The organism is Oceanobacter antarcticus (assembly GCF_044962685.1).
GTDB lineage: Bacteria > Pseudomonadota > Gammaproteobacteria > Pseudomonadales > Oceanobacteraceae > Oceanobacter > Oceanobacter antarcticus.
This window is the reverse complement of sequence record NZ_JBBKTX010000011.1, coordinates 57672-115342: the sequence shown is the minus strand read 5'-3', so window position 1 is coordinate 115342 and position 57671 is coordinate 57672. Positions and strand designations below refer to the sequence as shown.

Here is a 57671-nt window from a genome sequence, read left to right as displayed (position 1 = left end):
GGTAATGGGAATCCATCGTCAGATACACCACCGGATTGCGACATTCGCGGTAAAAATCCACCGGATTATGGTGCTTGTGATACGCCAGAATAATCAGATTATCGAACGGCATCAGCTGCCGGACGCAATGGCTGAACGCTTCGGCAAATTCTGGCTGCCCCACCGCCCGGATAGCGTGCGCCAAGGCTCGGTCTACATTGCTCTGCTTGTCCATAGGCTACTCGTGTTGCTGTCACTCACGGAAGTTTTCACAGATCTTGCCACGGATGCAGCCGATCAGGTTATTTCAAAAAACACATACCACACCAGGGTTATATACCCCTCCAATCAAGCCAAATAGACTCTAATCCATATTACGAGGGGTATCAATCAACGTATTTATGCGCTGTCCTCTACCCGCCGTTCAGCCAACGTTCTAACCACTGGAGATCTGGCGGTGCCAAACGCAGCGATTTCAATCCAACAGGTTGCCAAGCATTTTGGTGACTTCCAGGCACTCAAAACTGTGTCACTTGAGATTCAGGAAGGTGAGTTTTTCACGCTGCTGGGGCCATCCGGCTGTGGCAAAACCACGCTGCTGAAATTGCTGGGTGGCTTTGAACAAACCAGCGCCGGGCGGATTTTTCTGTTTGATCAGGAAATCGAGCAACTGCCTGCCAATCAGCGCCCGATCAACACCGTATTTCAGCAATATGCCCTGTTTCCTCACATGAGCATTCACGAGAACGTGCAGTTCGGCATGAAAATGCAGGGCATCAAGAAAAAGATCCGCGAACAGCGCGCCACCGAGATGCTGGAACTGGTGCAACTGGGCCGTTTTGCCCAGCGCAAGCCCACGGAGTTGTCCGGTGGCCAGCAGCAACGCGTCGCTCTGGCGCGGGCACTGGCTCCAAAACCAAAAGTACTGTTACTGGATGAGCCGTTGTCGGCTCTGGATCTCAAGTTGCGCCAGTCCATGCGCATCGAACTGAAGCGGATTCAGCAAGAAACCGGCATCACCTTCGTCTTTGTTACCCACGATCAGGAAGAGGCACTGACCATGTCTGACCGCATTGCGGTGATGTCAGCCGGAGAATTACAGCAAGTCGGCAGCCCGCGCACCATTTACGAAGAACCAGCCAATCGTTTTGTCGCCAATTTTATCGGTGAAACCAATCTGCTGCAGGTACAAACAGACGCTGTGGATACACAACGCCAGGTCGCCCGTGTGCATTTATTAGCGGCCAACAAGGCGACAGCCTGCGCCCCTGCCAGCCCTTTTTACATCGACTGCCCCACCATTGATGCCCTCTCGCCTGGTCAGCCTGCCTGGCTCTCCATCCGCCCGGAACGGCTGTCGCTAATGGCGGAGTCTCCGCACAGCGACGGACTGGCAGGCACCATCAGCCAGGTGATCTACATGGGCACCGATACCCAATATGTCGTCCAGCTGGACATTGGCCATGAGCTGTCGGCCCGGATCCAGAATATGGCGTCACAGACTCAGCCGCTGCAGTCAGGACAACGGGTACAGGTCTCGCTGGATGAACAGGCCGTGCGCCTGTTGGTGGCCTGATCCATGCGCTTTTTTCCTTCACCACTGCTGCAACATACCGGCTTCCGCCGCAGCCTGCTGCTTTCCCCGGCCATGCTGATGATCGGTTTTTTTCTGATCCTGCCACTGCTGATGATACTGGTCTTTTCGTTTTTACAGCCCGGCACCTATGGCGGTGTGATCTGGCAGTTTTCTCTTGATGCCTACCAACAGTTCCTGTTTGAAGAAGATTTTCTCAGTGGTGAACTGGTGTTTACCAGTGCCTATCTGGAGATTTTTTCCACCTCGCTGCTACAAGCCTGTATTGCCACCCTGAGCTGCCTGTTGGTCGGTTTGCCAACCGCCTATTTTATCGCCACCCGACCGCCATCCAGCCGTGGACTCTGGCTGTTTGCTATCACGATCCCCTACTGGGTCAACCTGTTGATTCGCACGGTATCGATGCTGTTTATCATCCGTGATCAGGGGCCATTAAATGAATTATTACTGGCACTGGGCTGGATTAGCGAACCTCTGCAGCTGGCCTACACCCCGTTTGCCGTGGCGCTCGGGCTGTTCTACTCCTATTTGCCCTTTATGGTGCTGCCGGTTTACGCCGCCATCGAGCGTTTCGATTTCTCACTGCTGAACGCCGCCCATGATCTGTATGCCAGCCGTTGGGCAGCGCTGCGCCATGTCCTGATTCCCGGTGTTCGGGGCGGCATCATCGCTGGCTGTTTACTGGTGTTTATACCCTCACTCGGGGCCTTTATTGCACCGGACGTTCTCGGGGGCGGCAAGCAACTGATGATCGGCAACCTCATTGCCTTGCAGTTTCAGGGTTCCCGCAACTGGCCGTTCGGGGCTGCCGCAGCGGTGATTTTGCTCACCATCGTCCTGACCCTGTTACTGATATTTGCCCAGCGCAACCGTCGCTCCTGAACCGTCGTTTCTGAAGGTGCCACCATGACTGTAAAGATGAACATGAATATCCAACATTATCCGGGCGCCCGAGCCATCACCCTGGGCTGTCTGTTTGTGCTGTACGCCCCATTGGTGGTGATCAGTATCTATTCCTTTAACTCGTTACGCTCCATCACCACCTGGGGTGGTTTTACATTCGACTGGTACATCAAGGCATTCAACAACCCCAGCATCCAGAGCGCGACTGTCAATTCCCTCAGCATTGCCCTGACGGCGTCCTGTATTGCCACGGCCATTGCAACCTGTGCCGCCATGGCCTTGTTACGGGGCGGCCCCTTTCGCGGGCAGACGGCACTGTTTGGCGTGCTGAATCTGCCGCTGATGATTCCCGAAATAGTCACCGCCGTGGCCAGCCTGGTGTTTTTTATTGCCATAGATATGACCCTCGGCCTGGGTTCCATCCTGATCGCCCACACCGTGTTCTGTATTCCCTTTGCCTACCTGCCCATTTCTGCGCGCCTGAACAGCATCAGCCAGCAATACGATGACGCTGCCCGCGATCTGTACGCCAGCCGCTGGGCCAGCTTCCGCTATGTCACCCTGCCCATGCTGATGCCCGGCGTGATCTCGGGCCTGATGCTGGCATTTATTGTCTCGATGGACGATTTCATCGTTGCCAACATGGTTGCCGGCCCCGGTGCCACCACCCTGCCAATGACCATTTACAGCCTGGTGCGCATTGGCTTTACCCCGGAAATCAATGCCGTATCCACCCTGCTACTGCTGTTGTCGATGCTCTGCGTCGGCAGCTCCTGGTTACTGAACCGGGCAGACCACAACACCAAGTCCTGATTGCCAAACCCTAACGCCCGATAGCCTAAATGCCTACTTCCGAAAGCGGAGATCGCCATGCAAACCCCAAAACGCACGTCCCTGTTCCACACCCTGAAGCACCAGCTACTGGTACTGACGGCCGGCCTGGCACTTTCCGGCAGCGTCCATGCTGCCGGAGAACTGCACCTCTACAACTGGTCCGACTACATGCCGCAAGCCATGCTGGACAAGTTTGCCGCCCGTTACGACGTCAAAGTGACTCAGGATACCTATGACAGTAACGAAACCCTGCTGGCCAAACTCAAGTCAGGTGTGGCTGGATATGACCTTGCAGTACCGGGTGACTACATGGTCGCCATTATGATCAAGGAAGGATTGCTGGAAAACATACACGCCAACCAGCTGGAGAATTTCCATTACATCAAACCGGATCTGATCGATGTCTATTTCGATCCAGGTCGCGACTACTCCATTCCCTACCAGTTTGGCACCACCGCCTTTATGGTCGATACCGCCGTATACGATGGCGACATCAACACACTCGACATCCTGTTTAATCCGCCAGCGGCGCTCAAAGGCAAAATCAACATGTTCCGCGACGTCAACGACGTCATCAATGCCGCGCTGCGCTACAAGGGCTACGCGACCTGCAACAGCAACCGCCAACAACTGAACGACGTTAACGACCTGTTATTGGCCTCGCGCCAGAACTGGCTCAGCATCATGTCCGATGGCGCTCGCGAAATGCTGGTCTCCGGCGACGCCGCAGTCTCCATGATCTGGAATGGCATGGGTCTGCGCGCCCGGATGGAAAAACCGACCCTGCAATACGCCTACCCGAAACAAGGCCTGACCGCCTGGGCCGATAACCTGGTCGTACTCAAGGGTGCCCCCAACCTGGACAATGCCAAGCTGTTCATGAACTTCCTGCTGCAGCCGGAAAATGCCGCCGCGCTGACCAACTTTGCAGGCTATACCGCCGGTGTGACCGGCACCGAACCCTATCTCGACAGCCAGCTGAAAGGGGCCTTGGAACTCAACCCACCCGCCGGTGCAGCCCCAGCGACCTTTGTTCCCCCATGCAGCCCGGACGTTGTACGCCTGTACGACCGAATCTGGACCAACCTGCTGAAATAATCTCGATACGGCAACGGACTTTGGTGCGTTGCCTCACTAAGGACACCGTCTTGAACATCCTCATCTATCAGGGAAGCGCCGTCGCAGCCAACAAGGCAGCCAACCTGGCGCAAGTGCAACGAATCAGCCACAGCGCCAGCCTGCTGGGTGCCGATGCCGTGGTATTTCCAGAACTGTTTACCACCGGCTACAACCTCGGGGCACAACTCCACGACCTGGCGGAGCCGCTGCAAGGCGACAGCTTTCACCAACTGGCCGACATGGCCCGCCGCTATCAGCTGTCGATCATTATTGGTTTACCCGAAACCGACGCAGGCAAACTCTACAACAGCGCCATCGTCATCGATAAGCAAGGCCAACTGGCCGGGCATCACCGCAAAGTATTCCTGTTTGGCAACCAGGAAAAACAACTGTTTACCGCAGGCACCCGCTTCCAGACCTTTGAACTCTGCGGACACACCTGTGGCCTGTCGATTTGTTACGACATCGAATTTCCGGAAAGCACCCGCACCCTTGCCCAACAAGGTGCCAAACTGCTGTTCAACCCCACCGCCAACATGACGCCCTACTACCAGGTACCCAACACCCTGGCACGAGCCAGAGCACTGGAAAACGGCCTGACCGTGGTATACGCCAACCTCTGCGGCCAGGAAGGAGACCTGCACTACACCGGACAAAGTGCCCTTATCGCCCCCGATGGCACCGACATCGCCCGTGCCGGAAACGACCCCTGCCTGCTGATGGCAGACGTATCCGCGTACCTGCAACAAGACAGCGGCCGCCGTTGGTCAACCCAACTGCAAGACCTGAAGGAATGGCAACAACACGGATAACTTACAACACTGCGCCTGGGGGGCCGCTGTGCCCGCCAATGGCATTGATAACAACGCTATATTTCCTCCTGGGAGGGCCGGGCCGCTGTGCCCGCCAAGTGGCGCTGATAACAACGCCAATCTATTGGCGAGCGTGGCAGCTCGCGCTCCCGGAATCGAAGTCCGCCAACGGCATTGAGTTAATTTGCATTGGGAGGGCCGGGCCGCTGTGCCCGCCAATGGCATTGATAACAACGCCAGGTTGCTGGCGAGCATGGCAGCTCGCGCTCCCGGAGTCGAAGTCCGCCAACGGCATTGAGTTAATTTGCATTGGGAGGGCCGGGCCGCTGTGCCCGCCAACGGCATTGATAACAACGCCAGGCTGTTGGCGAGCGTGGCAGCTCGCGCTCCCGGAATCGAAGTCCGCCAACGGCATTGAGTTAATTTGCATTGGGAGGGCCGGGCCGCTGTGCCCGCCAACGGCATTGATAACAACGCCAGGCTGTTGGCGAGTGGCAGCAAGGTGTTCGTAAACCATGCGGACAGCGAGTTGACGGACTTCAGAGGAGTACTTGTTGGATGTTCCATAAATCCATTATCCCAACGTTGGAACCTCCTCAAAACCCGGAGTGATTTATTCAATCCATCCCTTACCCTTGAACCAACCCACGCCTCCGAATAAAGTGACCACCCGGTCAGTTTTTGATATTAATCACAGGTGCTCGCTCATGTCCGATCAAACCTATTCCATGGATTACCCTGTCAGCTGGGAAGAGCTGCATCGTAATGCCCGCACGTTATCGTTACGTTTGCTGGATAAAGGCCCCTGGAAAGGGCTGATTGTAATTACCCGTGGTGGGTTGGTGCCTGCGGCGATTCTGGCGCGGGAGATGGATATTCGTTTGATCGATACGGTGTGTGTCACCAGCTACAAGAGTGCTGATGATTCGGCGACTCAATCGCTGCAAGGCGAGTTGCAAATTCTGAAGCGTGTCGAGGGTGACGGCGAAGGAATGCTGTTGATCGATGATCTGGTGGATACCGGCAAAACCGCCCGCTGTGTCCGTGAGATGTTGCCGAAGGCGCATTTCGCGACCATTTATGCCAAGCCTGCGGGCGTGCCTTTGGTGGATACTTTTATTACTGAAGTCAGCCAGGACACCTGGATTCGTTTTCCTTGGGATATGGAGTACACCTTTTCGACGCCGCTGGCGGAACGTCAATAAAACGAACGGCAACGGCTAATCTCCCAGCTGCTGCACTGCCCATCTGGCGTGGACTGTAATGCGAAGCGCCCTCTAACCTTCCCCAACACCCGTAGCGACCCAGATTGCAACATTTAGGTGCTTGTCTATTTGCCCTGCGCACTATCGGCAGGCATTTCATTGTGTGCGCCGTTGCAGGTAGCACAGCGTTGTCGCCCCGATAGCCTGCAAACATGGACTTTATAATAAAAATTAAATTTTCTGCCCAGTTGGTCAGGATTTTGCTTTTTCAGGAATTACTGTCCAAACGGTCAACTTATAAGGCCGGTGACAACATGCTGCAACAGAAGGCCCAACAAGCCCTGAAGTCAGCCAGACGATTCCTGAACTATTAATCTGAAAGAGAGAGTGTGATGAAAAAACAACTTCTAGCCTTGGCCGTTGTCGCCGCTACAACCATTCCTGCAGCACACGCCGAGCGTTACTTCGCTGACAACAGCATTTCGGTATTGATGGGGGGAGACTTCAAGATCGATTCTGCCGACTGGCCACAAACCGACAAGGACTACGGCCTGACGACTTACACCGTCGAGCACGTATCTGGCTACAGCTGGGGTGGCCTGTTCTTCTTTATGGATCGAGATCAGGGCGACGACCAATTCCGCGCCAGCTACAGCGAATTTTCACCCAAGTTTTTTCTGACCACCTTTGACGATAGCATCGTTAAAAATATCAATCTGGCCTTCACCCTTGAATCCGGTTCCACCTCATCAGGATTCAGCCAGGATAACTATCTGTACGGTATTGGTGCCGACCTGGCGATTCCAGGTATGAACTTCGCCAGCGCGACCTACTATTACTGCAAAAATGACAATGACACCGAAAGTGATCATCAGATCACTCTGACTTATGGCGCGTCCTGGGGGCAGGTTGATCTGGGCGGTTATATCGACTATTCCACTGGTGCGGAAGACCATAAAGCCAGCTTCAACTTCAATCCTCAGCTGACGTACAACGTTGGCCCGATGCTGGGTTACGACAACAAGATCAAGTTGGGTATCGAATACAGCGCGTGGCACAACAAGTACGGCACCGAGTTTGACGAGAACACTGTCAGCGCCTTGATCAAAGTACATATGTAACAGCAGCAAAACCGGGCGGTGCTGGCGAGCATGGAGGCTCGCCGCCTCTTCGTGAGCCTCAGCCGCCCCGGCTGGCGCCGGTTATTCCGCAAATCGATCCGTCGCCCGAATCAATTGATCCAGAATGCCCGGTTCGGTCATGGCGTGTCCGGCAGCTTCAACAATGTGTAATTCCGCATCCGGCCAGGCGTTAGCCAGCTGCCAGGCATATTTTAGCGGACATGGCATATCGAAGCGGCCATGGACGATAACAGCAGGTATACCGTGCAGCCTGCTGACGTCGCGCAGCAGTTGACCTTCGTCCATCCAGCCTTTGTTGATAAAAAAGTGGTTTTCAATGCGAGCGAAAGCCAGCGCGAATTGGTCACCGCCAAAGTCATCAACCAGGGACGGGTCTGGCAGCAGGGTAACGGTGCCGCCTTCCCATTGGCTCCAGGCTTTGGCGCAGGCAATTTTTTCAGCCTCGTTGTTACCTGTCAGGCGCTGGTGATAGGCCAGCATCATGTTGTTGCGTTCATCTGCAGGGATCGGAGCAACAAAGCGTTCAAATTTTTCCGGATGCATTTCCGACACGCCGTACTGGTAATACCAGTCGAGTTCCGCCTGGGTGAGGGTGTAGATGCCGCGTAATACCAGCTCGCTGACGTGCTGCGGGTGGGTTTCGGCATACGCCAGTGCCAGTGTCGAACCCCAGCTGCCGCCAAACACCAGCCATTTATCCACACCACACAATGCTCGCAGCCGTTCGATGTCGGCAACCAGATGCCAGGTAGTGTTGGCATCCAGACAGGCGTGAGGAGTGGAGCGTCCGCAGCCGCGCTGGTCGAACAGCAGTACATCGTATTTGCCTGGATCAAACACCTGACGATGGTTGTGACTACAGCCCCCACCCGGCCCGCCGTGCAAAAATACCGCTGGCTTCGCGCCGGGTGTGCCAACCCGTTCCCAGTAAATCTGATGGCCATCGCCGACATCGAGCATGCCGGAGTCGTAAGGTTCGATCGCAGGGTAGTCGCTGCGGAGCTCGGTGGTGTTGGCCATAATCTGATCCTGAACAGGCAATAATCGTGTTTGTTAGAGTACCACTGCCGCACAGCTTATGAGCAAGCCCACCAAATACCAATTTGCAGGCAATGTCTTTGGCTCGGCCCCAAGCCCACTTTCTGTGCGCTTTAGCGCTACGTGTCTCCTCTCAGGGCATGAGCGGTCACCTCTTGTGGCTTGCAGACCAGCGGGAGGCCAGCGTTTTGTTCATAACGGGTTGTTTTTACGGCAATAAATGCTTTTCCCAAAGTTTTCTGACCGGTTGGCCAGTTTTTTGCTTTTACTCAGCAACTTGACCATACGGTCAGAAAAGAACATCAACAACTACGGCAATGGCGACCCGCCATACCCGCAAGCCTTGCACGCAGCCCTGTTCCTTCCAGTGACTGCCTGACTGACGACTACCATCCTCAGGGAGATAACCATGTCCGACCATCAACCTAATGACCTGCTGTATTCGCTGGATGCCAGACCCGGCGTGCTGGAGTCCAGCTTCGCTGCCATCCAGCACGTGTTGGCCAGTTTTGTCGGTATTATCACGCCCACGTTGATTGTCGGCGGCGTGCTGGGACTGGGTGAACATATTCCTTACCTGATCAGCATGTCGCTGATGGTGTCCGGGGTGGCAACCATTATTCAGGCGCGCCGCCCGTTCGGCATCGGTGCTGGCATGATCTGCGTGCAAGGCACCAGTTTTGCCTTTCTGAGTTCCGTGCTGGCAGCGGGTTTTATTGCCAAAGGGAAAGGTGGAGGCCCGGAAGAGATACTGGCGCTGATTTTTGGTGTCTGTTTTCTCGGAGCTTTTGTCGAAATTTTCCTCAGCCAGTTTTTGCACAAGCTGAAGTCCGTGATTACACCACTGGTCACCGGCATTGTAATTACCATCATTGGTATCAGCCTGATCAAGGTCGGTATGACCGATCTGGCGGGCGGCTTTAAAGCACCCGACTTTGGCAGTCCGGCCAACCTGGCGCTCGGTGGTCTGGTGCTGGTCAGTATTATTGCCCTGAACCGTTCTTCCAACAGCTGGATTCGTCTGTCTTCCATTGTGCTGGGGTTAGCCATTGGTTTTGTGGTCGCCGCCTTTATGGGCAAGATCAGTTTCACCAACCTGGCAAGCCTGCCTGCCTTCAGTATTCCAGTGCCTTTTAAATACGGCTTCTCGTTCGACTGGACGGCATTTGCACCGATCGCCCTGATTTACCTGATCACGGCCATTGAATCCACCGGCGACATTACTGCCAACTGCATTGTGTCGCGCCAGCCCATCAAGGGCGATAGCTACATCAGCCGGGTGAAAGGTGGCGTATTGGCCGACGGTCTCAACTCCATGCTGGCCGCCCTGTTCAACAGCATGCCCAATACCACCTTCAGCCAGAACAACGGCGTGATTCAACTGACCGGCGTGGCCAGCCGTTATATCGGTTTCTACATTGGCGCTATGCTGTTTTTGCTGGGGCTGTTCCCGGTGATTGGCGGCATTCTGCAAAACATTCCCAAGCCGGTACTCGGCGGTGCAACGCTGGTGATGTTTGGTACGGTGGCAGCAGCCGGGGTAAAAATTCTCGCCACCGAAGCACTGGATCGTCGCAAAATGCTGATTATGGCGGTGTCGTTTGGTATGGGTCTGGGCGTGATCATGGTGCCGAACCTGCTGGCCGAAATGCCCAAGCTGGTGCAGAGCATCTTTGGTTCCGCCATCACCACTGGCGGCCTGGCGGCCATTATTCTGAGCCTGGTGCTGCCCGAAGGAAAAGTCGCCGAAGAAGGAGAGCCGGAAGAAAATCTGAACATGACAACCGACAGCGCCACCTCCTGATTCGCCAATACGAGTGTTAATAACCATCATTATTCAGGCCGCCTTCGGGCGGCTTTTTCAGCTCTGCCGCATTTCAGGCTACATTTCAGGCTACAATGCCGACACTTTCGACATAACCAGATGATCTCATGCCTTTAAACATCACCTCTCACAGCCATGAAAAACCCGCTGGCGATATCCGTCAACGTAACGAGAAAGTGATCCTGGCTGCCGCAGAGCAAGAATTTGCCGCCTTCGGCTTCAAGGGTGCCAGCATGCGCGAAATTGCCAAACGTGCAGATCTGCCCAAAGCCAATATTCACTATTATTTCAAAAACAAATTGGGCCTGTACCTGGCAGTATTAAGCGACATTATCGACCTCTGGGACGGCACTTTCAGCAAGATGACCGCAGACGACAACCCCGCTGAATCCCTGCTTCACTACATTCGCAAGAAAATCGAGTTTTCCTGCCAGCACCCATTGGCATCCAGAATTTTCGCCACCGAAATCATCAGTGGCGGCCCCAATCTCGACGGCTACTTCAGCGACGGCTATGTGGAGTGGTTTGAATCACGGGTGGAAGTGTTTCGGGAGTGGCAGCGACGCGGCAAGATGGACGCCACGATCAACCCGGCGCATCTGATTTTCCTGCTGTGGTCGAGCACCCAGCACTACGCCGACTTTAACTTCCAGATTACTTCGGCGTTGAACAAACCCGAATTGGCACAGACGGATTTTGATGCCGCAGCAGAAACGCTGACGCATATTATTCTGAAAGGATGCGGGGTGGTGTGAACGGGCGGCGAGCGTCACTATTGAATGTTTTCGGGTGACATGTTTTCTGGCCCCCGCGCTCCTGAGGCTGTGCAAGTATTCGGGGGATTATGGCTGCCACGCTCCTGCGTGGTAGCCGGCGGCGTTATTGTCGATGACCGGCTAAATACATACCGGTCGTTACCACGCGGAGCATGGCAACGCGATAGGCCGAAGCACTAGCTATGAACCAGCACCTGTTTTACTCCAATACCCACGCCACACGGATGTCTTCACACGTGACCGCCATCCACCAGCTTCAACCCCACCACTCCGACCATAATCAGGCCGATGCAGGCCAGTCGCATCAGGCCACCCGGTTCTTGCATAAACAGGATGCCGACCAGCGCAATGGAGGCGGTGCCGATACCGGCCCAAACGGCATAGGCGGTACCCATCGGGATGGTGCGCATGGCCAGTGATAACATCGAAAGGCTGGCGATAATCAGCAGAACGGTGATCACCGATGGCCATAATTTCGAAAATCCATCGCTTTGTTTCAGTCCGATGGCCCACAAGCATTCAAGACCGCCCGCTATCAGTAAATAGATCCAACCCAAGGGGTCACTCCTGCTTTGTTAATCTTGATTATTGATTGTGGCCGCTGACCGCCTGAGTATCAGGGCGTCATCTAACATCTAACTAACGGCCTCTCGGGAACCGTTAATTTCCCCTAATACATCCTTTACCCTAATACATCCAGGCCCACGGCTCCGCCACCAAATTCCTGCACCGCGTCCATCAGAGCAGTCCAGAGGTAGTCGCTGGAGGCGACGTCACACAGAATCGATATTGCCGGTAAACCCTGGTAGCTCTGGCGCACCATAATGGCATTGATACGGGCGATCGAGGTCTGGGCAATAGTGCCTTCCGGAAAGACGGCTTCACGCATATCGACACCACAGAGCTTGGCCATCACGGCAGCCATGTGTTCACCGGTCAGCATCAGCCAGGCATGGGAGTCCATGCAAAACAGCGGGTAGCAGCGATCCGGTGTGTCCGACTGCTGGGTCGGCAATGCCATGATGGCAGCACCGAGATCGGTCGGGCTGCCCAGCAGCCAGTATTCTTTCTGGCTCAGGCGCAGTATGCAGTCACCGTTGGCACTGCTGGCTGCGGTGTTGGGACGCGCGGGAATCGGCATGCTGTTTTGGGCCAGCAAGTCGGTTGTGCTCACGCCGCGATAGCCGGTACGTGGCAGCATCGACAATTCCAGCAGACCGGCTTTGCGGGCGATATCAGCATCGTTCCTGGCGATCCGGGAGACCACGCAGGCAGCGGCAGCGGTCTTGACGCTGCTGGTGTCGGCGGTTGCAATAGCCGCCAGACGACGATAGTTACCGCTGCGGGCAATGTCAGCATCGGCCCAGTCAACGTGAGCGGGCGATGCGGTGTTGTACAGTTCAGACATTGTGTTGTCTCCTGCTGGGCGCAAACGCCCATGTTATTAATCTGTTTGAATCAAACCCTGTCGCATATGTCGCTGGCGTTTTCGGGGCAAGCCCTCTCCTGCCCATTTGGCCTCGTACAAAACCTGGCTTCCTGCAAAACCTGTCTTCGCGGGAAGTGGCTTGCCGCCGACAGGGGATTAGGGAGTGCCAGATTTACATAGCTTGACGGGCTTGCTCGGTATCGTAAAACGGCAGGGCCACCACTTCGGCCATGATCATTTCGCCATCTACACGAATCGGCAACTGGGTGCCGGGTTCACTCTGGTTCACGGCAGCGAAGGCCATGCCAATAATGGCACCCACCGTGGGTGAATATTCACAGGAGGTGACGTTGCCGGTGATATCGGCCATGCGCTCTGTCGTTGCCAGTACCAGGTGCCCTTCTTCTGGTTTTTTACCGCTTGCCATCAGGCTGGCTGGCAATTTGAAGCCCACCAGCTTGCGGGTTTGCAGCCGTTTCATCACGATATCGACCGCCCGGCAGCCATTGAAGTATGGCTTGTTTTTACTGACCGCCCATTCCAGCCCCAGCTCACCAGGATGGCTCATGCCGTCGGTGTCCTGGCTAATAATAATGTGGCCTTTTTCCAGTCGTAACAGACGCTGGGTTTCAACCCCAAAGGGTTTAATGTCGAAGGCGGCACCTGCGGCCATCAGGATGTCCCACAGGGCCTCGCCATAACGTGCCGGTACGTGAATCTCGTAACCCAACTCGCCGACAAAGCCAACTCGCAGCAAGCGCGCTGGTATGGTCTGTTGTTGGCCATCTGCTGACACTGCGCCAGGCACGTTGATGCTGCCTTCGCGGCAGGCCAGGTACGGGAAGCCTTCCTTGCTCAGATCCAGGTCGGTCAGCTGTTGCAGTACCTTGCGGCTGTCTGGCCCGGCCAGGTTAACGGCGGCAAAGGCCGAGGTGACGTTGGTGATATCCACATCCAGACGCCACTGCGTATTCCAGAAGGTCATCAAACGGTAGACCGCATCGACTCCGGTGGTGGTCGCGGTAACGTAGAAGCAGTCATCGGCAAAGCGACAGGCGACGCCATCGTCCACCACCACTCCCTGATCACTGGTAAGTACCGCATAGCGGGTTTTGCCCACCGGTTGCTTGAGAAAACCAAAGGTGTAAATACGGTTCATCAGCTCGGCGGCATCCGGCCCACGCAGTTCAATGCCACCGAGGGTGGAAACGTCGATCAGGCCGACGCGACTGCGTACATGCAGGGCTTCGGCTTCAATCGTGGCATTACGAAGCGCGCGGCTGCCGGGAATCAGCGGGCTGGCGTCACTGCCGCTTAACAAACTGCCTTGTGGTGGATAAAACGCTGGCCGCGCCCAGATACCCGCCGGGATCATTTTGGCACCCAGCGCCAGGTGACGATGGTGCATCGCGGTATGCCGATACGGGTCGAAACCACGTCCGGCCAGGAAGGCCAGTTTTTCTGGTGTCAGCGGCGGACGGGCAGTAGTGACACCGGTTTCGGTCACTGTCCGGCCGGTCGACTGAGCCACCAGTCGTGCCGTTGGCAGTGCCGAGTGGCGGCCCTGGGATGGCCCCATGCCCACGGTGGAAAAGCGTTTGACCAACTGTATGTCGCGGTAACCGAGACGAGTGGCGTTAACGATGTCCTTGCTTTGCAGGTCTTCGTCGTAATCCACAAAGTCTTTACCTTTGGGGTGCGGGAAAATCGGCCAGTCGTAGTTGACCTTGCGTGAGCACTCGACCACCTCGGGCTGGCTGGCGGGCGGATGGCCCAGCAGGGTTAACGCCGCTGCCGCAGCGTATTCGGCATCCTTGATCACGGCATTGATGCTGTGTTTGCCATTCACCGAACCGGCAATATGCAGGTGTTGTGGCAGCTGTCGAAGTGAAAATTCGGCTCGCGCTTCATCGTAACTGAGCTGGCCACCAGCCTGGCATAACAGCTGGTAGGCTGGCATATAGCCAGACGACATACAGACCAGATCACAGCGCAACAAGTCGCCTTCTGGCGCGACTCGTCCACGACCACGAATCACCCGGATTTCTACCGCTTCAACGTGATCTTTACCAAAGGCTTCATACAGGGTCTGGCCAAAACGCAACGCGATACCGGCCTGCTGGGCGCGGAAAATCAGGTTTTTGGTTTCGACCGAATCCGTGCCGGTCGGGTCATCGACGCCACCACGCATATCCACCAGCGCTTTTACCTCCACCCCTTGTGCGGCCAGCGCCAGGGCGGTCAGGTAACCATCGTCGTTGCCGGTGACTACCACGGCACTCTGGCCAGGTTTGATGGCGTAGAGTTTCATCATGCGCATGGCGGCGCTGCACATCACCACACCGGGCAGGTCGTTACCACGGAACACCACGTGTTGCTCGTAACTGCCGGTGGCCATGATGCATTCTTGTGCCCGAATCTTGAACAGCCGCTTGCCATGCAGAACCGGTAACCAGTTATCGACAAACCAGGCGTTGCAGATCGAGTCAGTCATCACGGTGATATTGGGGTGCTGTTCTACCTGGTGAACCAGCTGCTGACGCAGGGCTTCGGGATCGTCCAGATCACTGAAGTCGGCATAACTCAACGAACCGCCCAGCAGCGGTTGTTCTTCCAGTAGCAACACGTCCACCCCGGCGGCAGCAGCAGTCAGTGCCGCTGTCAGGCCAGCCGGGCCGGAACCTACCACCACCAGATCATGGAAGCGATAGGCCTTGTCGTAGTATTCCGGTTTGAAATCCAGATCGGCGATGCCCAGACCGGCTTTTTCACGAATCTGTTTTTCCCACCAGTCCCAGATGCCTTTCGGCTTGTAGAACGCCCGATAGTAAAAGCCCACCGGCATAAAGCGGCCAAAATGCCCAAGAATAGCGTCCTTGTCTTTCGCCAGCGTGCCGTTGACGTTCTGGCCAGTTACCTCCAGACCATCGATGGCGACCATTTTGTCTGCCAGCACATTGGGTTCACCCTGGATCTGCACCAGGCTGTTGGCATCGTGCGCCGACATCGTCAGCGGGCCTCGGGCACGGTGGTATTTGAACGACCGCGACCACAACCAATAGTTATTAGCCAGCAAGGCACTGCCAATGGTATCGCCCTTGTAGCCGGTCACACTCTGGCCTTCAAAACGGAACTGCACAGTCTGGCTGCGATCCAGCAGCAGGCCCATCGGCGCTGCCAGCCGCTGTGAGAGGGTAGTCGATGGTGTAGATGCAACGGAATTCATCAGCAAGTCTCCCCGTCAGGCGTTGACTCATCCGATGGCAATTCGGATGGATCGTAAGTACGTAAAATGTCATCGCTCACACGATGGCGCTCGGCGACAAACCAGTAACCCGATGGTGTGTGATACCACCATTCGCGGGCCACACCCGTGCCGTTGTAGGCGTAAAAGGTGTGTTCTGCCCAGGCTTTGTCGGGGGCAGATTCAACGCTTGGCAGTGGAGAAACGTCACCGCCATATACAAATTCGCTGATATTGCGTGGCCCGTTTAACGGGCAGGGCATGATTTTCATATCTCACCTATGTTGGCGAACGGTTGCCGAACGTCTGAGATCAGACGTCTGACGCCGATTAATACTGTGTTGTGGCCGACGTTGCCCATCAATGGGATGCCGCAGTGGCACCCATTTCATTCACCTGACGGAATTCGCTGAATCGCTCCACGCCGAAAGGTTTGATCAGCTCTGGCACCTTGCCGCCGCTGGCAACCAGTTCGGCCATGGCCTGACCGCAAATCGGGGTAGACTTAAAGCCCCAGGTTCCCCAACCGGCATCGAGGTAATAGTTCTTTACCGGACTCAATCCCATAATCGGGCTGTAGTCGGAGGTCATGTCGGTGAGACCGGTCCACTGGCGCATCAATTTGAGGTTGGCCATAAAGGGGAACAGCTCGACTGCGTGTGCCAGCAATTGTTCTTTTAACTCCAGGCTGGAACGGGTGTTATAGAGCGGGTACGGGTCGGAGCCGCCACCAAACACCAGTTCGCCACGGCCAGTTTGTTGTACGTAACAGTGGAACGCAGGGGAACTCACCAGAGGGTCAAGGAACGGCTTCACTGGTTGAGTCACCATCGCTTGCAGCGGATAAGACACAATCGGCAGCTTGAAACCGGCTTTTTCCGCCAGCAGCGAGCTGTGGCCAGACACCGCCTGTACCGCACAGCCGCATTCAATGGTGTGTTCTGCGCTGCCTTGTTTGGCTTTGACAGCGGTCACTTTGCCGTCTTCCACCACCACGCCGGTCACTTCAGTCAGCTGATGTAATTCCACACCACGCTGGGTCGCGCCTTTGGCATATCCCCAGGCCACGGCATCGTGACGCGCCGTCGCGCCATCCATATGCCACAAACCCGCCAGTACCGGCTGGTGACCCGGATTCATGTTCAAGGTCGGCACCAGCTCACGGATTTGCTGCGGGTCGATCAATTCGGTTTTGCCACCGAAGTGCTTGTTTACTTCGGTGCGCTGACGAAAGCCACGAATGGCGGCATCCGTATGGGCCAGGGTTAGCTGACCACGTTTGGAATACATGATGTTGAAGTCGAATTCGTTCGACAGTCGCTGAAATAACTTCACCGACTCGCTGTAGAACTTCACCCCTTCCGAGGTGAGGTAGTTGGAGCGAATCACGGCGGTGTTACGAGCGGTATTACCGCCGCCAAGGTAGCCTTTTTCCAGTACCGCGACATTGGTGATGCCGTGGTACTTGGCCAGGTAGTACGCAGTGGCCACACCATGCCCGCCAGCACCGATAATCACCACGTCGTAGCGACGTTTGAGAGCGGTCGGTGCTGGCAGATCGGCGTCTTGTTCAAACGGATAATCGTTTTTCAGCCCGTATTTCAGAAGTGCAAAAGGCATGGCCTTGCTCCTTGTTGATCGTCAGACGCCGGACATCTGCTGCAAGCGTCTTGCAGCAACCAGTGTGTTTTTCATCAGACAGGCAATGGTCATCGGGCCAACACCACCAGGAACCGGCGTAATGGCGTAGGCCACTGGCTCCACGGCTGCGTAATCAACATCCCCGACCAGCTTGCGCTGCGTACCACCAGAGGGGCCAACGCGTTCAATGACGTTGATACCGACATCGATCACCGTCGCGCCGGGCTTGATCCAGTCCGCGCCGATCATTTCCGGGCGGCCAACGGCGGCGACCAGAATATCGCCCTGCTGTGCCAGTGCCTGCGGATTCGGGGTACGGGAATGAACGATCGTCACGCTGCAGTTAGCCTGCAACAACAGCGCAGCCATGGGCTTGCCGACAATATTGGAACGCCCCACCACCACGGCGTGTTTACCGGATAAATCACCTAACACCTGTTCCAGCATGATCATGCACCCTTGCGGGGTGCAGGGAACCAACGATTCCTTGCCGACGCTGAGCGCGCCGACATTGACCGGATGAAAACCGTCAACGTCCTTTTCCGGGCTGATCGCTGCAATAATCTGCTCTTCGTCCAGATGTGCTGGCAATGGTAATTGCACCAGAATGCCGTGCACCGCTGGGTCGGCATTGAGGTCGGCCACCAGCTGGTTGAGGGTATCCTGGGTCGTATCCATCGGCAGACGATGCTCAATGGAGTTGAGGCCGGACTCCGTAGCGCGGGCAATCTTGTTGCGCACGTACACCTGGCTGGCCGGGTCTTCACCCACCAGCACCACTGCCAATCCGGGCTTGATACCATAGCTATCAAGAAAGGCGGCCGCATCGCTAGCGACCCCGTCCAGTACTTGGGCTGAGATAACTTTTCCGTCGATTCGAATAGCCATGGTGTGCACCTATTTGAAAACGACGGTTTTGTTGCCATCAACAAACACACGATGTTCGGTGTGCAGTTTGACAGCCCGCGCCAGTGCCACGGTTTCGGTATCGCGACCGGCAGCGGTGAGTTTTTCTGGCCCCATGGTGTGATCCACTGGCTGCACCGATTGCTCGATGATCGGGCCTTCGTCCAGATCCGAGGTCACATAGTGGGCGGTGGCACCAATCAGCTTCACGCCACGGTCATAGGCCTGGTAATACGGCCGGGCACCTTTGAAACCTGGCAGGAACGAGTGGTGAATATTGATCGCCTTGCCCGCCAGCTCGGCACACAGGGTGTTCGACAAAATCTGCATATAACGGGCAAGTACCACCAGCTCGGTGCCGGTTTCCTTGACGATGTCGATCAGCGCTTGCTCTTGCTGGGGCTTGTTCTCTTTATTGACCGGCAGGTGGATAAAGCGGATGCCTTCGCGTTCGGCCATGGGCCGCAGATCCTGATGGTTGGAGACCACGGCAGTGATTTCCATGTTCAGTTCACCCTTGTTCTTGCGATACAGCAGGTCACTGAGGCAGTGATCCGCCTTTGATACCATGATCAGGGTCTTGATCGGCGCGCAGGCGTTGTTGAGGCTCCAGCTCATACCGAAACGTTCGGCCACGTCGGTGAAACCTGTGGTGACTGCCGCGTACTGGTCTCCGGCTTCAAAATGAAAGCGGGTACGCATAAAGAAGTTGCCGCTGTCCTGGTCATCAAACTGGGACTGCTCGCTGATGTAGCAGCCTTTCTCCGACAAGAAGCTGGCGACCGCCGCCACAATGCCACTGCCCGCCGGGCAGGTGGTTTTTAATACGTATTCAATTTTTTCGTTGTCATGAGGCATGGTTCTGTTCCCCTGTTGGCTTGTATCAGTTGGCTTATATGGAGTTTCAAGCCGCACAAAGCCTGCGAAGTCAGTCGCTTCGCTGATCAATTCAGTTGTTGTGTTCACACTCACCCGCTGGCATGCAGGGTTCGGCGGTGTCTCGGCACGGCAAGCTCGCTCGTGTGGTTAACCCGGCTGGCTAGCCGCAAGCTTCACCTCGTTCCCCTGTTCCTGGAAGACAAAGGGCACCCGGCTACCACGCAAGAGCGTGGGAGCCAGTCTGGTCGTCGCGCCCGACGTCAGATTTCCGCCGCCAGACACGGCCGTCAATAGCCACCCTGACCCGGAATCCAGCTGGTACCTGCCAGCGGCACTCGGGCCATGGCGGCAGATTCCACCGTCAGGGCGACCAGATCTTCCGGTTCCAGGTTACGCAGATCACTCTTGCCACAGGCGCGTGCCAGCGTCTGGGCTTCCATGGTCAGTACCCGCAGGTAGTTGGCCAGGCGGTGACCAGCGCTAACGGGGTCGAGGCGTTTGCTCAGTTCTGGGTCTTGAGTCGAGATACCCGCCGGATCCTTGCCTTCGTGGTAATCGTCGTAATATCCGGCAGCGGAACCGATTTTCTTGAACTCGGCATCCCACTTTGGATGGTTACAACCCAGCGCAATCAGAGCAGCAGTACCAATCGCTACCGCGTCGGCACCCAGTGCCATGCACTTGGCGACGTCGGCACCGTTGCGGATACCACCCGAGACGATCAGCTGTACCTTGCGGTGCATGCCCATTTCCTGCAACGCCTGTACGGCTTGTGGAATCGCGGCCATGGTTGGTATACCCACGTGTTCGATAAACACTTCCTGAGTCGCAGCGGTACCGCCTTGCATACCGTCGACGACGATCACATCGGCACCGGCTTTAACCGCCAGTTTGACGTCATAGTAGGTACGGGTCGCACCCACTTTAATGTAGATCGGCACCTGCCAGTCAGTAATCTCTCGCAGTTCCAGAATCTTGATGGCGAGATCGTCCGGGCCAGTCCAGTCCGGGTGACGACAGGCAGAACGTTGATCGACGCCCATCGGCAAGGTGCGCATTTTCGCCACCCGATCAGTAATCTTCTGACCCAGCAACATGCCGCCGCCGCCCGGCTTGGCACCCTGACCCAGTACCACTTCGATGGCATCGGCCTTGCGCAGGTCGTCCGGGTTCATGCCGTAACGGGAAGGCAGGTACTGATACACCAGTTTGGTGGATTGGCCTCGCTCTTCCGGTGTCATACCGCCGTCACCGGTTGTCGTCGTGGTGCCGACTTCAGAGGCACCCCGTCCCAGCGCTTCTTTGGCATTGGCAGACAAAGCACCAAAGCTCATACCGGCAATCGTGACCGGCGTCTCGATGACGATCGGTTTTTTGGCGTAACGGGTGCCCAGCGTGACCTGGGTGTTGCACTTCTCGCGGTAACCTTCCAGCGGGTAGCGGGACATACTGGCCCCAAGGAACAGCAGGTCGTCGAAGTGCGGCAATTTACGCTTGGCACCAAAACCACGGATATCGTAGATACCGGTTTCGGCGGCGCGGCGGATTTCCTGCATAGTCAACGCGTCAAAGGTCGCGGACTCACGCAGGCCAGGGTTCACATTCAGATCTTTTTCGCTCATATCACTATCTCCTGGCTGCGGGCCTAGTAGGCTGAAATGTTGTCTACTTTGAAGTTATACAGCTGACGGGCAGAGCCGTAGCGCTTGAAGCTGGCCGGGTCTTCATCAACCCCGGCGCGGTTCAGCAGCTCGGTCAGGTAGTCGAGATGTTCCTGACGCATTTCTTTTTCGATGCAGTCAGCACCCAGCGAGGCAACCGTACCCTTGACAAAAATCCGGGTTTCGTAGAGCGAATCACCCAGCGCTTCACCGGCATCACCACACACCACCAAAGCACCCGCCTGACCCATAAAACAGCTCATATGGCCAACATTGCCCTTGACCACAATTTCCACCCCTTTCATGGAAATACCACAACGGGCACCGGCGTTACCTTCGATCACCAGCAGGCCGCCGTGCGCGGTGGCTCCGGCCGATTGTGAGGCTTCGCCCTTGACGCGGACGGAGCCGGACATCATGTTTTCAGCCACGCCCTGCCCGACATTACCGTGTACCACGACGTGGGCTTTCTTGTTCATACCGGCACAGTAGTAACCGGCATGACCTTCAATATCGACACTCAGCGCCTGGTCGAGACCACACACCAGGTTGTGGTCGCCCTTGGCGCCAGTTATTTTCCATTCGCGTTCGGTGCATTCCGCCGCCTGATCGTGCAGCATCTGATTAATATCGCGCAGCGAGGTGGTGGCCAGATCAAATGTTTTCATGTGATGTTCCTCGTATTAGCCCTTGGCAGCTCGCGTGCTCAGGCACGTTCCCAGACATAGATTTTGGCCGCTTCCGGCTCCCACACGTTGGCATTCTCGATACCGGGCAAGGTGGTCAGCGCCTGATATTCGGAAGCCATGGCGACGTAGTCGTCGGTCTCAGCCAGTACCGCCGGCTTGCAGGCGATGGGGTCGCGTACCACGGCAAAACCGTTCCGGGTGCCAATGGTGAAGGTAAAAAAACCGTCGAGGTCCTTCATCGCATTTTCCAGCGCCTGATTGAGGGTATCGCCCAGCTGCAGACGACGAGCCAGGTAACCGGCCGCCACTTCCGAATCGTTTTCGGTCTCGAAGCGGATGCCCTGGCGTTTCAGTTCCAGCCGCAAACGGTTGTGATTCGACAGCGAGCCGTTGTGCACCAGACACAAATCTTCGCCAGTCGAGAACGGGTGCGAACCGGCCATGGTCACGGCAGACTCGGTGGCCATACGGGTGTGGCCAATGATGTGTGTGCCCTTCATACCCTTGAGATTGAAGTTTTCGGAAATCACTTCCGGCAGACCCACTTCTTTCAGAATCTCGATCGAGTGACCGGCGCTGAGAATCAGCACTTCAGGTGCTTTTTCCTGGACATACGCCGTGGCGGTGGCGGCATCGGTGTGCATTTTAAACACGGCAACGGTGGCATTCTGAAACCAGCTGACCTCGGCATTCAACTCGGCACGAGCCGCTTCTGCCAGCGCTTCCCAGTCGTAATTCAGATGCTCGTGACGCAGGGTCAGCTTGGTGCCATCGGCAACTTCATCACCGTAAATGGCAAACCCGGCGCTGTCCGGGCCGCGATCGGTCATCGCGATCAGCATGGGTTCAAACAGGGCACCGAGCTGGCTCTCCAGCGCCGGATTTTTCAGGTACAGACCTACGATTCCACACATCGCGTTATCCTCGTTTTTTCACAGTCGTATATTCATTACACACTTCGCTATGCCTGCTTCAGACCGAGCGAAACCGTTCCGCTTTTGCCGGGGCAAAAGCAGTGAATTCAGTATTTAAATGTTTGTTTCTCATTCCCATGCTCGCGCCTGGGAATGCAAACCGCAGGGCGACCACGCCGGAGCGTGGCAGCCAGTTACAGGTTACTTGGCACTGCTCAGAAAAATTCGCCGTAGCGTTTCACTTCCCAATCACTCACATGACGGCAGTAATCAATCCACTCGTCTTTTTTGAGCTTGATAAATTCACCCATCACTTCCTTGCCAATGGCGTCGGTCAGCACGGTGTCTTTTTCCAGCTCAGCAATGGCTTCACCCAGGGTTTGCGGCAGAATTTCAATGCCTTGCTCTTCGCGTTCTTGCTGGCTCAGTGCGTACAGATTGATATTCATCGGATCACCAGCTTCCAGCTCACGCTCAATGCCATCCATACCAGCAGCAATCAGTGCCGCGTGCACCAGATAAGGGTTACAACCTGAGTCTGGCAGGCGGAATTCCAGTCGTCCGTAAGGTACGCGCACCATGGCAGAACGGTTGTTGTCGCCGTAGCAGATATAGGCCGGTGCCCAGGTCGCGCCAGAGGCTGATCCACCCACCACCAGTCGCTTGTAGGAGTTCACCGTTGGCGCGGCGATGGCACACAACGCCTTGGCATGCAACAGCAGACCGGCGGTGAAGTGGTAAGCCATTTTCGACAACCCCATACCCTGCTTGTCACTGTCATCGCCAAACAGGTTCTTGCCACTCTCATCGCAAATCGACAGATGGAAGTGCATACCGTTACCGGTACGATCCGACGCGGGCTTGGGCATAAAGGAGCACACCATGCCAAGGTCGTTGGCAATTTCACCTGCGGCCATACGCACCAGGGTGAAACGGTCGGCAGAGGTCAGGGCATCGCTGTAGGTGTAGTTGATTTCGAACTGGCCGTTGGCGTCTTCATGGTCGATCTGATACACGTCCATGCCGACTTGTTGCAGGCTTTCCACCAGTGTTTCGAGAAACTCACGCGAGCGCGACAGCCCCTTGTAGTCGTAGCAAGGCTTGTCCAGGTTGTCGGTATCATCAACCGGCCCCAATGTGCCATCGGCGTTACGCTTGAACAGCGAGAACTCAGGTTCAAGACCGGTGTTTAATGTCCAACCCTTGTCGTCCAAGCGCTTGAGCTGGTTTTTTAACACCACGCGACTGTCGTAAGGATGTGGCTGATTATTGACGTAACCGTCACAGGCAATGCGGGCATAACCTGGCTGCCAAGGCACCGTCGTCAGACTGGCCAGATCACCACGGGCGAGGAAATCCGGGCCGTGTGGCTCCATCCCCATACCCCAGACCGCAAACCCGGCAAACCCGGCACCCTTTTCAACAACATCCATAAGACAATTGGCTGGCACTGACTTGGTCTTGGCCACACCGTGAATATCAACAAACTGCGCCAGCACATACCGAATATCATTTTCCGACATAAAAGCTTCGATTTCGGCGGCGGATGGGGTCGTGGACGACATACACTTGCTCCTGATTCCTGGGTCAGCTTTTCGCCGAACCTTTATTTCTCTTTAGGAAAATTAATTTCTTTAAGTGAATGCAACCCCTGTGCCATCACTTTCCTTGAGGGAATATTTTTTTCATATTGAACCGAAAGCCCCGATTTACCTATAGTGAGTCAATAAATTTTCCCGCAAAGAAACCCTCTTGCACCTGCTGTAATGGTTGAATGGCTGTTTTTTAGCACCATTAAAATGCAACCAATCACAAAATCGCACTACAGAAGGGCAAACCAGGTATTAATGGAGCTTTCAGATATGGAAGGAAACGACACCCGTTTTAATCTGGATCAGTACATTGCCATGAAGGTCAAAAAGGCCAGATTGGAAGAAGGATTAAAAATCACCGATGTGGCGCGAATTTCCGGCATCAGCCAGGGCATGGTCAGCAAAATAGAGAACGCCCAGGTCTCCACCAGTCTCGAAACCCTCAGTCGCCTTTGTACCGCCATTGGCCTGCCTATTTCGAAACTGTTCAGCGACTACGACCGCCCGGATGGCGGAGCCCACTTCACCCCGTCGGGAGCAGGACTGGAAGTCGTCCGCAGAGGCACCGACAAGGGCCATACCTACCAACTACTGACTTACCAACGCGGCGGCAAACGCAATTTTGAACCCTTCCTGATCACCATGGACGATCTGTCGGAAGTTTTTCCGACCTTTTCGCACCCCGGCGAAGAATTTATCTACATGCTGAAAGGCAGCCTGATTTACCGCCACGGCAACCACCTGTATGAAATGGGCCCGGGCGACAGCCTGACCTTTGATGCCGAAACGCCACACGGCCCGGAGAAACTGGTCGAAGTGCCGTTGCAATTGTTGTCGATTATTAACTACGTGGAAGAATAACGGTCGGCGGACTGGCTTTTCGACAGCCACGGAGGGCGTCCGTACAAACCGGCTCCGTCCGTGTCCGCAAAGTGTCCACTAAAATATAAGTGGACACTATCCTGAGGGCGCTTGTGGATTACCGCACACCATGGTGGGTAATCCTTGGGCGTTACCTGCTGAGTCAGCTTGCCTTAACGAGACACCAAGGCCAATTCGGCATCGCTATTCAGTACAGTCCACCAACTGTTGCCATCGGCGTCATAACCGACCAGCGGTTCGCCGGAGCAGGCAGCATCACGAGACGGTGCTGTTACGGTGTAGCTTTCCAGCCACAGGCCCTGGTAAATGCAGTCTGCGGATGTCAGTGCTTCCCAGCCAGCGTCAGTTTTACGGGCCAGCAAGACAGCGTCTCCAGACAATGTATCAACGGCGGTCAGGGCGACGCCATAACTGTCGGCAACGGCAACGCTCATATCCCAGCTTTTGCTGGCAGTGGCTGGCAACGTGACGGCACTTTTGGCGCTGCCAGAAGGAGACGACAGGTCGAGTCCGGTATCTACTTCAATGTCTTGCGCGGCACCGTACGCGCTCTGGTACAGGCCGTTCTGGTTTTGTGTTCCACTGATAATCAGGATATCGGAACGGGTATCCGCTGTTGCATCGCTCCAGCTTAGGATCACGTGTTCTTTCAGATCGATGGTAGTTTCAGGAATCAGCAGGACGTCTTCGTCTGCGTCTGGAATCGCTCGGGCCGCACTGTTCAGGTTGGGCGTCCAGCTTTCGTGGTACACGTACATCCACTGATAGGCCAGACGGGCCAGATCGGTCAGGGTTTCGGCGCGGCTGAAGCCCGGGGTGTATTCCATATCGCGGGTGCGGGTGTCGGTGCGGTTAAAGGTGGCGTTGGAACCACCCACCAGTTGCGCCAGAGTGCCGTCGCCCGCAATACAGAGGTCGGTCAGATATTCGGTCTGGAACACCAATACCGCGCGCGTGTCTTCTGGTACGGAGGTCGGGTACACCACGGTTTCGCAGCGGTTGCTGGTGCGGGTGAAGGTATCCAGCATTTTCCAGTCGGCGCTGAAGGCCTGGTCGTCGTCGTTGCTGGAGGCGGTATGTTCTGCAAAGTAGGTGGTGTAATCCACGCGGTCATTATCAAACGCCAACCAGCCGGAGTTGACGTTGTACGCCGTTGAGCCACTGCTCAGGGTGTCGTTTTTCTGCGCCACCACCATCTGGATCAGTTCACGCTCGCCGTAGCGGTACTCGTAGCCCTTGTAAGACGCGTTGCCCGCCATGATTTGGGTGTAAGCACCCATGCGGTAGTTGCCGCCTTCCGGGGTTGAGCCTGACGGCGTAGTCGTCAAGGCGGTTTTAGAGGTAATCAGTGAACGTTGATACTGATGCTCATGGCCTTGCACGTAGATAACATCGTGTTCCGAGAAGTATTCACGAATGTCTTCCTGCACACTGTAGACCCAGTCGTCATCCTTGGTGCCTTCAACAATTTGTTCACGGGTCTGGCCATATTTTGCGCCTACCAATCCATCGTGGCTCGCCACAACAATGTGGTCGACGTTATCTTGGTTGGCTTCGACCACTTCCTGGATCCATGAGAACGCGGTCGGCAAGTTATAGTAGGCTAGGCCAATAATCAGTACGTTTTCACGGATCACATAGTAGTTGATCCATTCGGCACCCGGCATATGCACGGCGTCTTCCGGGATGTAATCCCGCATGGTTTTGATCCATTCGACAGTGTAGGCATAGCTGGTTTCGTGGTTGCCCATGACCGGCAGGAATTCAATGCCTTGGTCTTTATAAGATTCGGCCACGGATGTCCATTCGTTCCATTCAACGGTGGTGCCACCGTCAGTCAAATCGCCCAGCGCAATGACCATGTCCACACCGGCTTCGGCCTGGTGGGACAACACTGCGCGCATGGGGTGCAAGGCAACGTGAGACTGGCCTTCGCTGTCGGTGCCACCCTGGGTATCGGGTAACAGGCCGATTTTATAGGGTTGGTAACTTGATTCAGCCGAGGATGAATCATCATTATTGGAGTCACAAGCAACAAGCCCGCTGGCTGTTATGGTGGCAATGGCCACCGACAGAATCGAACGGGTCATGCCCTGAAAACGCGTCATACTACCTCTCTGATATATCTAATAATAATTCTAGAAGCGGCAGTATCGGCACTGGACATGAAGGTTTATTGACGGTTTGAGTGGTTAATAATGACAGCCGTTTACATTTTTTGAGTGTAACCCGGTGCCGGGTTTTCAAAAGCCAGACTTTCCAAAGGCTACACTATCGGTCGTTAGTCCCTCACTGCCCTAGCAACTCGCCCAGTACATCCACCAGTGCCTGGGCGGCCACCGACAATGACAACGTCAAGCTCCATCACTTCACGCATCGGTATTTCCCACTCCTCTACGCTTTCTCAAAGCTTGCGTGCCAATTCAGGTAATGCATCAAACAAGTCCATTACCAAGCCATAATCCGCGACCTGAAAGATCGGTGCATCTGGATCTTTATTGATGGCGACAATCACTTTGGAGTCCTTCATACCTGCCAAGTGCTGAATCGCACCGGAAATCCCCACCGCAACATACAGATCAGGGGCCACAATTTTCCCAGTTTGGCCAACCTGCAAATCATTACTGACAAAACCGGCATCAACTGCTGCACGCGATGCGCCAATCGCTCCATTAAGACGATCTGCCACGGCTTCCAGTAATTCGAAATTACGACCATTCCCCATACCCCTGCCACCCGAGACGATCACGCTGGCAGCCGCCAGCTCTGGGCGTTCAGATTGAACCAGAACCTCATCAATGAAGACGCTAGTCTGGTCATCACAGTGTGTGTCGATACTCTCAATGACGGCACAACCACCTGTTGATGCTGCCTTATCAAAAGCAGAAGTACGCACCGTGATCACTTTAATCGGATCAAGAGACTGCACCATCGCAATGGCATTACCCGCATAAATCGGGCGCTGAAAAGTATCCTCGGCATCCACCGCAATAATTTCAGATATTTGGCCAACATCGAGCAAGGCTGCCACTCGAGGCATTACGTCTTTACCCATGCTGCTGGCGGCCGCCAGAATGTGTTCATGCCCTTCTGCCAATTCGATAATCAAGGCCGATAGTTTTTCCGGTAATAATTTGTCATAAGCGGCGTCGTTGACCAGTAAAACCCGATCAATACATGGAATACTGGCAGCCTGCTCCGCCACCGCTGCACAATCATTACCTGCTATCAGCAGGGTGATACCATTACCGATACGACGTGCTGCGGTGACGACATTCAGAGTACTTGTATTAAGGGTTTTGTTATCGTGTTCTGCGATTAAAAGAATTGTCATTACCGTACCCTCAAATCACCTTGGCTTCATTTTTCAGTTTATCCACGAGTTCATCCACACTGGCCACCTTGATACCCGCCTGACGCGCTTCGGGTGAATCCACGCTCAAGACCCGTGCATGCTGCTTCAGCTCAACGCCTAACTCTTCCGGAGTCACCACCGCCATCGATTTTTTCTTAGCCCTCATAACATCAGGCAATTTTGCATAACGCGGTTCATTCAGGCGTAAATCGGTAGTTACAACGGCGGGCAATGCCAACTCAACTGTGCGCAGGCCACCATCGATTTCCCGAGTTACCTGAACTTTGCTGCCATTTACCTTAACAACGGACGCAAAAGTTCCCTGAGGACGTCCAGTCAAAGCCGCCAACATCTGACCTGTCTGATTGTTATCTGCATCAATCGACTGCTTACCCAGAATGACCAGCCCCGGCTCTTCGCTCTTCATCAGAGCGGCCAACAGCTTGGCAATATTAAGAGGCTCGGCAACGGCATCAGTGTTCACCTGAATGCCACGATCAGCGCCCAGCGCCAGCGCCAGGCGCAACTGTTCTTGCACCACATCAGGCCCAACAGAGACAACCACAACTTCAGAGGCGATACCTGCTTCTTTCAAGCGGACAGCCTCTTCGACGGCAATTTCACAAAAGGGATTAATGGCCATTTTGACATTGGTCAAATCCACGCCACTACTATCAGCCTTGACCCGAACTTTAACGTTGTGATCCACAACCCGCTTTATGCATACCAGAATTTTCATTCACTCTCCCTCTGATCAATACACACATCGGTCACTTCGACCCAGGGCTGAATAGTCGTAAAGTTGGGAATATCGGCCATCAATACACCCGCCGCCGCAAAACTGCTTTCGTAGTCTGCTAGACGCTCAAACAGAATTCCGGTCATCACTTCAAATCGTGCCGGACGACCCGGCTCCCCCCCACAAAGACCACTTTCTACATGAATCCCCTTACAGGCAGATCCCAGCAGTCCGGCCACCATGGGAATATGTTTGTTGCAATAATAATCCAGGTCGAATCCGGCACCTTCAGTGACCGGGTACATAACATTTATTTTTATCATCTTGTTTATCCCATCTTTAAAAAAACAGCTTTAGGGTACATCTATAAATTATTGCGCTCGAAATGAAGGCGTTTAAAATCGACTAGAAATGCTCATTTATTACTCATAAACTGCGCTTTTCGTCGATTTTTTTCCTTGTTCTTTCATCGCTTGCTATATTTTTAGATGCACCCTTTAGAAAGCATTACGTTAGAAGGCATTACGTTTATTCTCCGTTTGATCTCAACGGCATAACCAGCACCGGCACCGATGCGGAATCGAGCACCTTTTGTGTTTGTGAGCCAACCAATAATCGCTCCAATCCATGATGGCCATGAGAAGCCATCACCACCAGGTCACAAGCGCTGCTGTGGACTTCGTTAATAATTTCCTCAAACGGCGCATCACCTATACGCAGCTGGGTAACCGCTCTGACACCATGCAAGGCAGCGAGATCCAATGCCGCCTGGAGAGTCTGTTTGGCTTCATGGAGTGCTATGTCTATAAAACGATCAGGAGACAGAGTTCTTTGCAGAGCCCCTTCAGCAGTGCCTTCAAAGTCCTGACAGACCGTAATAAATGTCATCGTCGCTCCGATCTCACTGGCAAATTTGATCGAATATTCCGCCAATCTCATAGCCAGGGGCGACTGATCCAAAGGTACTAGCAGGTGCTGGTACATGTATTTTTACTCCGTATATTCATATTATTTTCATCAGCTATCTCTTTATATTCAGAGCGCAACAGGAAATGACCGAGAGATGGAATAAGAATCAGAGCACCAATCATATTCCAGACAAACATGAAGGCCAGCAGGATACCCATATCAGCTTGAAATTTTATAGGTGAAAGAACCCAAGTACAAACGGCAATCCCCAATGTAATTCCGGTTAATACAACCACTTTCCCAGTAAATAGTAACGAACGATAATACGCTTCGGACAGAGTCATACCCGCCCGCAAATTAGCCAGCGTAACCGAAAGGATATACAAGGCATAATCCACACCAATACCAACCCCCAAGGCAATAACAGGTAAGGTTGCCACTTTGACGCCAATACCCAGAAAAACCATCAATGCTTCGCATAACACAGACGTCAATGCCAGCGGTATAATTGCACATATAACCGCCCGCCAGGATCTAAAGGTGATGTAAGCCAGCAGGGTGACCGCTGCATATACCAGCAGCAGCATTTCAGAATTTGCCTTACGCACCACAATATTGGTTGCCGCTTCAATCCCGGCACTGCCAGCGGCCTGCATAAAGGTTACATCAGCGGTGTTGTTGGCTGCGGCAAAGGCTTCTACCACCTGTACCACCTCTTCCAGAGTATCGGCGCGATGGTCTTTCAGATATGCGTAGATCGTCAGCAGGTCACAGTTCTGGTTAAACAGTTCTCGAGAAGCACGGGTAACAATCGAGTTGATTAGCGACTGAGAACGTGGAATTTCATACCACAGCAGACTCCCTTCGTTCATCCCTACCGCAGCGGCCTTGGCTTGGCTGGCCAGAGACCGGGTCGACTCCACACCCGTCAGTTGCTGCAGCTGCCATTCCAGCGCATCTACTTTGATCAGAGTGCCATAATTGGCGCACTCGTATTGGGGAGTACGCACCATCACAACGAAGATATCACTGCTGGTTGAGTAGTTGGCCGCCAAGAAGGCGTTATCCAGGTTGTAGCGTGAATCCGGGCGTAACTCTGGCGCACCAGCATCCAGATCCCCAATTTTCAACTGCTGGCTGACCACCAGCCCAAAGCACCCCAGCCCGATACTTACCAACAAGGCAATAGACGCGTATTTACGGCGGGTAAAGAGATCCAGAAAATCCCAGAAGCGGTGTTTTTTATGCATAGCATCCTGCAAATCAGACTGCTCAGAACGCAAGCTACGCTGGGCCGCTTTCGGATCAACCCCCGAATATGACAGTAAAATGGGGAGTAATACCAAGTTAGTGAGAATCAGGGTTGCCACACCAATACTGGCGGTGATGGCCAAATCCTGAATAATCTGGATATCAATCACCATCATTACGGCAAACCCCACCGCATCGGCCCCGAGAGCGGTCAACCCCGCCAGGAACAGACGCCGAAAGGTATATCGAGCCGCAACCAGTCGATGAGTACCACGACCAATATCTTGCATGATCCCATTCATTTTCTGGGCGCCGTGGCTCATGCCGATAGCAAAAACCATAAACGGTACCAGAATGGAATAAGGATCGAGTTCATAGCCGAGTACTGGCAACAGGCCCAATAGCCATACGACAGCAATCAGAGAACAAAGCACCACTAGCAGAGTACTGCGGACGCAACGTGTGTACCAAAACAGCACACCAATACAAATGGTGATCGCCAGTGCAAAAAATCCGAGTACCTGCACAAGACCGTCAATCAAATCGCCAACAACTTTGGCGAAACCGGTGATATGAATACGGATTTTTTCCGACTCATACTTGCTACGAAGCTCTTCTAGATGGGTTGCCAACGTATGATAATCCAGTCTATTGCCAAGATCATCACGCTCCAGCAGCGGCACAAAAACAATACTTGATCTCAGATTGGTAGCCACCAGCTGGCCGATTTCCCCGGAACGCTCAATGTTGATACGCACCTGCTCCAGCGAATTTTGGGAACCATCATAATCGTCAGGAATAACAGGCCCTCCATCCAGACCATACTCGGTCACCGCAACCCAGCGAGTAGATGGAGTCCAAAGGGACTTCATATAAGGGCGTTCGACACCTTCGGTCAGGAATACCTCATCATTTATTTTACGTAACACATCCAGATATTCACGATCATAGATCGAGCCGCCGGTATTTTCGACAGATATTCTGACAGCATTACCAAGGCCAGATAGCTCGGATCGATTTGCAAAATAATTGACAATATATGGATGACTAGCCGGAATCATTTTTTCAAACGAAGCAGCCAATCGCAGGTTGGTTGCCTGCGCAGCCAGTAATAATGTCAAGATCAAACATATTCCGATAACAATACGTCGATGATTAAACAGCAGACGTTCAACCCGAGATCCCGAATTATGATTAAATTCGACCAGATCCTGAATAACCGGGTGCTCAGATTGGGCATGATGCACGACGATACTCCATTTTTATTTCAGTGACCGGCGCGAAAGATTGTTCGCACCAGAAAAGATTAGCTGTTTGTCTGCCGATTCAATAAATGCCGAAATCGGTCCATTGGCAGACAAGCCCACAGAATTGAAGAATGTTGCATCCTTGCTCAAATGCAGCTGACCGGTTTCGTCTGCCAGCACAATCGCTCCATCTGACAAAATATGACCAGCGACTATAGAGGTTTCTGGCAGATTGAGTGCTTTCCAGGATTCTCCTTGATCCGTGCTCGCGAATGTTTTACCACGCAAGCCATAGGCAATCAGGCTCTTGTTACCTAGCGGCAGAATTCCGAACAGAGATCCATCCCAGCCCACATTCAGTGAAGAGAATGACTGGCTGTTATCATCGGAACGAAACAGGGCTCCCTGCTCACCGGCGAGGTATATGAAATTTTCCTGTTGGACAACAGCATACAAATGGCGACCTGCGGGGTCTGCGATACGTCCAATCAAACTTTCCCAATGCTTGCCACCATCACGGGTTGCAAACGCGATACCATAGGCACCAACGATGATGCCGTGCAACGCATCGGTAAAATGTATTCCAAGAAATGGCTTGTCGGCACCATCCTGCACCAGATAGCGGGCTGCCTGCATGCGACTGTCATTAGCACTATCCTTTTCAGCTGCCTTAAGTTCAATCTGCGCAGCCTGAAAACCGTCTAGCTGCTTTTTCCAGTGCTTACCACCATCCACAGTCTTCAACACCACACCGCTATGACCGATCGCCCAACCGGTGTCAGCATCAACAAAATACAGTTTGGTGAGCGTGACACTCACAGGGACAAAGTCGGCCTGATGCCAGCTTTGGCCTGAATCATCAGAAAGCATAACGACACCACGCTCGCCGCACGCCACCAAGCGATCGGCTGCCCGCACCACACTGGTGATTAATACATGATGGGCACGTGATGATTTCGTGCTCTCCATATTCAGAGGATCCAAACGAACCATATCTTCTGAAAAAACATTCACTGAGATAAAAGCCAAACCAAGAATCAGTGAGATATTCCGTAGATATTTGGTCATAAAATTACCTGATTTCCGAAACGTGAATGAGTCAACCCGGCCTTCCGAACGAAAACCGGGACTGACCTTTAAGAAGTTTTAACGAAGACCACTGGCCCCCATTGAAGCCCCGGTAAAGAAGCTATTTGGCTTATCATCCACAACTCGAAAATATTCTTCGTTAAAGCACTGCACACAACTGAAGGTTTTAGCCTGCAGATCATATACAAATGTTGTGTCCGCAATGACGATCGGGTAATCCGGTTCAACTGTTGGCATAACATAAGAGGAACGCCACAATTTACCTTCGGCGTCATATCCATCAATCATAGATACCGCCCAGGTATCTTCGTCAAAATAGAAGGTGCGTTTCGGCAGAACGTGACGCTTGCCAGCTGCAACCGTTGCTTCTACAACCCAAACCCGGTGCAGCTCCCAGCGCACCTTGTCTGGATTAAAGTGAAAAGGCACCAGCGCATCATCCATCGGCGTCGCCTGGAAACCGTTAGTGTTGTAAGGGATATACATTTCCTTCTTGCCAAGCAGCTTCCAACTGTAGCGATCTGGTGATCCATAGAAGCCAATCACTTCGTCGAAGTAATTCGCGCCAGATGCCACGAAGTCAGGTGTATCATATGCCACCGTTGGGGCACGTCGAACCCGACGTTGACCCACCAGGTACTGCCACGCCTGTCGGCTGTTAACCAAACTCACGTTATCCCGAATCACCAGCGCTTCACCAGCCTTGAACGGTGGATCAGTGTTTACGAACCGCGCTAGCAGATAATCACCACTCCATTTTTCGGCATTGCCGCTACGGGCATAGTACGGCGACTGGTTGTTGTTTTCTGCACGGGTAGCGATAGTCCAGCGGCCATTGGACGATCCAACGACGTTCTTCAAACCGAACTCTGAAGAGCTGATTCGAGGATGCAAAATGTGGTTCCAGATGACTTCTTCACCAGACTTGGGAATCGGGAACGGCACGCCACCAAAGGCGTTCTTCACTTCACCGTCTTCACCTAAAGAGGCCCTGGTCGCATTAGTGTAAGTGTTTTCGTACACATAGCGTGGTGCTGCAGCGGTACGATGCGTTGGATAAACATCAACCCGGAAGCTTGGGTATTTCTTCATCAACTCGATCGTGCCCTGGCTGAGTTTGTCGACGTATTGGCCAGAATTGTTCGCGTCAATAAAAAACAACGGCTTTTCGGCGGCATACGGATCAGCAGAGTGGCCGGTATTCAGTTTGGCAACCTGAGGAGCACTTTTGCCATCCCAGGCAGGGATGCTACCATCAGCGTTGCCCGCCTTTTCCGCACCCAGCGGGGTCAAAGTGGTCTTGAGTTTGGCGGCTTCTTCAGCAGACACACCGGCCTGAGATATTGCCGGGATATAACATATCGATGCTACCGCGAATGCCAGCGCAGCCTTATTAAAAAATTTCATTTCCAGATCCTTATATTTCGTTAGAACGAACGCTGAACAGTCAATGCAACAAAATCGCGATCGCCGTAGTACTGGTCATAACTGGCATAGCTGGATGCTGCCGCATCTTCCGATGCCAATACCGGAGCCGGGCCGTCATCGCCGAAGAAATGTTTGTAGTTGAAGCTGAGTTTCCAAATCCTCTGAATATCGGCGTTAATACCAACGGAAATATCTCCACCATGCTCAGGAACCATCTGAAATATTGCTGAACGACCACTAATCCCATAACCCACACCAATTGGAACCTGCATATCAATCCCAGGAAGAACTTGAAAATATTCGGGTTGAAATACAAATCGAACGGCAGAATGGCCACGTGTACTAGTAGTGTTTTTAGCCGCCAGCCCCGTCGCACTAACCGGGTCATGGGTAACACTCATCAACCGATTATAGGCGATTTCACCAACAAAGCTGGCACCATCCCAAAGAGACGACGCTGTAAACACTGAAATGGCAGACCAATTCATATGAAAAGTGTTACCGCGTGCATAAGGCGTATTATCTTTATTATCGGCATCGGCCATGGTGCTAATTATCAGATCTCCCAAGGGGGCCAGTGGTGTATTGTGTCGTATGGATATTTCACCAGCAACATTGCTTTCACCAAACACGGTAGAAATACTGGCACCAAAAGTGTCAATGTCTCGCGCATACATCAAGCGATAAGTTTCAGTAGCCACATCGACTACTGGAATAGGGGCTTTTTCGCTATAACGAGCGGCATATACACCATAATCGGTATCACTGATGCGGATTTTAATACGGGCACCGAAGTTGCCGCTGTCGTCACCCTCAAGATCGGATACACGAGGTGCTACACCAGATCCAAAAGGAATCAGTAACAGATCACTGCCATCACCGACGAAGTCAGCGGCACCAAAATAGCTTCCCGCTGCCGGCAATCGTATCGGCTTCCATTCGTACTGATAGTAGGCACCAACAGATACATCAGGGGAAAGCTGGAAGTCGGTAGACACCTGCCCTACGGGCATGGCAATTTCTTTGAATTGGGCATTTGGCAAAGAATATGCTTTGATCAGATCGACCGGCCCCTGTGCCGCAGCAATACCGTTGGCACCCAGGAACAGGGTTTCACCGTAGAGCTGGGTATGCTTACCCACACGCACAGTAATACCGGATTCTTCACCCGTCATAAAACGGCCGTACAAGAAGGCATCCAGAATTTCGACCCGGCGCCCCATGACGTCCTGAACATCAGACGAATTACGATTGTTTTTTTCACCCGCCAGTGTTGCCTGGGTATTTGGAGGATTACCATCCGGATAGTCATTATATTCATTCATATAATGATCATCGTACCAAGCAGCACCCGATATACGGAATCCGTAGTTTTTATAAAGGAGGTCAAACTCAGAAAGTAGATCAAGGCGATTATTGATCAGACCTCGGTCATGCGCAAGATCTCCATAATCCGTATTCGGCTGCTCACCGGACTCACCAGAGGCTACATAATTATCAGGCTTATTAACACGCCATGCTGCCGTGTATTTAAATGTATTATCCCAACGGACTTTCAAGTCGGGATTGCCCGTATTGATCGATTGAGAAAGTGCTTCTGGAACACCACCTCCTAGCATAGCCACAATGGCAAGTGAGAGAACACACTTTCGCTGTGGAGTACCTTGTACACCATGTGGATCTGGAACAGATTTAGTCATATTAAACCCTTCAACTCGGATGGCAATCCCTAGAAGCGCCATCTCATTTCTATTTATTATTAGGGAAATTTTATTCTCAGCCAGACACTCCACGTCCACAATCACGGAAACCCGTGACCTATAACTTAATCCGGATTATTTTTCTTTATGCAGGGGCGGATTTACCCGCGTTTGAAGCGACAATCTATGATCATTTATCGGACACAAGCCTTCTCTTACATGCAAATCGTCGTCTGCCGATTAATTTAATGGCTTTGGTAAATGGGTTATTGAAAGAAAAAAACGGCCCCTAAAGGAGCCGTAAAAAGGTGCCTGCTAGCACCGACTGAGACAGATAAAAAGGCGGTGACAATGAAAGACTAAGAGGAAAACATCATCCCCTCTGCTAACTTTGTTAATGTAAGTTAAAAACCATCAATGACCAATACCGGATACCCGTTATAAACAACAAAAACTCCTGACATAAAACCAAAGCCATCCCCAAATAACCATCTATTTAATCCTGCACAGCGCTCGACTCTGGCAGCAACCCGCGCCCTTCGGGGGCTGCCGGATTAAATTGAGGAATTCAAAAGCATTAATCTATCAAATTTTATTGATACAACTACGCTTGAGTAAATCCGCCATCGACATATAAGGTATGCCCGGTGACATTGTCGGCTCCAGCAATATAGGCTACAGCCTCCCCCAGGTCCTTTGGCTGCTGTGGACGAGCCAGCGGTATATTAGCCCGTGACAAGGCATCCAGAACAGCTGCCGATTCAACACCCGATACAGCAGCATACGCCGGGCCCAAATGTTCAGACCACATCGGTGAATCCACAAACCCGGGACAAACCGTATTTACCGTAATATCGTAGGCAGCCAATTCTTGGCACCAAACCCGGGTCAACCCCAATACGCCACTTTTTGTAGCAGCATAAGCAGACTGAAAGGGTGCAGGCCGAGCAGCGGCGACGGAAGCCACATTGATAATTCGTCCACGCTTTTGTTTAATCATTGTGGTTACGACGGCTTGGGCACATAGAAAACTGCCCTTCAAATTAACATCAATCACTCGATCCCAAACGGCTTCCTCCAATTCCTGCAGAGGTGCCAGACCGATAATGCCGGCATTATTGACAAGAACATCAATGGTGCCAAGCCGCTCCAGTACCGTAGCCGCCATTTTTACGGTCGCCTTACGGCTAGTCACATCCACCGCCACTGCGATGGCTTTGTACCCCCGCCCTACCAATTCATCTACAAATCGATCGCAGACCTGTTGATCAAGGTCAGCGACCACTACCTGCATACCGCAAGCAGCGAGTAGCAGACACACACCCCGACCTATGCTGCCAGTAGCGCCAGTGACAATGACAACCCTGTTGCGAATATCCATCGATACACTCCTTGGTTGGTAACTTACCGACCGGTGGTAAAACCACCATCAACTGTATTGGCTGAACCGGTGACTATGGCCGCTTCGGCACTGCCCAAGAAGGCCACCATGGCGGCGACTTCTTCAGGGGTGGCACAACGCCCCATCGGATGCATATCATCCAGCGCTTGCCATTGCTCTTCATCCGTTAATTCAGCCATAGTCAGTGCAGTTCGCACAAATGTTGGGCAAACCGCATTGACTCGCACGCCATACTTTCCATACTCGATAGCGGCGGAACGGGTGAGACCAAGCACACCATGTTTGGCTGCCACGTACGGGCTGACACCGGCAATACCCATCAGCGCAGTAACCGATGCAATATTAATAATTGCACCTCCACGCTCCTGCATATGCGGCAGTTCGGCTTTCATGCTATTGAAGACGCCAGTCAGGTTGACATCAATCACTCGTGCCCAAGTCTCATCCTCCTGATCTGCCAGAGGGGCAAACGGAATGCCTATTCCGGCGTTATTCACCGCCATATCCAACTGGCCAAACTCTTCAAGCAAGGTGGCAATCGCCTGCTTCAGCTGTTCAGGTCTGGTCACGTCTGCGCACAGAGCCAGTGCTTTGGCACCTTGCTCCCGCAGTTTGCTAGCAACTCGTTGCGCCGCTTCAATGGAATAATCCAGCACGGCGACAGCAGCACCTTCGGCAGCGAGACGCTCACAAATGGCTTCACCCAAACCGGCACCACCACCGGTCACCAGGACGGTCAGCCCCTCGTACCTTGAGTTACTGAGATTTTTCATACTGTCTCCTGAATTTGTTCTGAAGGGGCGATCCGGCCCGATAGCCACGCCCCGCCGAATTGCATGGATCAGCGAATAATGTCGACCATATCGCCAGCAACCTTTTGACTCACAAGCTCGGCATGAAGCTCACGTACACCCACCACGTAAGCGGCAGGCACCATCCCTACCGCGCGCTGCTGTCCCCGCAGCAGGGTGTCAATCACCTGAGCTCCCATAGAGGCAGTACCCACATATCCGAATGCAACTCCCGGTAGAGACACCGAACGCATGGTGGTACGGCCACGACCATGACAGGTAATCAAACCCCGATGAATATCAAAATCCTCCCGTGGAGGCTCACCTTGCGGCGCTATTTCCATCGCCCAGCGATTGGTAGCTTCTTCCTGCTCTTGCGCTGAGCGGTGCTGATAGTCACTGGTAAACTCTTTCATGCGCGAGATAACCAGATTCATCAGAGCCTGATTGCGGAAGGTCACCAGAGTTGAGCAGTTGATGACACGTTTGTCGTCCTCAAGCCAGACAGACTCACCACCACCGCTCCATGGCAAGGCCATCAGCACTTCATGAATTCCCGGCACCACCATATTGACACCTTCGATCGGCCAGGCTTCTCGCTGGTTGTTCTGCAGCCGATATTGCGGCTGACAGCACATCCGCATGAATGACAGGGTTGAGGACACAGAAGGCACACCAGAGAGTGTGTAGGTAATATCCAGAGAATCGATGCCATCAGTTTCCAGTACCTTTTCGGCCACCATCAGTCCCAGGTTCCACATCGCAGAGGTAGCAGGCAATAACGCCAGCCCTTTATCCGCAAAGCGCTGAGAATATTCAGCCTTCAGCAAGAACATCCAGTCTTGCTCACCGGTACAGTCCAGATAGTGGCAACCGGCTTCCAGTGCCGCTTCCACAACCGGCTTGCCCAACTGCATATAAGGGCCAACGAGGTTATGAACGACGTTTTTCCCGGTAAAGAGTTTGGTCAGTGCTTCTTTGGTGTGTTCAACCGCGACCACCTCATATTCAGCACCTTGCAGTTCTTCCATAGCACCGAGTTGCTTTTCCAATCGCTCTTTATTGCGTCCGGCAGCAATAAACGGGATTTTGCGCTCGGCCAGTTTCCAGGCAAGATGCTTGCCGGTGTATCCACTGGCACCATAAACAACGACTTTCGGAGAGTTCATAGTTTTTCCTTTTTTATTTTTTGAGGGATTTAACGCACAAGGCACTCAACAGGATCAGCCAATACGGTCCCGATAGATCGGGTCCAGACCTGCCTTGAATTTCTCGACCAGAAACCGTGGCTGCACTTTTTCTGTGGCAGTTTTCGGGAGTTCTTCCATTACATGAATAAATTCGGGGATCATGTTGTTTTCGAGGCGGCCCCGACACCAGGCGAATACCGACTGCGGGTCAAAACCATCCGCTTTTCCCGGAACCACAGCGATGACGATATCGCTTTCACCCGGCGCGCCTGATGCAGCTGGAATACCGTAAGCCGCCACATCACTGACATCAGGATGCTCAGCCACCACCTTTTCCACAAAACCGGGGTTGATAAAGTCTCCGTTATGACGAATACCACCACCCTTGCGATGCTGGTAGAACACCCAGCCATCAGCATCCATCGTCACCACGTCGCCGGTGCGCAACCAGCCGCCTTCGACTTTGGCAGCCGACGCTTGCGCATTATTGAAGTAATCCACGACAGCAGGCGAACCATCGGCAGGCCGGAACCAGATTTCACCGGGTACTCCAGGAGGTACTTCATTGCCCTGTTCATCCACCACAATCGCTTTCAGCACCGACGGTGCGCGTCCACAACTGCCAATCGGGCCGACACCTGGCGGATTAATGGTCATGCCACCTTCCATAGCGCCATAGAATTCAAAAATATCAACACCAAAGCGCCGGGCAAAATCGCTCCACAGAACAGCAGGCATACCAGCACTGATAACCAGACGTACCGGGTTATCAGCATCGTTAGCTCGCTGCGGTTCGCTGTAGATGGCAGTCACCATGCCACCAAGCAGTGAAAACGTGGTGCATCCATAGTGCCGGACAATGTCCCACAGGCGGGACTTGGTGAAACGACGGCTGATCACCGCTCGCAATCCCATTTTCAATGACGGAGCAAGGGTCAGAAACTGGGCATTGCCATGCGTCAGGGACAAACCGGTATAAGGGCGATCCTGTTGGGTATACCCAAAAACCGCTTGACCCTGATTTGCCACAAAGCCAAAACGGCCGTGCCGAACAATCACACCTTTAGGGTCTCCCGTCGTTCCAGAGGTGTACATGATCTGCATCGGCGCAGCGTCATCCTTGGCCATCACCTCAAGCTCTATTTCAGGAAGTGCAGTTGCCAGGGCATCTGCCATGGATACGGGGGTGATTGACGAGCTATTCCCAGCCAGCCAGTTCTCACCAACCACATAGGCGAACACCAGACTGGGGACTGCATCCACACACTCAAGCAAAGCCTGCAAGGTGTAATCGGCGCAGATCACCCCCAGACAACTGGCGTCATTCAGCATGAATGTCAGTTTTTCACCACGGGTACGCGGGTCAATCGGCACCAGTACCGCCCCCAGAATGGCGGCAGCAATCATGGTTTCTACAAACTCGGGATGATTTTGCATCAGCAGGCCGATACGATCTCCGGTATGAATACCGCTCTCTTTCAAAGAAAGGGCTATACGCTGGCTGTTATCCCAAAGCTGCTGGTAGGTACGAACCTCTTCGCGTTCACCATCCACAAAGGTCAGAACATCCAGATCCGGCTCTCGCGCCACACCTTCAGCGACGATATTCGCGATAATGCTCATATTCTTCATAAGTAATATCCCTATACCGCCAGAATCGTCACGATCAGTGCCGCAACACTGTCTTTTACGAATCCACCACCGTTTTCGGCCAAACCGATGCGAGCACTTTCGACCTGTCGGGCACCAGAGCGGCCCTGTAGCTGCTCGGTCAGTTCTACAATCTGGGCAATACCGGTAGCACCAATTGGGTGGCCTTTACGCAGCAAACCACCAGAAGTACTCACTGGAATACGTCCCCCCAAACGGGTAGCACCAGACTCAACCAGCAGCCCACCCTCACCTTTAGGGCACAAACCCAAATATTCGGTATGAATAATTTCAGAAGGTGCAGAGGCGTCGTGAAGTTCCACCAGACTCAGATCAGACGGACCAACTCCAGCTTCTTCGTAAGCCTGGGCAATTGTGGCTTCAAACACACTTGCTTCACTCTCACCCTCAGCGAAGTCCCAGCCGGTTTTAAATGCGGACGACAGCACACGCACCGGTTTGCTCAAACCCAGCTCACGGGCTTTTCGCTCACTGACAACCACAACAGCGGCAGCACCATCACCAATAGGTGAGCACATAGGCAAGGTCAGTGGATAAGCAATTTCTCGAGCCGCAAGTACTTGTTCAACCGTGACGACATCACGGAATTGGGCGCGCGGGTTCATGCTGCCGTGATATGAGTTTTTCGCCGACACAGCTGCAATTTGCTCTCGGGTAGTACCATATTTCTTCATGTGATCAGCGGTCATCATGGCGTAGATATCCATAAATACAGAGCGCTGACCTCCTTCCGTCACGGTCATACCAGCGGCTTTCATACGAGCATTGACGGTCGCTTCAAGTTCGGCTTGCAGCTCTACATCCGCCGCACCGGCAAAAACCGAAAAGCTTTTCGCCTTGTCTTCGTGAACCAGCTTTTCATAACCGCATGCCAGTACCACGTCGTAGGCCCCTGCCGTCACCATGGCAACAGCCTGGTTAAATGCAGTAGATCCAGTGGCACAGGCATTTTCGACATTGACAACCGGAATGCCTCCAATGCCAACTTCGCGTAAAACGATTTCCCCCGGCACACACATTTGGCCAGTAATCACTGCCGCTGCCGCATTGCCCATATAAGCGGCTTGCAGATCTTGCGGAGAGATACCGGCATCTTCCATGGCCTGACTAATCGCCTCACCAGCCAAAGATTTGAGATTGCGATTCATATGACGACCGAACGTCGTCATACCTACGCCCGCCACAATTGCATTCGTTTTCATTTGAACTCCAGAATAGTTTTTAATCGACGAGGCTTAGAACAAATCAGGATCGATCATGTTAAAACCTGCTTTCAGAGCAAGAATGTCGTTACAACCATCTTCAATCATGGAGGCGCGAGCATCACGGAGGATCTTTTCGATCTGGTACTCTTTGGTAAGACCATTGCCTCCGAACACCTGCAAAGCCTCGCTGGCCACTTCGAAAGCGGTCTGAGTGGCCGTAATCTTGGCCGCCATGGCAGACTGGAGGGAGGGGATTTCTGCTGTGTGATTATGCAAAGCGACACGCTGTGCCAACGCCCGTGAGGCCTCAACCTTGCGATACATATGGAACAGCCGGGCAGCAACAGCCTGATGACGAATAATCGGAACGCCACCCTGCTTGCGTTGATGCGCATACTCAAAAGCCAATTCGTAAGCAGCACGGGCAGCACCCGTCCAGACACACGCCATTTGACTGTTTGCTTCGGCGTGAATGAGATACACCGCCCGCTGATAATCTTCAGGACCCGCGACGAGATAATCGGTAGTCAATTCAACGTTATCGAAATACACCTCACCCTGAGGCAGTGCACGCTGCCCAATTTTGTCCAGCGGCTTGCCGCGGGTAACACCAGGCGCATCCATCGGCACCAGAATACAGACACCATGCTGGGTATCAGCACCATCGCCGGTATCGGCAGAACAGAACAAAACACACACTTCGGCCGTTGGTGCGTTGGATACCCAAGCCGCTTTCTGACCATTAACAACAACCTTGTCACCGCGAATGGTCGCCACACAGTTGGGGCGTCCATAATTTCCCTGGGCATGAAATGCCTGGCGACTGATATCCAGAGAATCACTACCGTGATCCGGTTCGGTAATAGCCCAACAACCACGTAAAGTGTCGGGAAAACGTTCAATAAGGAAAGTCCGGTTAAATACCAATGCCATCAAGGGTGGCAACGAACAGGCACCATAGATAATAGAAAGGCCGCCATCTCCCCAGCCCATTTCTTCCATAACAATCGGGAACAGACGGCCACGTTCTTCCGGCGACAAATCCATGAAAGTTTTTGGGGTTATTTCCAGTTTCTTGAGCTCTTCCAGATAGGTCCAGTACGGCGAGCCAGGAGCAATCACCTCATCTGGCGTCATTTTATCGAGGGCGATACCAATAGGACGCATCACTTTTTCAGCGAATGAGTGAACCATGTCCTGCATTGTGCTTTCTAGTTCACTCAACTGCCGGTCTGCACCCGTTGGAGCGAGTTTGACATGTGGTTTTTCAGACCAATTGAATGGCGGATGATCTGGGCGACCGCTATCAACAGAGTCAGTAGATGCTGATTTCATAATCATAGAATTCCAAAAGGCTTTTATTTTATTTTCATCAATAGCCACGGGATCAGATCGTCGAACCCGGCACAGGGCCAAACCGCAATCGATGCAATGACCAGCGTTGTAATCATTTTTAAACGCCTGATCATCATTGAACAATCACGGAAAACCGTGATATTCAATTAAAGAGGCAATCTGCTAGTATTCAAAAACTGCCAAAGAGCAGCTCTCAATAATAAAAATAATCAAAGACTGATCTGCGTCTTGAAAAGACATGGAGAACGGTCGAGAAAAGGCAATAGACGCATGAAAATTTCCGACAAGCAGCCAGTATCCTTTCCAGGTTTATTCAAGTTTGGAGCAGTTCCACGTCTCATCATGGGAAAGCTCGGAGCACCATCACAAACCCCGGATGCCATCGTCAGATCGCGATTGATCAATCGGATCAAACAATCAGATAGACGCATCACCATCGTTACTGCACCGGCAGGCTTTGGAAAATCCATCCTGCTTGCACAGCTGCATCAATCCGTCGAAAAGGAAGGTACTCCCACTGGCTGGCTCACCCTTGACGAACGAGATAATGATCTCGGCCGTTTTTTAGTTTATTTAAACCAAGTGGCCTCAAGGCTTCTTCCTTTTGATATTTTACCATCACCAGACATCGGAAACTCCAGCCCTACACAGTATTTCAGCATCAAAAACCATATAGCCTTATTGGTTAATAAACTGACAACCACAAAAAACCCTTTTTATATTTTTATTGATGAGTTTGAACATATCAAGAACCCGGAAGTTATTAAAATAATCCAGGAGCTGATTAATTACCTTCCTATTGATAAAAAAATAATAATAGGTAGCCGAAATACCAAGATTCTACATTTATCATCATTGGAAATAAGCGGTCAATTACTCAGTCTGGATGAATCAGACCTGCGCTTTGATCAGCCAGAGGCATTGGCACTATTCAACAGACAGCAAAAGCCTCAACTCACAGAATCCGATATAGAAATCGTGATAGCCAGAACACAGGGCTGGGCCGCAGGTATCAGACTGGTACTGCTTTCCATGAAAGACCAGGATAAACCAACTAACTGGCTGGAGAACCTCTCTGGCAGCAGCGATCACATTGCAAGGTATCTGGCTGAAAATGTTCTGTCCCAACTCTCTGATAACGCTAGAAACTTCCTGATTTCCACCAGCATCCTCGAACAGTTGAACAGTAATCTTTGTAACTTCTTGCTGGATCAGACAGACAGCCAGGAGCTTTTAACCTATTTTGAACAGAACAACCTTTTTATTTCCAGAATCAGCCAACCACTAGAACCAGGAGTTATCTCCTATAAATACCATGCCTTGTTCCGGGACTTCCTGTTCAATGAACTAAAAGCCCGACAACCAGAGAACATTCCCACATTGAACCACAAGGTCGCCAACTGGTATTTCAGCCGCAATCGCTTACGACCCGCAGTTGAGCATGCCCTGCAATCCGATGACATGACACTGGCCGCGACCATGATGAACAAGTGCATTATGGGTCTGATTGGCGTAGCACAAATGGATACCGCAGCCACTTGGGTGAACAGAATCCCGACCAAGCTGGCAGAAAACCAGATCAACATCCAACGCGCCAAAGCCTACGCCATGATCTCATTGCATAAATACCATGAGGCGGAAGCGGCCCTAGCAAGATACCAGATACTAGAGGAAGCAGAGGGGGGGGACGTTTCTCAGGAGGTGTGTGTACAGCTGGCCCTGCTACATGAGTTCAGCGACCGTCATGACCGCACTGCGGAAGACATCAAAAATTTCAAGAAAACACCAGGAGATGACCCTCTGCTCAGCAGCATTGCCTGCAACATCTCCGCTTACCACCATATATCAAACAGCGAGTTTGAGAGTGCAATTATTTCGCTGGAAACAGCGAAACAGATTTACGAAACCTCAGGCCCGGATCTACAAGCCTGGCCCAAGGTGTATTCCTATTGTTTCGAAGGTTTAATCGAATTTCTGCACGGTAATCTGGAGTCTGCCACAGCGATTTTTGAATTCGGTAGTAAAGAAGCCCAGGGTGCTGCCAAAAGTATCGCGGCCAGTTTTATATCCCGCTCTCAGTATGAGGGCGACAATCTGACCCAGTCCTGTGAACTGATCCAGAAACACATTCCCACCCTGAAAGATACAGGCGACCTCGATACGATTATCATGTCCTATCGAACAGCTGCCCGTTGTGCCCATCTACTCGGAGAACATCAACAAGTCGATGCCCTGCTGTCTGAGCTAGGCAATATCGGAGATCGACGGGGTGTCAACCGAGCCAAAGCGTCAGCTTGGCTAGAGAAGTGTCGGTTCAGCTTACTCAAGGGTGATACAGAATCCGCCAAACGTTACCTGGAGCTTGGCTGTAATAAAAGTATTTGGTCGGTACACAACGGATTTCACTTGTTCGCCAATGAAATTGAAGAGTGCGAACTGGCCGAGCTGCGCATGGAAATTATTACCGGTAACCCGGCAGTGGCTATCGACAGATTGCCTGAGCTGATCGAATTGGCATCCCAAAACAACCGACTATACCGACGCGCACATTTGCAAAATCTTCTGGCTCAGGCTTTCTATCGTTATGGCGACCACGCTCATGCACTACATCATTTCAAAATTACGATCAAATTTTGCGAGCAACATGGTCTGCTACGATTGCTGGCTGATGAACCCTGGTATATCAACAATATGCTGAATGCTTTTGAAACCAGTCTCTGCACGGCCTGGAAGCCTTATATCGACAAGCTTTCCACAGCCATCAGTAAAAATGCCTTGGATGACTCTTACCAAGCAACTCCGTTGATTCTCCCGAATCCTCTAACACCGAGAGAAACCGACTTGATAAAACTCGTCAGTGAAGGCTGCGCCAACAAAGAAATTGCCAGATTGATGACTATCTCGGAAAACACGGTAGAAACCCATCTCAAACGGATTAACCAGAAGCTTGAAACAAGCAATCGAACCCAGGCAGCCACCAAAGCACGCGAACTCGGAGCCATTCAGTAAAAGTAATGCGCTCAATAAAGAGAATGAGCAAGGGCACAGATAAAGAAAAGAAATTCCCACGCGATATATCAATCTACAGTAGCCAGACTTTTGCAGCTTGAACACGTCTTCGCGGTGATAGTCGACCTCACAATGAGACTCTGCAAACAGTGTACCCAGCCCTTTGCTGGCTTGCTGATGCTGGGTAGCATCCATGGCTCCACCGCCACGTACAGTCCTTCAAAATACCAAAGTCGCACCACACTCAAAGTCCCCATATACCAGGCAATCCGGTAATCAACCTCTCTGCCCTAGCGACTCGCCCAGTACATCCACCAATGCCTGGGCGGCCACCGACAGTTCGTGTCCTTTTTTCACCAGAATGCCGACTTCCCGACCGATCGTCGGGTCTTGCAGTGGCACGCACACAGCGCCCATCTCTTCCATTTGCTGACGGCATAGGGACGGTACTGCACTGACCCCCAGTCCGGCGGCCACCATACGTCCGACCGTCGCCAGTTGATGGGCATCGTAGGCGACGTTTAACGCCATATTATGTTCCGCCAGACGATTTTCCAGCATCAGCCGCACAATTGATGGCCGTTGCAGGGCGATAAAGTCTTCCATTAGCAGCCGTGCCCAGGGCAGCTGTGCGGGCATGGTAGCCGAGAGGGTGGAATTCGGCGGCAGTACGGCGACAAATTCGTCGTTGAACAGGGGCATAAAACCCAGATCCGAGGCGCCGTCCGGACTGAGCGAGACGCCCACTTCGATACGGCCGGAACGCACCATACTGACGACCTGTTCGGCCACCACGTCATGCACTTCGACCCGGACATCAGGGAAACGCTGACGATAAACCTTGAGTGCCTGGGGCAACAGGCTGGCGGCAAAAGAGGGCATTGCCGCAATCGCCACCTGGCCCAGCTTGAGGGCAAAACGTTTTTGCAGTTGTTCCTCGGCATTGTCCCAATCGGCCATCAGACGGCGGGCGATGGGGAGTAGCGCCTGCCCTTCCGGGGTTAATGCCACCGATCGGGTGGTACGGCTGAGCAAGCGTCCGCCAAGTGTATCTTCCAAATTTTTGATCGCCAGACTGAGTGCCGGTTGGGACAGGTGCACCTGGGTGCTGGCTTCGGCAAAGCTGAGGGTACGGGCGACAGCCAGAAAGGCACGCAGCTGTTTTGCGGTCATGGGGTATCTCCGACGGAATACCGCCATCATAACCGTCGGAGACGCGCTGTCGCTATCACTCGATAGGCGGACGTCAGCGAGTGGTATCACAACCCGGAAACCCGGTGTACTGCTGGTTATCGAATAATATGCTGTTCAAACCAGGCCGCCAGTCGCAACAACGCATCATCTTCCCTGGCTCGCCCGATCAACTGCAAACCCAGTGGCAATCCATCACGATCGACTTCGCCTGGCAGGGTAATGACCGGCAAGCCCATGGCCTGCCAGGGACGGCTCATATGCGGTGCACCGGTTTTTTCCAGACCTTGTGGTGCAACGCCGGGAGCCGCTGGAGCCAGGATGGCATCAACCTGATCATGTTGCGACCAAAGCCAGTCGCGGGTGGAGTCCGCCGCACTCAGTGAGGTCAGGTAATCTGCACGCGGCATTGTTAAACCATCGTTCATCAACGCCTGTAATGGCTCGCTGAGCAACTCCGGTTGTTGCGATTCGATAACAAGGTTACGGCATACTTCCCACGCCATGATACGGCCATGATGAGTCACCATCTGTTGCAGGCGCGTACCGGCATCGAGCCAGATGACGTCAACACCGGCCTGTTGCAGACGCTCAGCAACCTGTTGCAGTGCCGTATTCATATCGATAGCGGTGTCCCCCACGTTTTCCCCGGCACACAACAGCATACGACGAGGCTTGAGTGCAGGCTGTGGAGCCAGTGCCGACTGCCGTAGCAATACGGCTCGCAGTAACTGGATATCTTCCACCTGGCGGGCAAACAGTCCCAATGAATCCAGCGATTGTGCCAGCGGCTGGCCGCCACGCAACGAGAACTCTCCCCGACTGCCAACATACCCGACCGAGCCACAGTAGGCTGCTGGCCGGATCACTGAGGCAGCGGTCTGGGATCCCAGGGCAACTGGTACCATGGCATCGGCCACGGCGGCGGCGGAACCACTCGATGAGCCACCGGGGGTGCGGGCCAGGTCGTGTGGATTGCGGGTTTTTCCGGGCCGAAAGTAGGCAAATTCCGTCGTCACTGTTTTGCCCAGTACGATGCCACCCGCCGCACGAATCAGGGCAACACAGGTGGCGTCTTCAATGGGTTGCCTGCCCTGATGAATGGGCGAACCCATGGCGGTTGGCATATCGGCGGTATCAATGATGTCTTTGATGCCGACTGGCAGCCCCTTGAGCAGGCTCTGCTGATAAAAGTCCTGTCGCGCTTGATAATTGTGCAGGTAGCCCGTTCGGGACAAACGAACTTGCCAGGCTCCCACGTCGGGTTCGCGGGTTTCGATACGATCGAAGCAGGCATTGATCACGTCGATGGCGCTGCATTCCCCTGCTTCTATGCGGCGTAATGTTGCCGCCAAACCGGCTGAATTCAGGGAATCGGTCTCGTTCATCAATGCTCCACCTCTGGCGTTTAATCAGGTTGGTTGAGCTATGGTACAACGCCAAATAAAAATTATTCAATTGAATATTCAAGTATTTGATCAGATCGATAACTGAAAGATCAGCGGTATGACGGCGGAGTCTCGAATCGGATTAAAGAGTCCGTCAGGAGTGCGGGGCACTGGCCTGCAAGACGTTGTTCAACCACCAATCGTTAACAACCAACCTGTTAACAACCAACCGCTCGTGCACACCAGTGGCATGCACGGTTGGTATCCGGCCCAATCCCTGCGGACAGCCGTTACATTACCCGGTTCATACGCAAGAACTTGAAGCTCTCGCCAGGGCCGGTTTCGTCGGCATAAAGCGTCACACCGGACTTGAGGCAAATGCTCAGGTTGGTATGCGTGGCCTCGGTGTCCTTCGGCAACAGGTGATCAACCCCGGCTCGTTCTTCCAGCAGCTCTGCTTCGGTGGCGACCAGCATGCTTTGCTGGAATTCGTTCAGGTCGATGCCTTGTACTATCTGGTAGCGACCGTAGTCACAACGTACCGGGAAGGAGTAATAGATACCCTTGGCGATGCCATAACTGCCATCGCTGGCGATCCCCATGCTGACGATCTGGCCCGGCTTGGTACCCAGTGCCCAGTCGTGCATATGGTCAACAATGGCCTGGGCCGCAGACGGCGCACTGGAAACGCCACGCTTGTCGAGAATCGCCGCGCCGCGTCGTTGCACGGCGGGCATATAGGTTTCGGTATACCAATCCATCGGAATCACCGGCATGGCCGGGCGACCGTACAGGGTTGACTGATACAGATCCGGGAACTGGGTGGTGCTGTGGTTACCCCAGATAATCACGCCGTCGATGTCTTTCGGGTTCACCCCGGTGTGGTTGGCCAGCAAGCCAACAGCGCGGTTCTGATCCAGACGCGTCAGGGTTGTGAACTGTGACGGGCTCAGTTTGGGGGCGTTACGGGCGGCCACCAGCGCGTTGGTATTGGCCGGGTTGCCGACAATCAGCGCCTTGACATCGCGGTTGGCGAAGTCATTCAGCGCCTTGCCTTGCTTGGCAAAAATGGCAGCATTTTTCTCCAGCAGGTCACTGCGTTCCATCCCCGGACGGCGCGGTGTAGCACCAATCAACAGGGCGTAGTGAACGTTGTTGAAACCTTCTTCGACGTTGTCGTGCAGGGTAATGGTGTGTAACAACGGGAAAGCGCAGTCTTCCAGCTCCATCGCCAGGCCCAGCAAGACTTCCATTGCCTGGGGAATTTCGATCAGTTGCAGGATCACTGGCTGATCCTTGCCGAACATTTCACCGGCGGCAATCTTGAACAATAAATGACTGGCAATACTGCCAGCGGCACCTGTTACGGCAATCCGTATTGGTCTACGCATAAAAAACTCTCCCTTGAGAAAAAATCGGTCGCGCTATCTGGCGCAGCACCAACCAGACTTCGTACGACTTTAGTCCAACGCTATCACGGCTTTATGTCAGTCTGCAGTGGATATTATGGGCCATTGCTATTGCAAATCTGGATGGTTCAGCCTTGCTTACGCAGAACTGACGGGGTATCCGCACCATTCAGACAGGTCGAAAAAACATTCAATCTAGCCTGTATAAAAGCAGATACCTGCTGTTCTTTGGTGGCTGCAGGGCAAGCCAAAGACAGTACCTTGGTAGCAAGGCGCTCAATCGGAGACAAAAAAAAACCCGCCAAAACGGCGGGCAAAACTTGCGGGCTTGAAACACAGGCTGATAATTCGGTTTTTTACGCCGCCAGCAGGCAGCGGGTTTTCAGCACGATTCTTGACTCAGGTCATCTTGTGATCAGGCCATGATGAGCCTTCAAAACATCCCTACCGCTCAATTCGTTGACTCATACTGCGCCAACCACTCCACCAGCATTGGATGAAAGCGCGTGAGACCCTTGTATTCGATCAATGGAGCGGGCAGGTCTTTCATTACACGATGCAGACGTCGTGCCCATTCCGGGTTGGCGCAAAGATCATCAAAACTGGCCAGGTAGGTACGTATACTGAACATCAGCGCATTGGAGCGTGGCATACGATCCATCACCTGAAGTTCGACCCGAAGATGTACCTTTTCACCGATATTGTCGGGGGTTATCGACGCTCTGTCGTTACCCCAACGGGGGTATGTCTCAGGGGAAGTGTCCATACGGGCATTGATGGTTAATGTCCAGTTGAGGCGACGAACCGGACGATTCACCTGAATTGCCGTCAGGTATTTCAGCGCCCGTTCAAAAATGCCCATTTCGTGCGCCATGGGCACCGGGCCGTGCCACTCACTGAAACTCATACCGGCATCAAACGCCAGTGACCAGTCGGCCGGGCAGGTGATGATACCGGCGTCCATAAACAGGTCGCCATCACGCTGATCCAGCAAGGCAATATCACCCTGTACCTGACGGCCAATATATTCCAGCGGCGGCAGGGGTAATGTGCTGCTGTCACCAAAAGTGAAGGTATCTTCAATATTTAACAGCTGGTTGTGCCAGTGCCATTGATCACCGTCTTTACTGAGGCTGAACCAGTCCGGGTAATCCTCGGACAGGGTGGTCATGGCGCGGTCAATCAGATCCCAGCAGGCCAGATCCATATGCGGCATGGCAAGGCAACGCTGCGGGTTTTCGGCCAGCACCAGACCTCGTTCGTGCATTTCCGAAAGGTAATGCTCGTCGATATCAAACAGGTGTTCGTTAATGCTGCCTGGCTTACCCGGCAGGGTATGCGGCTCGATATTCACCGAGTAGCTGTACTGATCCTCCGGGAAGGGGAACGGAAAACGCTGGATGGCGAACTCACTGTTGGCATAGCTGAAGTCGTCCCGGAAGGTTTCGATTTTGGTCGGTGCAATACGCATTACATATCCCTCTTGGTTAGCATTTACCCTACTGGACAAACGCGCCTGTTCTGGTTTGCCAGGGTGCGCCATACGCACCCTGTGGCTCTATCACAGCCCTCGTACTTGGCTGATACACTTAGAGTTCCAGCATCAGGGTTTTGCTTTTCGCCCGTGAGACACACGGCATGATGCAATCGGCTCGCTCAGCGGCACCCAGGTAGTTGTCCCGGTGCTCAACCTCGCCTTCGATCACTTTGGTCTGGCATTGCCCACACACCCCGCCGCGACACATATTGGGAACATCGATTGCGGCGGCTTCGAGCGCTTCGAGCAGGCTTTCTTCGGCACCCACGTCGATGGTCTGGCCACTGTGTTTCAGGGTAACGCGGAACGGCGCACCCGGTTTCGGGGCGGCAAATTCTTCAAAATGAATCAGGCTGGCGGGATAGCCCATTTGGGCGGCGTTTTGCCGTACCCCTTCGATCAGCAGTTCTGGCCCACAGACGTAGACATGGGTGCCTCGGGGTTGCTGCTTCAACAAGGCCGCGAGATCACAGCGTGTCCCTGCATCGGCGTCGTAAGGCACACAGGCGTCACCCAGTGTCTGTTGCAGTTCTTCGGCATAAGCTCCGGTCTGTTTGCCACGAAAGCAGTAATGCAGTTCAAAATCTGCACCCTGGCGCTGCATCTCCGGCAGGTAGGACATAAACGGGGTAATCCCCACGCCACCGGCAATCAGCAGGTGTTTTTTGGCCCGCCAGAGCGGCGCAAACAGGTTGGCTGGCGGAGTAATCTCCAGCACATCGCCGACTTGTACCTGACTGTGCATAAACTCGGAGCCACCACGGGACACCTCTTGCAACCGCACGGCAATTTTGTAGGCGTCGGTGTTGCGCGGATCGCTCAACAACGAGTAGGCATTTTTCCATTTTTTGGCTTTGCCGTTGGCATCGCTACCCGACATCGTCACGACGATGTGGGAACCGGGTGAAAATGGCGGCAAGGCAGCGCCGACAGATTCAAGGGTAAATTCCTTGATGGTCGGTGCCACGGCGGAGACGGCAGCGACCTTGACCTTGAGCGTGTTAACGGAGTGACTGACGGTCATTATTGCACCTCTTCAGGCTGGAAGGTCTGGCTACGATCTTCGGCATTAATGGACACGCCGACATAGGCTCCGTGCAAGCGGGAGAAGTGATCTCGTACCAGTAGCAATTCGCCACAACCGGAGCACCGGTGCGGTGAATGGGTCACGTCCTCGGTCAGCGTGTAACAATGAGTGCAAAACAGCCGCCGCCGATGACTGGCAGGTGCCATTAACTGAATCTGGTCGGGTGCAAAATCCATCCCCAGCAGGGCGTTGCGAATATCCCAAAGAAAGGGTTCGTCACCCGCAACGTACACCGCTGCGGCAACCGGGGCGTCAGCCAGCAACTTGAGGCTGTCGGCCAGATCGTCGCCCACCATTACCCAGAGTACGATATGCCCCGGTCGGGCAATGGCCACACACTCTTCGTGCATCTGTTTCAGGCCGGTCTGGTCTTCGTTCTGGGCAATAAAAATCTGCCACTGCTTGCCACTGAGCAAGGTCAGCGGCCGATATTCCGGGCGACTTTTGATGCGCTCGTCAATTTCAATCGATTCAGTCAGGGTCATCGCTGGCTCCAGGGTTCGTTCACATGCTCCCGTCAACCGGCGTTAACCGGTTGCGGGGTCACTGGCGAAGGCGATCGTGTCAGTCCTTGATCAGCCTTCACCTTCGCGGCGCTGGCCACAGAAGAAACCAATGCCGTAACTGGGCGAATTAAAGGTGATGACACTGCCTTTCTCGAAATAGAACACGTCGCCAACCTTCGCTTCAACGCTGTAGCCAGTTTCATCGGTGATAACCATTTCGCCTTCGACGATGATTTTCATTTCGTGATAGGTGTATTCGTACACCAGTGGGGCATCGGATTTTTCCATGCGGAAGAAGCCGCCGACGATGGTTTTATCTTCATCTTTGGAAACCGTGACGTCACCCAGCCAAGCATTGCTGCCTGGACGATTCATGCTGGGTTGTGGTTCTTTGATGGCTTGCGAAAAATGGGTCATTGGCATGGGTATATCCTCAGGTTATTGGTTGTTCTGTGCTGCAAGTATGGGCAGCTCAGGAGCGCACTCGGGTGCGTTCCGGGTCATAAAACGGTGTGGTCGTGACGGTCGCCGGAAGGCGCTTTTGCACCCCGTCGAGCTGGCCAACTTCCAGTGCCGTGCCTGGGCTTGCGGCGTCTGGGGCCACCCGGCACAGCGCAATCTGTTGTTTCAGCAAGGGCGAGAAGGTCGCGCTGGTGACGACGCCAACCGGGAAGCGACCTCCTCCGGCCAGCGGAAAAAACACCTCATCGCCATGGCTGACGGTTTGAGTGCTGTTGATGATAAGTCCGACCAGTTTCTGGCGGCTTTCCGGGGCTTGGCGGGCCAGTGCGGCGCGACCAATAAAGTCGTCGTCCTTGGTTTTCATCGGTACGGTAAAACCGATCCCGGCTTCGTAGGGGCTGGTTTGCGGACAGAACTCGTAACCGGCAAAGATAAGCCCGGCTTCAATGCGCAACATATCCAGTGCCAGCAATCCCATCGGGGCAATATCAAACGCTTGTCCAGCATCCCAGATGGCATCCCAGATGGCCGGGGCATCGTCCGGGTGAGTCCAGACTTCAAAGCCCAGCTCGCCGGTATAACCGGTACGCGATACCATCACCGGTTGTCCGCTGGGGCCACCCAAACGACCGATGGTGAAGTGGAACCAGGCCAGTTCTGCCACGTCCGGCTGGTGCTCGGGTGTCCAGATCAGCTGGCCAAGCAGCTCACGGCTGTTAGGCCCTTGTACGGCGACGTTGTGTATTTGGCGAGTGGATTCCTGTACCCGCACTTCAAACTGATGCTCACTGGCCAGCTGTTTCAGCCAGGTGCAGACAAAGGAATCACCGGTAATCAGGCGGAAAGACTGCGGCCCCATGCGAAACAGGGTGCCATCGTCGATCATGCCACCGGTAACATGACACAGCGCGGTATAGGTGATTTCGCCGACGGCCAGGCGACGGACATTACGGGTCAGCGCCAGCTGTAACAGTCGTTCGGCATCCGGGCCAACCACTTCAAACTTGCGTAATGGCGTCAGGTCGATCATCGCTACCCGCTCGCGACAGGCAAGGTATTCGGCCGTGGCACCCCAGCCTGAAAATTCATCTGCCAGCCAGAAACCCTTGTACTCACTGAAGTGACTGGTCAGGGCGGAGGTACGGCTATGGAAACCGGTTTGCTGGGTCATGCGTGGAAGCTCCTCGGGAATATCCCGCCAGGCGACGGATCGTGGAAAAGACTGCTCGGCATCGTAAACCCGGACGTGTATCGCGGTCGGGCACCAGCCGTTGGCTGAATCAATATCGTCAGGACAGGCGGAACTGAGACACAACAGATCGCGCTGGGCACGCATCAAGACGTAATCACCCGGACGCGACCAGGGTTCGTCTCCGGTCACTGCCCCACAGTCGCTGATGGCGGTGTTAAAAAAGAAATTGATCGCTGGCCAGCCAGCGCGAGGTGGAATATTCCAGTCGCACAGCTGGTTGTTGAAATTAGCGGTACAGCTGATATGACCAAAGTAGCCAGCGTCTTCATAAAAACGGGGCGTACAGGCCATCAGAAAACTGTCGTGACGGCCGACGGTGTCTTGCACCACTTCCAGCATCGCTGCCATATTCTGATCATAAAAACGCGAATGCAGACCCGGCGTTGGCAGGCTATGGCCCATCATGGTGCGGGTCGCCGCTGCGTCCAGAGTGGCTATCTCTTGGGGGGATATATCACCACGTCTGGACGCTTCTACGGCGTTCAGGTCAAAGGCGATAAAGTCGGAGCACTGCTTGCCCTCGACATCCATCACCTGAATCCATTGTCCGGCCTTGACGGTATAGGCGCGGGCGCTGCTATGGGGGATATGCAAATCCAGTACAGGCGGTGCCAGCGGTTCGGGCAGGTTATCGGCGAAACGCGCACTGCGGTGGCCAATGTCCACCTCCCCCGGCGCTATCTGGCTATCCACGGCCATCGCCTCGGCGGGAGCCACAATCACCAGCGTCTGCTCTTGTCGGGCAATCAGCGTGCACTCCGCCATGATCGCCGCAGCCGGAATCGCCAATGCCTCCGTCAGATGTCCGGCAACCTGCCAGTGCTGTAACTGCTGGCATGACAAACGCGAACGACGGTCACTCTGTTCCAGCAAATTCAGCGTGCCGCTGGCCACACCGGGGATCAGCGACAGGGCATTATTCTCAAGCTCCAGCGCAGGGGCTAGCACGGCATCGCAGCGGATAATCTCGACGCCCTGCAGGGCGTCACTGCCCGTCAGCGTCAAGTGATCACCTGGCCGTAACAGCAACCGCAAAACCTCCTGGCCACATAGCCGGTAACGCCGACAATGGACTGGAATCCGGGATTCAGACTGTGGTTGCAAAGCAAACGCCATAACAACTCCTGCTGGCTCGCGCTGTTCTGTGCGTCACCCCAGTGCAATTCTCCGAGACGGGAGTCACTCTGGTGCATATTCGCCGACCGACAAACGCAAAGCCTGGTTAACAAATGGTGGAAACAGATGACTTGTGGCTGTTTCCCTTCGGTTAAAAATATTTACTCAAGGGATTGTTCTCCTCAATACTCAGGAAGGGATACTCACTTGAGAATATTCCTCTCAAAGGCAAGGGAATTGGCCAAAAAAACAACAAAAAAGAGGAACTGGCACAGCATCTGCTACCTGTCATGCCCAAAGGTCTTAACTGGTCGGCG

Annotated in this window: 47 protein-coding genes (1 of these 47 only partly in view); 11 read left to right on the top strand and 36 right to left on the bottom strand. The window is 53.6% G+C overall.

The window, feature by feature from the left end:
• Positions 1–214 carry the 5' end (the start) of a helix-turn-helix transcriptional regulator gene (locus WG929_RS10540; RefSeq protein ID WP_416205981.1) on the bottom strand. 593 nt of this gene lie to the left of the window's left edge, so 214 of the gene's 807 nt are visible here — the first part of the coding sequence; it begins with the start codon at positions 212–214; the stop codon falls past the left edge of the window.
• Between the two features lie 222 nt (positions 215–436).
• Here WG929_RS10540 and WG929_RS10535 point away from each other — a divergent pair, with 222 nt between their 5' ends.
• The 7 genes from WG929_RS10535 to WG929_RS10505 all read left to right on the top strand — a co-directional run bounded on the left by WG929_RS10535 (position 437) and on the right by WG929_RS10505 (position 7567).
• Positions 437–1555 (top strand): ABC transporter ATP-binding protein, encoded by a 1119-nt coding sequence (locus WG929_RS10535; RefSeq protein WP_416205980.1) that lies wholly within the window; start codon positions 437–439, stop codon positions 1553–1555.
• 3 nt (positions 1556–1558) lie between these two features.
• Positions 1559–2455, top strand: coding sequence for an ABC transporter permease (locus WG929_RS10530; RefSeq protein ID WP_369855838.1), 897 nt, complete (start codon positions 1559–1561; stop codon positions 2453–2455).
• Between the two features lie 24 nt (positions 2456–2479).
• Entirely contained in the window at positions 2480–3289 is an 810-nt protein-coding gene (locus WG929_RS10525; protein ID WP_369855839.1) for an ABC transporter permease, read from the top strand.
• A gap of 57 nt (positions 3290–3346) precedes the next feature.
• The gene (locus WG929_RS10520; RefSeq protein WP_416205979.1) at positions 3347–4408 is read left to right on the top strand and encodes an extracellular solute-binding protein; all 1062 of its coding nucleotides are present in this window, start codon (positions 3347–3349) and stop codon (positions 4406–4408) included.
• Positions 4409–4458: 50 nt separating this feature from the next.
• On the top strand, positions 4459–5241 hold the full coding sequence (locus tag WG929_RS10515) for a carbon-nitrogen hydrolase family protein (RefSeq protein ID WP_416205978.1): 783 nt from the start codon (positions 4459–4461) through the stop codon (positions 5239–5241).
• A gap of 707 nt (positions 5242–5948) precedes the next feature.
• The gene (gpt, locus tag WG929_RS10510; protein WP_416205977.1) at positions 5949–6446 is read left to right on the top strand and encodes a xanthine phosphoribosyltransferase; all 498 of its coding nucleotides are present in this window, start codon (positions 5949–5951) and stop codon (positions 6444–6446) included.
• Positions 6447–6838: 392 nt separating this feature from the next.
• Complete coding sequence (locus WG929_RS10505) at positions 6839–7567, top strand: hypothetical protein (RefSeq protein WP_369855843.1); 729 nt, start codon at positions 6839–6841, stop codon at positions 7565–7567.
• A gap of 81 nt (positions 7568–7648) precedes the next feature.
• Here the strand turns inward: WG929_RS10505 and pip are convergent, their stop codons facing one another.
• Entirely contained in the window at positions 7649–8608 is a 960-nt protein-coding gene (pip, locus tag WG929_RS10500) for a prolyl aminopeptidase (RefSeq protein ID WP_416205976.1), read from the bottom strand.
• Between the two features lie 427 nt (positions 8609–9035).
• On the opposite strand from pip, the gene WG929_RS10495 reads away from it, so the two are divergent.
• Positions 9036–10430 carry a uracil-xanthine permease family protein gene (locus WG929_RS10495; RefSeq protein ID WP_416205975.1) on the top strand — a complete coding sequence of 465 codons (1395 nt, stop codon included), beginning with the start codon at positions 9036–9038 and terminating at the stop codon, positions 10428–10430.
• Positions 10431–10558: 128 nt separating this feature from the next.
• On the top strand, positions 10559–11206 hold the full coding sequence (locus WG929_RS10490) for a TetR/AcrR family transcriptional regulator (RefSeq protein ID WP_369855846.1): 648 nt from the start codon (positions 10559–10561) through the stop codon (positions 11204–11206).
• Positions 11207–11457: 251 nt separating this feature from the next.
• Here WG929_RS10490 and WG929_RS10485 read toward each other — a convergent pair whose 3' ends face one another.
• The 11 genes from WG929_RS10485 to glnT form a co-directional block, all read right to left on the bottom strand.
• Positions 11458–11784: a DMT family transporter gene (locus WG929_RS10485; RefSeq protein WP_369855847.1), complete on the bottom strand. Its 327-nt coding sequence runs from the start codon at positions 11782–11784 to the stop codon at positions 11458–11460.
• A gap of 125 nt (positions 11785–11909) precedes the next feature.
• Positions 11910–12635, bottom strand: coding sequence for a hypothetical protein (locus tag WG929_RS10480; RefSeq protein WP_416205974.1), 726 nt, complete (start codon positions 12633–12635; stop codon positions 11910–11912).
• A gap of 193 nt (positions 12636–12828) precedes the next feature.
• Positions 12829–15882 (bottom strand): 2Fe-2S iron-sulfur cluster-binding protein, encoded by a 3054-nt coding sequence (locus WG929_RS10475; protein ID WP_416205973.1) that lies wholly within the window; start codon positions 15880–15882, stop codon positions 12829–12831.
• A complete protein-coding gene (locus WG929_RS10470) occupies positions 15882–16172 on the bottom strand; it encodes a sarcosine oxidase subunit delta (RefSeq protein ID WP_369855850.1) in 291 nt (96 codons plus the stop codon). Before WG929_RS10470 ends, WG929_RS10475 begins: the two co-directional genes overlap by 1 nt.
• 88 nt (positions 16173–16260) lie before the next feature.
• Positions 16261–17520 carry an FAD-dependent oxidoreductase gene (locus tag WG929_RS10465; protein ID WP_369855851.1) on the bottom strand — a complete coding sequence of 420 codons (1260 nt, stop codon included), beginning with the start codon at positions 17518–17520 and terminating at the stop codon, positions 16261–16263.
• 21 nt (positions 17521–17541) lie between these two features.
• Positions 17542–18429 (bottom strand): bifunctional 5,10-methylenetetrahydrofolate dehydrogenase/5,10-methenyltetrahydrofolate cyclohydrolase, encoded by an 888-nt coding sequence (locus WG929_RS10460; protein ID WP_369855852.1) that lies wholly within the window; start codon positions 18427–18429, stop codon positions 17542–17544.
• Between the two features lie 9 nt (positions 18430–18438).
• Positions 18439–19305 carry a formyltetrahydrofolate deformylase gene (gene purU / locus WG929_RS10455; protein WP_369855853.1) on the bottom strand — a complete coding sequence of 289 codons (867 nt, stop codon included), beginning with the start codon at positions 19303–19305 and terminating at the stop codon, positions 18439–18441.
• 308 nt (positions 19306–19613) lie between these two features.
• On the bottom strand, positions 19614–20948 hold the full coding sequence (locus WG929_RS10450) for an FMN-binding glutamate synthase family protein (protein ID WP_369855854.1): 1335 nt from the start codon (positions 20946–20948) through the stop codon (positions 19614–19616).
• A 23-nt stretch (positions 20949–20971) separates the two neighbouring features.
• On the bottom strand, positions 20972–21655 hold the full coding sequence (locus WG929_RS10445) for a protein glxC (RefSeq protein WP_416205972.1): 684 nt from the start codon (positions 21653–21655) through the stop codon (positions 20972–20974).
• 38 nt (positions 21656–21693) lie between these two features.
• Positions 21694–22590, bottom strand: coding sequence for a class II glutamine amidotransferase (locus tag WG929_RS10440; RefSeq protein WP_369855856.1), 897 nt, complete (start codon positions 22588–22590; stop codon positions 21694–21696).
• A gap of 215 nt (positions 22591–22805) precedes the next feature.
• Entirely contained in the window at positions 22806–24155 is a 1350-nt protein-coding gene (gene glnT / locus WG929_RS10435) for a type III glutamate--ammonia ligase (protein WP_369855857.1), read from the bottom strand.
• A gap of 297 nt (positions 24156–24452) precedes the next feature.
• Here glnT and WG929_RS10430 point away from each other — a divergent pair, with 297 nt between their 5' ends.
• The gene (locus WG929_RS10430; protein ID WP_369855858.1) at positions 24453–25043 is read left to right on the top strand and encodes a helix-turn-helix domain-containing protein; all 591 of its coding nucleotides are present in this window, start codon (positions 24453–24455) and stop codon (positions 25041–25043) included.
• A 173-nt stretch (positions 25044–25216) separates the two neighbouring features.
• Here the strand turns inward: WG929_RS10430 and WG929_RS10425 are convergent, their stop codons facing one another.
• The 15 genes from WG929_RS10425 to WG929_RS10355 form a co-directional block, all read right to left on the bottom strand.
• Entirely contained in the window at positions 25217–27172 is a 1956-nt protein-coding gene (locus WG929_RS10425; protein ID WP_416205971.1) for a metallophosphoesterase family protein, read from the bottom strand.
• Positions 27173–27468: 296 nt separating this feature from the next.
• Positions 27469–28398, bottom strand: coding sequence for an electron transfer flavoprotein subunit alpha/FixB family protein (locus WG929_RS10420; protein WP_416205970.1), 930 nt, complete (start codon positions 28396–28398; stop codon positions 27469–27471).
• 10 nt (positions 28399–28408) lie between these two features.
• Positions 28409–29158 carry an electron transfer flavoprotein subunit beta/FixA family protein gene (locus WG929_RS10415; RefSeq protein WP_416205969.1) on the bottom strand — a complete coding sequence of 250 codons (750 nt, stop codon included), beginning with the start codon at positions 29156–29158 and terminating at the stop codon, positions 28409–28411.
• Positions 29155–29481 carry an EthD family reductase gene (locus WG929_RS10410; protein WP_416205968.1) on the bottom strand — a complete coding sequence of 109 codons (327 nt, stop codon included), beginning with the start codon at positions 29479–29481 and terminating at the stop codon, positions 29155–29157. Before WG929_RS10410 ends, WG929_RS10415 begins: the two co-directional genes overlap by 4 nt.
• Before the next feature lie 205 nt (positions 29482–29686).
• A complete protein-coding gene (locus WG929_RS10405) occupies positions 29687–30142 on the bottom strand; it encodes a universal stress protein (RefSeq protein ID WP_416205967.1) in 456 nt (151 codons plus the stop codon).
• On the bottom strand, positions 30124–32565 hold the full coding sequence (locus WG929_RS10400; RefSeq protein WP_435873316.1) for an efflux RND transporter permease subunit: 2442 nt from the start codon (positions 32563–32565) through the stop codon (positions 30124–30126). The genes WG929_RS10405 and WG929_RS10400 overlap by 19 nt, the downstream gene beginning before the upstream one ends.
• Positions 32566–32580: 15 nt before the next feature.
• Positions 32581–33633 carry a WD40/YVTN/BNR-like repeat-containing protein gene (locus WG929_RS10395; RefSeq protein ID WP_416205966.1) on the bottom strand — a complete coding sequence of 351 codons (1053 nt, stop codon included), beginning with the start codon at positions 33631–33633 and terminating at the stop codon, positions 32581–32583.
• A 78-nt stretch (positions 33634–33711) separates the two neighbouring features.
• The gene (locus WG929_RS10390) at positions 33712–34983 is read right to left on the bottom strand and encodes a DUF1329 domain-containing protein (protein WP_416205965.1); all 1272 of its coding nucleotides are present in this window, start codon (positions 34981–34983) and stop codon (positions 33712–33714) included.
• A 98-nt stretch (positions 34984–35081) separates the two neighbouring features.
• Positions 35082–36782: a DUF1302 domain-containing protein gene (locus WG929_RS10385; RefSeq protein ID WP_416205964.1), complete on the bottom strand. Its 1701-nt coding sequence runs from the start codon at positions 36780–36782 to the stop codon at positions 35082–35084.
• A 604-nt stretch (positions 36783–37386) separates the two neighbouring features.
• Complete coding sequence (locus WG929_RS10380) at positions 37387–38163, bottom strand: SDR family NAD(P)-dependent oxidoreductase (RefSeq protein ID WP_416205963.1); 777 nt, start codon at positions 38161–38163, stop codon at positions 37387–37389.
• A 23-nt stretch (positions 38164–38186) separates the two neighbouring features.
• Positions 38187–38957, bottom strand: a complete 771-nt coding sequence (locus WG929_RS10375; protein WP_416205962.1) for an SDR family NAD(P)-dependent oxidoreductase — start codon at positions 38955–38957, stop codon at positions 38187–38189.
• A 68-nt stretch (positions 38958–39025) separates the two neighbouring features.
• Positions 39026–40144 carry a DUF5938 domain-containing protein gene (locus WG929_RS10370; protein ID WP_416205961.1) on the bottom strand — a complete coding sequence of 373 codons (1119 nt, stop codon included), beginning with the start codon at positions 40142–40144 and terminating at the stop codon, positions 39026–39028.
• 54 nt (positions 40145–40198) lie between these two features.
• Positions 40199–41797 (bottom strand): class I adenylate-forming enzyme family protein, encoded by a 1599-nt coding sequence (locus WG929_RS10365; RefSeq protein WP_369855872.1) that lies wholly within the window; start codon positions 41795–41797, stop codon positions 40199–40201.
• An 11-nt stretch (positions 41798–41808) separates the two neighbouring features.
• On the bottom strand, positions 41809–43038 hold the full coding sequence (locus WG929_RS10360; RefSeq protein ID WP_416205960.1) for a thiolase family protein: 1230 nt from the start codon (positions 43036–43038) through the stop codon (positions 41809–41811).
• Between the two features lie 33 nt (positions 43039–43071).
• Entirely contained in the window at positions 43072–44244 is a 1173-nt protein-coding gene (locus WG929_RS10355; RefSeq protein WP_416205959.1) for an acyl-CoA dehydrogenase family protein, read from the bottom strand.
• A 423-nt stretch (positions 44245–44667) separates the two neighbouring features.
• Between WG929_RS10355 and WG929_RS10350 the strand changes: the two genes are divergently transcribed.
• Positions 44668–47406: a winged helix-turn-helix domain-containing protein gene (locus WG929_RS10350; protein ID WP_416205958.1), complete on the top strand. Its 2739-nt coding sequence runs from the start codon at positions 44668–44670 to the stop codon at positions 47404–47406.
• Between the two features lie 276 nt (positions 47407–47682).
• Here the strand turns inward: WG929_RS10350 and WG929_RS10345 are convergent, their stop codons facing one another.
• From WG929_RS10345 to WG929_RS10310, 8 genes are all read right to left on the bottom strand, one after another.
• Positions 47683–48579, bottom strand: a complete 897-nt coding sequence (locus WG929_RS10345; RefSeq protein ID WP_369855876.1) for a LysR family transcriptional regulator — start codon at positions 48577–48579, stop codon at positions 47683–47685.
• 116 nt (positions 48580–48695) lie between these two features.
• Entirely contained in the window at positions 48696–49985 is a 1290-nt protein-coding gene (locus tag WG929_RS10340) for an amidase (protein ID WP_369855877.1), read from the bottom strand.
• A gap of 290 nt (positions 49986–50275) precedes the next feature.
• Positions 50276–51376 carry a malate dehydrogenase gene (locus WG929_RS10335; RefSeq protein ID WP_369855878.1) on the bottom strand — a complete coding sequence of 367 codons (1101 nt, stop codon included), beginning with the start codon at positions 51374–51376 and terminating at the stop codon, positions 50276–50278.
• 469 nt (positions 51377–51845) lie between these two features.
• Entirely contained in the window at positions 51846–52865 is a 1020-nt protein-coding gene (locus tag WG929_RS10330) for a heme-dependent oxidative N-demethylase family protein (protein WP_369855879.1), read from the bottom strand.
• A 118-nt stretch (positions 52866–52983) separates the two neighbouring features.
• A complete protein-coding gene (locus tag WG929_RS10325) occupies positions 52984–53955 on the bottom strand; it encodes a PDR/VanB family oxidoreductase (protein WP_369855880.1) in 972 nt (323 codons plus the stop codon).
• A complete protein-coding gene (locus WG929_RS10320) occupies positions 53955–54503 on the bottom strand; it encodes a dimethylamine monooxygenase subunit DmmA family protein (protein WP_369855881.1) in 549 nt (182 codons plus the stop codon). Before WG929_RS10320 ends, WG929_RS10325 begins: the two co-directional genes overlap by 1 nt.
• A 90-nt stretch (positions 54504–54593) precedes the next feature.
• Positions 54594–54947 carry a cupin domain-containing protein gene (locus tag WG929_RS10315; protein WP_369855882.1) on the bottom strand — a complete coding sequence of 118 codons (354 nt, stop codon included), beginning with the start codon at positions 54945–54947 and terminating at the stop codon, positions 54594–54596.
• A 49-nt stretch (positions 54948–54996) separates the two neighbouring features.
• On the bottom strand, positions 54997–57354 hold the full coding sequence (locus WG929_RS10310) for a DUF1989 domain-containing protein (protein ID WP_369855883.1): 2358 nt from the start codon (positions 57352–57354) through the stop codon (positions 54997–54999).
• Positions 57355–57671 lie beyond the last annotated feature (317 nt).

What these genes read in the sequence shown, in the direction of transcription:
- WG929_RS10530 (WP_369855838.1), top strand. Translation starts at nt 1,559, where the DNA reads ATGCGCTTTTTTCCTTCACCACTGCTGCAACATACCGGCTTCCGCCGC.
- WG929_RS10525 (WP_369855839.1), top strand. Translation starts at nt 2,480, where the DNA reads ATGACTGTAAAGATGAACATGAATATCCAACATTATCCGGGCGCCCGA.
- WG929_RS10520 (WP_416205979.1), top strand. Translation starts at nt 3,347, where the DNA reads ATGCAAACCCCAAAACGCACGTCCCTGTTCCACACCCTGAAGCACCAG.
- gpt (WP_416205977.1), top strand. Translation starts at nt 5,949, where the DNA reads ATGTCCGATCAAACCTATTCCATGGATTACCCTGTCAGCTGGGAAGAG.
- WG929_RS10505 (WP_369855843.1), top strand. Translation starts at nt 6,839, where the DNA reads ATGAAAAAACAACTTCTAGCCTTGGCCGTTGTCGCCGCTACAACCATT.
- pip (WP_416205976.1), bottom strand. Translation starts at nt 8,608, where the DNA reads ATGGCCAACACCACCGAGCTCCGCAGCGACTACCCTGCGATCGAACCT.
- WG929_RS10495 (WP_416205975.1), top strand. Translation starts at nt 9,036, where the DNA reads ATGTCCGACCATCAACCTAATGACCTGCTGTATTCGCTGGATGCCAGA.
- WG929_RS10490 (WP_369855846.1), top strand. Translation starts at nt 10,559, where the DNA reads ATGCCTTTAAACATCACCTCTCACAGCCATGAAAAACCCGCTGGCGAT.
- WG929_RS10480 (WP_416205974.1), bottom strand. Translation starts at nt 12,635, where the DNA reads ATGTCTGAACTGTACAACACCGCATCGCCCGCTCACGTTGACTGGGCC.
- WG929_RS10475 (WP_416205973.1), bottom strand. Translation starts at nt 15,882, where the DNA reads ATGAATTCCGTTGCATCTACACCATCGACTACCCTCTCACAGCGGCTG.
- WG929_RS10470 (WP_369855850.1), bottom strand. Translation starts at nt 16,172, where the DNA reads ATGAAAATCATGCCCTGCCCGTTAAACGGGCCACGCAATATCAGCGAA.
- WG929_RS10465 (WP_369855851.1), bottom strand. Translation starts at nt 17,520, where the DNA reads ATGCCTTTTGCACTTCTGAAATACGGGCTGAAAAACGATTATCCGTTT.
- WG929_RS10460 (WP_369855852.1), bottom strand. Translation starts at nt 18,429, where the DNA reads ATGGCTATTCGAATCGACGGAAAAGTTATCTCAGCCCAAGTACTGGAC.
- purU (WP_369855853.1), bottom strand. Translation starts at nt 19,305, where the DNA reads ATGCCTCATGACAACGAAAAAATTGAATACGTATTAAAAACCACCTGC.
- WG929_RS10450 (WP_369855854.1), bottom strand. Translation starts at nt 20,948, where the DNA reads ATGAGCGAAAAAGATCTGAATGTGAACCCTGGCCTGCGTGAGTCCGCG.
- WG929_RS10445 (WP_416205972.1), bottom strand. Translation starts at nt 21,655, where the DNA reads ATGAAAACATTTGATCTGGCCACCACCTCGCTGCGCGATATTAATCAG.
- WG929_RS10440 (WP_369855856.1), bottom strand. Translation starts at nt 22,590, where the DNA reads ATGTGTGGAATCGTAGGTCTGTACCTGAAAAATCCGGCGCTGGAGAGC.
- glnT (WP_369855857.1), bottom strand. Translation starts at nt 24,155, where the DNA reads ATGTCGTCCACGACCCCATCCGCCGCCGAAATCGAAGCTTTTATGTCG.
- WG929_RS10430 (WP_369855858.1), top strand. Translation starts at nt 24,453, where the DNA reads ATGGAAGGAAACGACACCCGTTTTAATCTGGATCAGTACATTGCCATG.
- WG929_RS10425 (WP_416205971.1), bottom strand. Translation starts at nt 27,172, where the DNA reads ATGACGCGTTTTCAGGGCATGACCCGTTCGATTCTGTCGGTGGCCATT.
- WG929_RS10420 (WP_416205970.1), bottom strand. Translation starts at nt 28,398, where the DNA reads ATGACAATTCTTTTAATCGCAGAACACGATAACAAAACCCTTAATACA.
- WG929_RS10415 (WP_416205969.1), bottom strand. Translation starts at nt 29,158, where the DNA reads ATGAAAATTCTGGTATGCATAAAGCGGGTTGTGGATCACAACGTTAAA.
- WG929_RS10410 (WP_416205968.1), bottom strand. Translation starts at nt 29,481, where the DNA reads ATGATAAAAATAAATGTTATGTACCCGGTCACTGAAGGTGCCGGATTC.
- WG929_RS10405 (WP_416205967.1), bottom strand. Translation starts at nt 30,142, where the DNA reads ATGTACCAGCACCTGCTAGTACCTTTGGATCAGTCGCCCCTGGCTATG.
- WG929_RS10395 (WP_416205966.1), bottom strand. Translation starts at nt 33,633, where the DNA reads ATGACCAAATATCTACGGAATATCTCACTGATTCTTGGTTTGGCTTTT.
- WG929_RS10385 (WP_416205964.1), bottom strand. Translation starts at nt 36,782, where the DNA reads ATGACTAAATCTGTTCCAGATCCACATGGTGTACAAGGTACTCCACAG.
- WG929_RS10380 (WP_416205963.1), bottom strand. Translation starts at nt 38,163, where the DNA reads ATGGATATTCGCAACAGGGTTGTCATTGTCACTGGCGCTACTGGCAGC.
- WG929_RS10375 (WP_416205962.1), bottom strand. Translation starts at nt 38,957, where the DNA reads ATGAAAAATCTCAGTAACTCAAGGTACGAGGGGCTGACCGTCCTGGTG.
- WG929_RS10370 (WP_416205961.1), bottom strand. Translation starts at nt 40,144, where the DNA reads ATGAACTCTCCGAAAGTCGTTGTTTATGGTGCCAGTGGATACACCGGC.
- WG929_RS10365 (WP_369855872.1), bottom strand. Translation starts at nt 41,797, where the DNA reads ATGAAGAATATGAGCATTATCGCGAATATCGTCGCTGAAGGTGTGGCG.
- WG929_RS10360 (WP_416205960.1), bottom strand. Translation starts at nt 43,038, where the DNA reads ATGAAAACGAATGCAATTGTGGCGGGCGTAGGTATGACGACGTTCGGT.
- WG929_RS10355 (WP_416205959.1), bottom strand. Translation starts at nt 44,244, where the DNA reads ATGCAGGACATGGTTCACTCATTCGCTGAAAAAGTGATGCGTCCTATT.
- WG929_RS10350 (WP_416205958.1), top strand. Translation starts at nt 44,668, where the DNA reads ATGAAAATTTCCGACAAGCAGCCAGTATCCTTTCCAGGTTTATTCAAG.
- WG929_RS10345 (WP_369855876.1), bottom strand. Translation starts at nt 48,579, where the DNA reads ATGACCGCAAAACAGCTGCGTGCCTTTCTGGCTGTCGCCCGTACCCTC.
- WG929_RS10340 (WP_369855877.1), bottom strand. Translation starts at nt 49,985, where the DNA reads ATGAACGAGACCGATTCCCTGAATTCAGCCGGTTTGGCGGCAACATTA.
- WG929_RS10335 (WP_369855878.1), bottom strand. Translation starts at nt 51,376, where the DNA reads ATGCGTAGACCAATACGGATTGCCGTAACAGGTGCCGCTGGCAGTATT.
- WG929_RS10330 (WP_369855879.1), bottom strand. Translation starts at nt 52,865, where the DNA reads ATGCGTATTGCACCGACCAAAATCGAAACCTTCCGGGACGACTTCAGC.
- WG929_RS10325 (WP_369855880.1), bottom strand. Translation starts at nt 53,955, where the DNA reads ATGACCGTCAGTCACTCCGTTAACACGCTCAAGGTCAAGGTCGCTGCC.
- WG929_RS10320 (WP_369855881.1), bottom strand. Translation starts at nt 54,503, where the DNA reads ATGACCCTGACTGAATCGATTGAAATTGACGAGCGCATCAAAAGTCGC.
- WG929_RS10315 (WP_369855882.1), bottom strand. Translation starts at nt 54,947, where the DNA reads ATGCCAATGACCCATTTTTCGCAAGCCATCAAAGAACCACAACCCAGC.
- WG929_RS10310 (WP_369855883.1), bottom strand. Translation starts at nt 57,354, where the DNA reads ATGGCGTTTGCTTTGCAACCACAGTCTGAATCCCGGATTCCAGTCCAT.